Here is a 57,671-nt window from a genome sequence, read left to right on the forward strand (position 1 = left end):
AAATCACCTTGCACAACCTACCACAACGAGGTTTAAGCGTGCATGTAACCTTCACGCCTAAGTCTATCCAGCGCGGATAGCTTATATGTAACTTTCCGTATATACGTTATTGCATATATCCAACCTTAAGGGTAAGCTAGGTATATTCGATATTTCGTATATATAGTCTATGGCTGTACTTTTTTTTAAAGCGCTCAGTGATGATACCCGTCTACAGACGTGTTTACTTATTGCCGAGCAAAAAGAGCTGTGTGTGTGCGAGTTGGTTTGCGCCTTGGCACTGAGCCAGCCGAAAATATCTCGCCATTTGGCGCTGCTAAAAGAGGCGGGAGTGTTGGCGACACGCCGAGACCGTCAATGGGTGTATTATCGTATCGACACCAGCCAACCCCAGTGGCGGCAGCAGATTATAGCCACCACGCTAAATAACCAAGCAGAATTAATAGAAGATGCACTGGCGCGATTACAGGCAATGGATAATCGCCCTTCGTGCTGCGATTGATGGAGAAAACCATGACATTGAAAGTAGGCGTTAATGGCTTTGGCCGCATGGGACGGTTGGTGTTGCGCGCAGCGTATGACTGGCCGGAAATAGAGTTTGTTCATATCAACGACCCCGCAGGTGATGCTGCTACGCTCGCGCACTTATTGGAATTTGATTCGGTGCACGGACGTTGGCAATACCCAGTTAGCGCTGATGATGAGGCTCTGTGCATCAATGAGCAGCGTATCCAATGCAGCGCCAATAAAGCCATTGGCGATACCGACTGGTCGCAGTGTGATATTGTTATTGAAGCGTCCGGGAAGATGAAAAGTACTGAATTGCTGCGCCAGTATCTCGCTCAAGGGGTGCGTAAAGTCGTGGTCACCGCTCCGGTTAAAGAACAAGGCGTCCTGAATGTGGTGATGGGCGTTAATGATGCGCTGTATTGCCCAGATAGCCATGATATTGTCACTGCGGCTTCATGCACCACCAATTGCCTCGCGCCGGTGGTTAAAGTGCTGCAGGATAAAATTGGTATTAAGCATGGCTCCATGACTACCATCCACGATATCACCAATACGCAAACGATTTTGGATGCCCCTCATAAGGACTTACGTCGAGCGCGCGCCTGTGGTATGAGCCTGATCCCAACCACCACCGGCTCGGCCACAGCCATCACCCATATCTTTCCTGAACTTAAAGGCAAGCTCAACGGTCACGCAGTGCGAGTGCCCCTAGCGAATGCATCGATCACCGACTGTGTGTTTGAGCTTAACCGTGAAACCACAGAACAAGAGTTAAATGCCTGGTTTAAAGAGGCAGCTCAGGGCGAGCTCAAGGGCATCCTGGGTTATGAAGAAAAGCCGCTGGTATCAATAGACTACCGCACCGATCCGCGTTCAAGCATCGTTGATGCCCTGTCGACCATGGTGGTCAATGGCACCCAGGCGAAGTTGTACTTGTGGTATGACAACGAGTGGGGTTATGCCAATCGCACCGCCGAGCTGATGCGCAAAGTCGGCAATAGCCTGTAGGGACCCGCTATGAATACATCGCCAATTCAGCAGTATGGCGTGATCACCGCAAATTATTGGGCCTTTACGCTCAGCGATGGCGCCCTGCGCATGCTGGTGGTTCTGTACTTCTACCAGCTTGGCTATGCGCCCTTGGCCATTGCCATGCTGTTTTTGTTTTACGAGTTTTTTGGCGTGGTAACCAACCTTGTGGGGGGCTGGCTAGGGGCTCGTATCGGCCTCAATCGCACCATGCAAATAGGCATGGCATTGCAACTGATTGCCCTGGCCATGTTGTTAGTGGACAAAAGCTGGCTCAGTGTGCCCTGGGTAATGGCGGCGCAAGCACTCAGTGGCATTGCCAAAGATCTCAATAAAATGAGCGCGAAAAGTGCCATTAAAACCGTGGTCAGTGACACACAACAAGGGCGTTTATACCGCTGGATAGCGCTACTTACCGGGTCTAAAAATGCCTTAAAAGGGGCGGGCTACTTTGCCGGTGGTACGCTGCTGTCGTTACTCGGTTTTAGCGGTGCGGTGATTGCGTTAATGGCCGTGGTGGGTGCTGGCTTTATCCTCAGTGCCTTGCTGCTCGGTGAGGATCTAGGTCGTAGTAAGTTTAAACCTAAGTTTCGACAATTGTTTTCTAAGAACGCGGCACTGAATCGCCTAGCAGCTGCGCGTATGTTGCTTTTTGCTTCTCGCGATGTCTGGTTTGTGGTGGCCTTACCGGTGTTTTTTATTAGTGAGCTTGGTTGGCAACACACCGAGGTTGGCAGTTTTATGGCACTGTGGATTATTGGCTATGGCGTAGTGCAAAGTATCGCGCCGCGCTTGAGCCGTCATGCCCGTGTATCGGTGTTTCACCAAGCAACCGCATTTAGTGCATTGTTGACGCTAACAACGGCGCTGTTAATAGCGGTGTGGTTGCTGTTTGTCACCACCCAGAGTGTGCAAAATATTGTCTTGGTGGTCGGGTTATTGTGTTTTGGTGCGGTGTTTGCGGTTAACTCATCGCTGCATAGTTACCTGGTTGTCAAACTCGCAGACAGAGATGCGGTGTCTTTGGATGTGGGCTTTTATTACATGGCCAACGCCATGGGAAGGCTTATTGGCACCGTGTTATCGGGTTGGTTATACCAACAAAGCGGACTACTGGCTTGTTTAGTCAGCGCGTTATTGATGCAAATAGCCACCTGGTGGGTGACCCGAAAGATAGCTTAAATACGCGGCCAAGCATTCGCTTGTGGCCGCTTTGATATTCTTTTTTTGCTGTCAGCACGGCCGTTTTGTTTTTCAATCAAGGGCAACCGCACACACTCTTTTACATTTTTCGCCGAACTTTTTGTGCTCGCGCCCACCTAAGGCAAAAAGGAGTGAACCATGTCTCAACCAGCTAAACGCCGCCATTGGGCTGCGCAATTAATTAAGAACAACCGTGGATTTATCTGTTTTATTATCGGCATGTCGGTATTTCGCAGCGCTTTTGCTGATTGGTATACCGTGCCGACGGGCTCTATGCTGCCAACAATAGAAGTGGGTGACCGTATTACCGTGAATAAGATGGCTTATGATTTGCGCGTCCCTTTTAGTGATGTTTCACTGTTACGAATGGGCGAGCCAGAGCGTGGCGATATTGTGGTGTTTGATTCCAAGGCAGCTGATAACCGCCTCATTAAGCGTGTTGTGGGAGTGCCAGGCGATACCATCGCTATGCACGATGAGGTGTTAATTATCAATGGCCAGGCGCAGCGTTATAAGGTGACAAAGGAGAACGCTAAGGCGTTATTTGCCACCGAGTTGCTCGGTGACCTCGCCCATGCCATTCGTATTGATAAAACCCGTGCCATGCATGCTGGTAACTTTGCGCCGATACTTATCCCCAACGATCACTATTTAATGATGGGCGATAACCGCCGTAACAGTGCCGACTCTCGCTACTATGGCTTAGTGCCACGGGGAGAGTTAAAAGGGAAAGCTCATCACGTGGCCTTTTCTTTGGACTATGACCATTATTACCTGCCTAAGCGAGAGCGCTTTGGTGAATCCTTATACAGCTACAGTGAGTAAGCGATGAACACCCTAGGCATTATTGGCGGCATGAGCTGGCAAAGTACACAAAGTTACTATCAACTTATAAATCAAGGCGTGGCGCAGCGATTAGGGGGGGCTGCACAGTGCTCAATTAATTCTCAATAGTGTCGACTTTGCCACTATTGCGCAGCTACAGCACGACAATCAGTGGTCGCAACTGGCAGATCGCCTCGGCTATGCTGCAACACAGTTACAGCGTGCAGGTGCTGACTGTGTGCTTATCGCCACCAACACCATGCATAAAGTCGCCGATGAGGTAAGCGCCCATATTGATATACCACTTTTACATATCGTTGATGCGGTCGGTGAAGCGCTGCAACAACAGGGAATTACCACCGTAGGTCTGTTGGGCACGGCGTTTACCATGGAACAGCCTTTTTACCGCCAGCGCTTGTATGAGCAGTTCGATATCAGTGTCCTAGTGCCGAATGCTCAGCAGCGCCAGCGCGTTCACGAGGTAATTTACCAGCAATTGTGTAAAGGGCATATATGTCAGCAGGCCAAGTCTGATTACCTAAACATTGTCACTGAGCTCGGCCACCAAGGAGCTCAAGGCGTCGTCTTAGGGTGTACAGAAATCGGGTTGTTGCTAAAGCAACAAGACACCGCCATGGCATTATTTGACACCACGGCACTGCATGCGCAAGCGGCGGTCAATTTTGCCTTGCGCTAAATGGCACAGCAGTGTGTCTAGTCAATTATATAAAAGGAGAACACCACCAACCATAAGATTTGCCAGCCGTAACTCAAACGTTGATATAGGCCTGGGTAAGTGCGTGCTTTAAAAGCTAGATGAAGCTGATAGCAAAAATATAAGCAGGCGCAGACACACAGTAGCGAGAATCCCCGCATAAGCGATGTGAACTCCGATGATAACGCGACTATGCTCGGGGCAATGAGCAAGGAAAGCAACATCAGCGCCCCACAATAGGAGTGAATGGTGCAGCTCAGGGTGGGGTGCTCAGTATAGGGGTCGCTATCCATCGCAAACAGCCCGCATCCCCAGGTTGATACCCCATGCACAATGACTAAGATGCCGATACTCAGATAGGCCAGTGAACCGTCGCTGACGCTGATGACATAAGCGCCAAACAGAGTAAAGAGCAGCCCTAATGGATAATTATTTATCAGCGGTGAGAGGGTATGTGTCGGGCTGCCTGTGGCGCCAAGCTCGCTACAAAACTGGCGAGTATGGCTGTATTGAGGATAGAACAGTGACGCAACATAGACCCCAGTGATGAGCCAGATAGAGGCAGCGATCCCCGAATATTGCACTATGCTTTGCATCGTTTTCTTCCCTGATTCGTTACTATTAACGTGTAGCCATCAAAGTATCACTTTTTACTTAATCACACATGATAAACGCTTTTTGAGTCTGGTCACTGCGAGCACCGGCTAGTTGAGCAACTTGGAGTAGCTCAGGGGTTATTGCAAATTCGGCCCCCGTGCCTGGCCAATAGAAATCACTCGGGATGGCAGCGTTCTCATTTAAGCACAGTGTCAGTAACACCGGCACTGCGGGGAGTACCGCTTCTTCGCCTTTTTCCACCGCCATCGCGTAGCTGATATCACCACTTTGTTGTCCTCGTATCGGGGTGATAATCTCGCCACGGTAGATATGCCACACCAAAGCCTTATCATCGGCAATACTGCTGATGCTGTGCACGCGCACCACTGCGCTAAAGGGAGTTTGTTGTATACTTCTTTGCAAAAAACCTTGCTGGGCATCAAGCACACTCGGGCTTGGCGCTTGCCCAGCATAACTGCAATTAAGCGGCAAAAACGCCGCGACTAACAAAGACAACACTCCTTTTCTCACTCTATGCTCCTAGCGTGGTAGCTAATTTAAAGGCGACAGAAATAAGTGCCTTCCATCGCAGTCATTTTTTAGCTAGCTTGGTCTTGCTCTACTTTAATCCAGTCACGCTCGTCAACCCAGTTCTGTTTACCATCACCTAGGGTGCGAATCGGGACGATATAGTCGCAGCTTATTTGCGGCTTCACCGAAGCAAAAATAGGCACAAAGCCAAAGCTCAGTGCGGTTTCAATGATCGCCTGTTGGTTTTGTGGGTCAATATCAGCCGCTTCATCAATATATAAAGGCACGCGATACAGGCTCTTTTCTTTGTCGGATAGCAAATGGCGTATAAATAGCATGCCACATAGCAGTTTAATGGTGATACGGGTGCCATTGGAGCCAGCGGAGTCTATTTTATCGAAGTACTCGGTTTCGCCAGCGCGATTAATCACCTGAAAGCGAATATCGAATAAATCACTCAATGTCAGCCCAGCCTTTTCCGAGGCGAGCTTAATTAACTGATCTTTCGCCTCATTCACCTGCGACTCGTTGATATGCTGCTCTGAGAGTAAATCAAGGCTGTCACCTTGTTCATACAGATCAGAGGTCGCCAAAATGGTATCAATGCTTTGCACTAGCATCTGCCTAGGCAGCACATCAATTTTAAAGCCTTGCAGGTTAGAGATTTGCTGCTCACTGATACCATCGTTAAATAACCGCATCTCTGCCGTTAACCTATCCAGGTCTTGGCGTAACCCTTTGATCGTTGCCGCTACCTCGGTGAGGGCCACACGGGCTTGGCGGTTGACGGCTTCGCGTTCGTTATCAATGTTGTGATAGGCACTGATGAGCTTTTGGTATTTACTCAGCTCATCGCTTTCGTTGTCGAACTTGGTAATCCCGGCATTGTAGATGTGTAAGTAGGTGTTGCGAATATTAATATCGAAGTTGCGCAGCTCCTGACAATCTTTGTTAAAGGTATGAATGGTGTCAGCCAGTGAATCAAAATCAAAGTTAATGTCGATTAAGTACGGCGTCACCTTACCGTCTACAACATCTAGCGTGTGGTCGATACGCTCGCTTTTAACCTGCTCTAAGCGTGCCTTTTGTCGTGCCAGGGCTTCTATCTTGGAGTTCACTATTGCGCGGCTATCGGCAATCCCCGCTGCACTTTGCTGTACCTCGCTGAGATAACCATCCACCTCTTCCTGTTCGGCGTTCAGGGTCTCCATCAGTGCCTGCTGCGCTTGCTGCGAGCGCTGCATCACCTGGTATTGCTCATAGCGCTTTAATGCCGCCTCTTGGGCCATCAACTGTTCATAAAGGGCGTCACGCTCAGCTTGTTTGCCGGCGACATCGGCGGCTACGTCACGCTGCGCTTTTAAATCGGTTAATGAATGCTCCAATGACTGCAATTGCTCGGTGAGCTGTGCTTTATCGGCGCCACTTTGCATTTGCACCACAGGCAGCTTTTTAAGCTTGATGGTGGCACCGGGCAGCACTAATTCGCCGCCGCGTATCGCCTCGCTCAACAGGCTTAAGAAGTCGCCAAAGGCGTGCTCATCGTCAATGCTAATTTCGCCGCCGCTGGTGGTGGCAAAAGAGAGCAAGTCTGGGTTTAAAATGCGCGAAATTTCTTCAACCTCTTTAAGCGATAAATCTTCGCGCATGCGAGTAAACAGGTTGTACTCAAGGTTTTTGAGTTGCAATTTCAGGCTTTTGATTTGCTTTTGCGTTTCCTTAATACGGAAATCTAAGGTGTGTAAGCTTTGTCCTTCGGCGCTTTTCAGCGAGTGACTAAGGGTTTCATATTCACCCTTCAGTGCTTTGAGCTCGCTGTGTAAGGTATCACTGTTGGCGAGTTCAAACTCATGATGCAGGGCATCGAAATCACTAAACCAGGCGTTGAGTTCGGTCATTTTGCGCTCAATATCCCGAGATTGTTGCACATATAAACGCTGTTTTTGCTCAAACTCGTGCTTTTGCGATTCAATGGCCGAGAGTTGCTCATTGAGCTCGTCATTTTGCGCCTCGAAGTACTCAGCATACTCGCCCAAGGCAACATCTATTTTCGGCCCATAGGCACCCAGCTTCCCCTTGAGTGCGCTTTGATGTTCCAGCATATTTTCCAAGGCGGCAATGGGCTCTTGCATGGTCTCTAAGGCATTGAGCTCGCGGCGGGCTCGGTTAACCTTATCAAAGGCGCGTTGCCACACTTCGTAGAAGTCTACATGGGCGTTGGACATATGGCGTTCAAACACACGCAGCATAAAGCGTTTAACATCGCCGGCCCCGAGCTTATGAAGATTAAGCATACGGCGAAAAATTTCTTTGTAAGTAGGTGCGTCGCTGACATTATTAAGCGGGATCATGCGTAAATTGATATCGCCGTCAAAGGGTGTAGCACCGCCAATCAGCAAGGCATTGAGCTCTTGCGCCTTAAGCTCGAGCGGCTGGTAGCCTATGTCTTGTAAATGCTTAAATAACCGGGTGTACTTAACGATGCGTTTATTGTCGGTAAAATCCTCTAAATTTAAAGCGCCGTTATAGCAAAAGTACTGATGAGCGAAACCGGCGATTTTACCTAGCCCAGCGACGCCGATAACCACTTTGCCATGGGGAAGATCAGCCTCCAATAAAATGTAGGATTGGTCGGAGGCAAAATAGAACTTACGAGTTTCCTCTAAGTTATGGCCATCCCACTCGGTGAGCCGCAAATCGTTAATCAAAGGAAACTGTAAGGCATTAATGACCGAGCTTTTTCCGGTATTATTAGGGGCACATATGGAGCTACTTTTATGCAAGGGGATAACGCACTTGGCATAGTCGGCGGTATTTAACAACGCGAGTTTGCTTAATCCGTGTAACTGCTGCATTTATAGCTCCTCGGCGCTTTCAAGCGCATCACTGTTTACTTCTAATAGGGCATCTAAATAGCGGTGGATGGGCGCGAGTAGGCGAAAGGCATGGTCTTTTTCTTTGCATAGCCCTAAGCGCACCATGCGCATTAACACGTCTTTGCGCAGGTCGGTGCCGGAGAAAATCTCCAGTTGGTCAAACAGCACCTTGTTGTGCAATACCAACTCTTGGCATAGCTCTAAATCCACCTCACTGTCGAATAGCGCACGCATTGGATCTTTACCGGCATTGGCGTAGTGTTCGATTAAGGTGTAGATAAAAAGCGCGATGGCCCGCGATATTTTACCCATATTGGCGGTGCCTTCATCCATAGCGAAGTAATAAAAGCCTCGCGCATCATGCACAAGGGTGTGGCCTAAGGCCGTAAATAACAGCTCGTATTGGTCTCGCTGTTGGTCTAGCTCTTGCCAGGCCAAGTTGTCTTGCTCGCTGACGTGGTAGCCACTGACTAGTTTTTTGTTAATGTAATGCAGTTGCGTTAGCTGCGATAAATCAATCTGACTCATACCGGGTCATTACTCTCATTAGTGGGCTCGCTGGCGGCAACGAAGGGATACAAGGTAAAGCGCTTGCCAGCGAAGGTCTTCTGTTCGGGGTGGGTATCTTGCTCGAGTGCTAAGCTCGCGTCGTTAATAAGCTTTTGATACAGGTAAAGTAGCTCATCGGCTTCTAGTTCTGGGTAGGAGCCACTGAGTACATCGATAACCTGTTGTTTGCCTGCGCGCTTTTTATTGTTGCTTTTAAACAGAGCGCGCACATCGCCATAAGCGGGGATCGCTGGTGGCGTATAGGGCGCAGCTTGGTCGCCATCGGGCAGCTCAAAGTCGTGCTCTTCAAATTCAGCCAACCCTGCCATATAGGCTGTTAGCTGAGCATTACTGCCGAGCTGGTGGCGCATCGGATCGGAGGCGAAAAACGGCTGGTGGGCACTCATAACCGTGTCTAACCCGCGCTTTCTTATGTGTGCCAGCACTTTTGCTGCCTGACGGGTGATCAATGTGTTTTGTCGTAACTCCTCACGCAGTGGCATAAGAATATCGGCGCTGTGACGCAAGCTTTGCTGACCTACTTGATGCATATCGAGGATGCGGGTGCGCAGCTGCTCAAGCATGCGAATACTGGCGCTGTCACGACCACTTTGCTTTAGTGTGTACAAGTGCGCGCTGAGGCCTTGCTCAATGGCATCAAAACACAGCTGAAATGGGCCGTTGATATCGAGCATGGCTAACATCGGCTCAATGTACTCATCGAACGCTTCAATAACGGCTTTGTAGCGTTTTGCCAGCGACAAGTGCGAGGCGTCAGACTTGGCTTGCTCAACCAAGTTGTAAATGGCATTTTCGTTATGTCGATAGAGCTTAACGATTTTGCGAACCCGTTCATCCATAATCCGGCTGTAACGACTAATATCCATGTAATCAGCATCATCTACCGCTTGTGCCAATTTAGTGCTCAAGCGTTGCAGGTCTTCCACCAAAACGTGAATCTCTGCGGCCACACCGAGACTTTCATCTTGCAGCAAGTAAGCGGCAAAATCACTAATGGCGCGGTTAATCTCCAACTGCGAAGACTTGGCCAAGGGCACCAAGATATCTTGATTGAGTAGGCGGTTGGTTTCTTTGTATATTTGCGCGCCGGAATAATGGGGAAAGTGCTGCTTCACTATACTCTGCACTTCTTTAATACTGAAATCGCCCATCTTGTAGCGTTTAATCAGAGTTTCCAGCACCGGCCATAGCTCTGTCAGCGTATTGAGAACGCGCTTGGCTAGTATCATGTTATGTATTCTTTGTGCTTGGCAATGGGGAGCGATTATAACGAAAGCGAACTAAGGGTAAAACAGCTTTTGCGCCGTTGCGCAAGCTTTACACGAGGGGAGTAAAAAAATTGTCATATTAGCGTATTTGGTAATAGCCCCGGGACATAAGCGGTGTTAGAATTCGCGCCGCTTGCAGACCAAAAACCTGTTATTGGTCTGACAATTAACCCAGGGTACTCCTAAGTTTGTTTTTTGTAGCGCGGGTGTGTGCATACGGGCAGTAAACTTAGCAGTATTGTTCTATTCGCCTATAGCAAGGAAAAATACCAAAAATGGTCAGTGCGCTCATCTTGACGCTCATTGCCGTGGCCTTTGTGCTTATTGTCGTGGAAGATGTCATCCACGTGAATAAGGCCAAAACCACGCTGTTTTTCGGCACCCTGTGCTGGATCATCCTCTTTATCTCCCCACTAAACGGTCACTCCCTCGACCACATTAAACATGAACTCAATGAGAATATTTTAGAAATTGCCACCCTTTGGCTATTTTTAATGGCGGCAATGACCTTTGTTGCCTATCTCAATTCCAAAGGGTTCATTCAAAACTTAGTGCAACGCGTATTGCCCAGCGAAATAAGTGAGCGTAAATTAATGTTCCTGATTGCTGGTTTTGCCTTTTTGTTTTCGTCGATTTCCGACAATATCACCGCAACCTTAGTGTCATTGGCGGTGGTGATGTCGTTGAAGTTAGACGGACGCAAGCTGGTCAAGTACGCTACGTTAATCATCTTCGCGGTTAACTCAGGGGGGGTGTCGCTTATTACCGGTGATGTCACCACGCTAATGATCTTCCTTGCTGATAAAGTCACCATAGCTAATCTTCTGCTGCTAGTGGCCCCTGCAGCACTGAGCGTTATTGTGCTCGCTGCTTTGTTATCGATGAAAATGAATGGTCGAGTGAGCTTCGCCTTGGGCGAGCCTAAAGCGATAGAAAAGACCGATATCACCATTGCGGCTATTTTTATCTCGACCATTGTCGGTACTCTAACCATGAGTGTGCTGTATTCCATTCCGCCTTTGTTGACCTTTTTGTTCGGGCTTTCGGTGATGTTTCTAAGCGCTCAGTTCTTGATGCGTAAAAAAGACGTGAATAAAAAAATCATCGACTATATTCGTGAAATTGAATACGACACCTTACTGTTCTTTGTTGGTGTGTTGCTGTTGGTCGGCGCGCTAAAAGAGGTTGGGGTGCTGGCGCAATTTACCCACTTGTATGAAGTATTGGCACCGAATCAAGCCAACTACTTGATGGGCATACTCTCAGCAGCGGTGGATAATGTGCCACTGACCGCAGCGTTATTAAAAGCAGATATTCACATGCAAACCCGCGACTGGCTCGCGTTTACCTATGCCACCGGCGTGGGTGGGTCGATGCTAGTTATCGGCTCGGCCGCAGGTATCATTGCCATGAGTAAGGTGCGTGACCTTACCTTTATGAGCTATCTGCGCAATACGGTGTACTTATTAATTGCTTATTCAGTGGGCTACAGCGGAGCCTACATGATGGGTGCGTTTGTTTAAGTACTGCAAAGTGGTATATCATTGACAGCATGAGGGCCATTATTTTGGCCCTCATAATGCACACATATAGGCATGGATTGCGATTACACGGTAAAAAGGATTGGCGCCAATTTTTTAGTTATTAGCAGTGATGTGCACCTTGGTTCTTAGAACTGGTCGTTGATCGCTGCAAAACATTTCCTTTCTCTGTAAGCTTCGCTTTTTATATCGGTGTTTAATTAGCTGCATCTATGTATTAAGAGGTCATATGACGTTAGAAGTAATACAGAATCCAGAACAAGACTTACTCGACTTTATTGCTCAGCAAATCAGCCAATATAATTGGGCCCATTGGCAAAATGTAGAACGTAAACCTTTAGCGGTTAGCTGGCGCGATGATCAAGGCGAAGTAAAAGCCGGTGCCAGTGGCCGCACCTTTGGTCATTGGTTGCTATTGGATTATCTTTGGGTGAGTGACACATTGCGTGGGCAAGGCATCGGCTCACAGTGTCTCACTGCCATAGAACAAGCCGCAAAGGCGCGCGGGTGCACGTATGTGCTGCTCGATACCTTGGATTTTCAGGCGCAACCGTTTTATGAGCGTCATGGCTATGAAACACAATGGGTGCAACAGCAATATCCGCTTGACGGCAAAAAATACTTTATGAGCAAACAGCTTCATGAGTAAGCCGAGACGGTACTTAAAAAGAACAAGGAGGTTAGTTTTGGCGGCATTACTGTTTGGTTTTATATTCGCGTTTCTAGTGCCCGAGCCGGTGACCATTCCCGTGCATGGGGCAAGTAGCGCTGATTGGCATCAAGATACCTTTTGGTATGAACCTTGGGGAAGCTCTGGGGTGCATAAAGGGGTAGATATTTTTGCCAATAAAGGCACTGACGTGGTGGCCGCTTCACATCACTTGGTGATTTATCGTGGACAGTGGCCCAAGGGCGGCAATGTGATGATTGCCCTCGGACCAAAATGGCGATTACACTATTATGCTCATCTAGACAGCTTCAGTGATAGCGAACGTCGTTGGTTTAGTGGCGGTGAGCAAATAGGCAGTGTTGGCACCAGCGGCAATGCCCAAGGTAAAGCCGCTCATTTACACTACTCATTGGTGACTTTAATTCCTTACTTTTGGCTTATTGATAGCGCCCCCCAAGGCGTCAAGAAAGCCTTCTACCTCAACCCTATAACTTATTTCGACAACTAACGGAGCAACGGATGCGATTAGTATTACTGGCTTTGGCGTTTATTTTACTGCTATGCAGTTGCGCAGAACCCGTCCCTGCACAAAAGCGCGATTATGTCGGGCACTGGCAAAGTCCCAGCATGAGTCTATTGATTCTTGAAGATGGCACAGTCGCCTATAAACGCTATAAAAACGGGGGCTCCACCTCAGTGGAAGGGCCGCTGCAATCATTTGAGGGTGACGACTTCAGTGTTGGCATTGGTTTTTTCAGCACCACCTTCATCGTCAACGAGCCACCCAACAACAACGACGGTCAATGGACTATGGTCGTTGACAATGAACGGCTAATAAAACAGCCGTCTGCCTACAGCCATTAAATTCAGTTTTCATCAAACAAGGAAGACCCCAGTGAGTCAACTTACCCGCAAAAAGCAATTTGCCACGCGTGCGGTGATCACCCGCGCTTTATACACCGGTGCATTGTTTATCTATGTACTGTTTTTTATTAATTTTATGATGGAGCAGAGCTTTTGGGCGCAAGCGATATCGGTGTTGATATTTAGTTTTATGCTCAGTGCCCAGTATCAATGGAGCATCGAGCCCATACGCTGTAGTGCCATATTTGTTGAGCATGGGGTACTGAACTTACTTGATACGCCGATAAAGCTCGCTGATGTCAAAGAGGTCATTTACTGCCAGCACCAGCGTTATGAACATATTGTTCGTTTTCGCTATCACAATAGAACTTTTCAAGACTTTGAGCTCTCCTCGAGTGACCTGATAGCCGATTTACAGCTTTATCATTTTTTAGTGGCCCAAGGTTTGGTGGTGCGCATGACTGAAGACAGTAGTCAGTTTTCTTAGATATTGGCGAGCACTCACTATTAGCTTATCTCATGACGATTTTATTCACAGGAAAGGTAACTTTATTTTTCACACAATATCGAGCATTTATTCTTTATAAGCAAATTTTTATAAATTGATTGTTGCGTAATTAAGGAATTATAACGTTGGCTTTTTAATGAAAAAGAGGTGTTCAGATTTATTTATTGTTGATAGGTTAATAGTGGTTTGATTGAAAAATAATCAACTTAGTTTCTGTTTATATAAATGATAAGTTTATGTAGCATTTTTGTTTCCAAACTATTGTTAAGGAAATAGAAATGAGACAAAAAATTTTATCAGCCTGTGTGTTGGCGTTGCTCTTTTTCGTGGCCAATAATGTATTGGCATCTAGCTCACAAATAAAAGTAACAGACTACAATACCTTCTATGATACCCAAGTAAACAGTGTAAATTGCGGAGGGTATTGGGACGAGCGATTAGTGAGAGTCTGTGATTATAGAACCGAGTTAGTAGACGTTTCTTACAAACGTTGTCACTACAGGCTTACAGCATCGGCTCCTAATAGCGATGCGCCAGAGTGGGAAACTCGCGTTGTATTATCAACACAAAGTTGCCCAGCAAACTGGACAATTGCCGGACCTTCTGGCCAGGCTCCCGGTGGCGTATATATGCATCAACACAACTCCTATTTCACTCAACAAGAAGAGCAAACCGTCGAATATAATTGTCGTATGGAAACGCGAACTGTTTGGGTGCCAGTTGATGGTGAGCATTGCCCCATACAACCCTAATTAGATTCCATAATCGGCAATACACAGGCTGGCTGCGGCCAACTTGTGTATCCAAGCAATCATTCACCGCCAGAACACCTCCAGTGAAGTGTGATATTGACTTCTAGCCGTCTGCTAGGTACATTGCTGATTCACTTCGGTCTCAGGATCGAATGTGTCGCAGAAGAGGTGCGATAGCTAGGTAGTAAACGTGAGGCCGACGACAGCCTTTGATCGTTTATGAGGGAGACTATCGCCGAGGAAGTGCATTGTGCGTCGCAATGGCTTTCGGTTCTTGAGGCTGAATCCTCGGAACTGTCACCTGTAGGGGTGGAGGGCTTCTGGCAATGGACATTCTTACCTTTTTAGTCTTGCCAAGTTCTCCTGATTGTATTTGAAAAATAACTCGTTTTTCATCTCGGAGAGAAAATGAATCAGGAATATTCTGTCGCCAAGTTTGGCGGTACTTCAGTGGCCGATCATGGTGCTATGAGTCGGTGTGCACAAATCATCGCTGCTAATAACAATGTGCGTGTGGTTGTTGTTAGCGCCAGTGCCGGGGTCACCAATCACCTGGTAGCGTTATGCCAAAGTGCATTAACGCCACAGCAGCGCCAAGCGCACATCGATGGGGTGATCGCCATCCAGCTTAATATTCTCGAGTATGTCAGCCTTGATGCCGATTTAGCCCACGGCTTTGATGTCACCTTGAACGCCTTTCGAAGCAGCGCTGAGCAAGCGCCACAATCGAGCGCTCACAGCGATGAGCTACTGAGTTTTGGCGAGCGCTTCTCCTCTTATTTGTTTACTCAGGTATTACGGGAACACGGCGTGGCGGCAACGCGCTTTGATGTGCGTTCGGTGCTCAAAACAGATAGTCAGTTTGGCAAAGCCCAGCCCAATATTAAAGCAACAGCGCAGCAAGCCCATGCCCAATTGCTGCCGTTGCTTAAAGATCAAGTGGTTGTCACTCAGGGCTTTATGGGCAGTGATGACTATGGCGATACCACCACCTTAGGGCGCGGGGGGTCGGATTACAGCGCGGCCTTATTAGCTGAGGCGATTGGCGCCAACAGCGTATATATTTGGACCGATGTGGTCGGTATTTTCAGCACCGATCCCAGAGTCTGTACCAAAGCCGCACCCATTGCCCACTTAAGCTTTGACGAAGCCGCCGAAATGGCAACCTTTGGCGCTAAAGTCTTACACCCGGCGACCATTTTACCCGCTGCACGCAGTGGTATTAGTGTGTTTGTCGGCTCCAGTCGCGAACCACAAGGAGGCGGGACGTGGATACAAAAAACGCCACAAGGAGACACTTTAGCTGGAGTTCGCGCAGTGACTCAGCGTAAAAACCAAATTCTCTTGACCCTGAAAAGCCCGGAAATGCTATTAGCGAGCGGCTTTTTAGCGCGGGTGTTCACTATTTTGAGTGAGCATAAAATTTCGGTTGATTTGGTCACAACTTCGGAGATAAGTGTCGCATTGACCCTCGATAATGCCCCGAATGCCAGTCGTCCGGAGCTTGATCAGCAAGCCCTCGAGCGTTTAAGCGAGTTTTGCCATGTGTCAGTTGAGAATAACCTCACATTGGTGGCGTTAATTGGCTCGGAGATTGTGCTGCGTCAGAGCGAGTTGAATTTAATGCAGGTGCTCAGTGAGTTTGATATTCGCCTTATTTGTCACGGCGCATCGAAACATAACCTGTGCTTCTTGGTTGAGCAAAGCCAGTCTGATGCGGTGGTGCAAACTATTCATCAACGGCTGCTGGAAGGTTAACAGTAAGCACCGGGCGCTGCGTATCGGTGATAAGACTGATATCAAAGTGCCCGGCAAATAGCTCCTGACAATACACTTGGCCATCAAGGGCGGCGATAAGCTCCAAAATGGGCTGGCCTAACAAGGTGGCAATGGGTTGCTTAGTCGCTTTTGCGTAGGCTTCTTTTAACGTCCAGACCCGGAAAAAGGTCTCAACATCGCGGTCAATATCTCTTGTCTCGGCCTCGGGATAATAGTGCGCTGCCAGCTTTTCAAAGGCGCGTGCGTTATCGACTTTCTCAATATCTACGCCTAATAAGGCTGTGCCGCGCGTCATTGCTACGGCAATGTGGCCATGAGCGTGGCTGATGACCACCCGCGCATCGAGAGGATGACCATCAATGCTCAGTATCAGCTGCGCCTGGTCAACGTCAAATTCACTGCACCAGGCAGCAAGAGGGTAATCGCGATACTGAGGGTACAGCTGTCGCGCCAGCTGTTTTATGGCCCAGCGTGTGGCGCGATATTCCTGCTGCGCCTGCGTCTTTTTACGTTTTGCTAAGACCGTTTGCTCTGTGCGGTGCAAATGTGAGTCATCTAATTCACTGTGCGCTTTTGCACAATAAAGCAACACTACGTCGCTGTGCTTGGCATGTTGCTCGGTATCGGTCGGTAAAGGTGAAAAGCGATAGGCTGGGTTTAGCATCAAGGACATTCCGATAAGCGTGGCTATGACTACTTTAATACGGGTAATTATGATTTAATAGCGGCAAAACAATAACAGATATCCCTGCGAATGACGAATAAGCGTGACGGTTTCCAAAGCCGTATAGGTTTTGTACTAGCGGCAGCTGGTGCAGCAGTAGGCCTAGGTAATATTTGGGGTTTTCCAACTCAAGCAGCGAATCACGGTGGCGGTGCTTTTTTACTGGTGTATTTCATTGTCATCTTTGCCTTGGCACTACCGGCACTGTTCACTGAGCTGTACTTGGGCTACGCCGCTCAAGCCAACCCGGTACAAGCACTTAAACGTGCTTGGCAACCAAAAGCGGCAAAAATAGGGGCAGGGGCTGGTTATATCGGTTTAGCCGGGGCCATTGTCATGCTGAGCTTTTATTCTATCGTGGCAGGATGGATGTTGGCCCACGCTTTAGCACCGCTGTGCGAGATGCTGGGAATGAATGACGCTGCCGCATTTTTAAGTGGTGACTCTCTCGCCCGTAACCTTATTTTCACGCCGCTGATGTTGGTGTTAACCGCAAGCATTATTTTAAAAGGGGTTAAATCAGGGATTGAAGCCTGGTCGCGGCGATTAATGCCGTTGCTTTTGGTGCTGTTAGTTGGCTTGATTTTCTATATCGGCTCGTTACCCGGCGCCGGTGAAGGCTTTAGTAATTACCTGCAACCTGACTTTACTAAGGTGTGGGACCCAGATTTAATCATCGCCGCCATGGGACAAGCGTTTTTCTCATTGTCGCTGGGGGTAGGGTGCATGATGATCTACGGCTCTTACTTAAAACCTGGAGCGAACATCGGCAAGCTGACCCTGAGTGTGGCCGCCCTTGATACATCGGTGGCGTTTTTGGCCGGTCTGCTTATTGTGCCCGCGATTTTTGTCGCCAGCCACAATGGCGTGGAAGTATTCCAAAACGGCAAACTCATTGGCGAAGGGCAACTGATCTTTGCGGTGCTCCCGCAATTGTTTAATACCATGGGCAGCATGGGGCTGGTGATTGCTTTGGCCTTTTTCGTTCTCATGTCGATTGCTTCGCTGACCTCGACCATTTCTTCGACCGAGATTCCGGTGGCGTTTTTGGTGGAAAATCATGGTATCGGCCGTAAAGCAGCCACTTGGCTGGTTAGCGCTGTGGTGATGTTGGCATCGCTCACCATAGTATTTAACTTCGATTGGCTGTTTGGCTTAGTGATCCAAGTATTTACTCAGTACCAGTTGCCTTTGATGGGATTGTTCTACTTTCTTACCCTCGGTTGGGTGTGGCGCCGTGGTAATCAATTAGCGCAATCTGACAAGATGAGTATTGTGGCGCTGCGCTGGTATATACGCCTAGTATGTCCGGTGCTAATGACCGCCGTGTTTATTAATGTGGCGCTGAAATAGCCGGCGCCACTTAGTGTTTTAAGGAGCGCAAACGCGATTGGTTAGCGCTTCACCCTTGGCGTATTGCAGTAAATTATCAAAGGTGGTTTGCACGATTTGCTGCAACGCTTCTTCGGTGAAAAATCCCTGATGCCCAGTGATCAACACATTTTGGAAGGTGAGCAGGCGGGCGAAGACATCATCTTGAAGAATCTCCTCTGAGCGGTCTTTAAAAAACAATTCCGACTCTTGTTCGTACACGTCTAAACCCAAATACCCAAGCTGACCGCTTTTTAGCGCATTGATACAGGCTTTGGTATCGAGCAGGGCGCCGCGCCCGGTGTTAATCAACATAGCGCCGCGTTTCATGTGGCGCAGTGCGTCGCTGTTTATAATATGGTGGGTTTGCTCGGTTAAGGGGCAATGCAAGCTAATAATATCGCTTTGCGCTAATAATGTGGCTTTATCAACCAGGGTAAAGTCGCCTTCAGGTTTTGCTGGGTCGACCACCAGTACTTTGGCGCCAAAACCATTCAGTATACGGCACAGCGCCAGCCCTATTTTACCGCACCCGATAAGCCCCACGGTTTTGCCGTGTAAGTTAAAACCTAGCAGGCCGTTGAGGTCGAAGTTATCCTCACGCACACGGTTATAGGCTTTGTGGGTTTTACGCGATAGGGTCAAGATCAGGGCGAGACAATGCTCTGCCACAGCCTCTGGGCTGTAGGCGGGCACCCGCGCAACCTCAATACCTAAGCGTGCGGCGTGGTCTAAATCAACGTTGTTAAAACCTGCACAGCGCAGTAAAACCAGCTTAATACCTAGCTCGTTGAGCTTATCGAGCACCTGTTTGTTGACCACGTCATTTACAAATACGCACACGCTGTCGCACCCTTGCGCCAGCGAGGCAGTGAGCTCATTAAGCTGAGCATCGAAGAAATGGATCTCAACGTTATCTGGACAATGTTCGCTGAATGCGTGTTGCTCATACCTTTGCGAGCTGAATAGGGCTAATTTCATCAAGTTGACTCTCTATTACCGCACGAAGGGTATCGGGTTTGGTCCGAGGTGCGTAGCGGTTCACCAGTTGGCCCTGAGAGTTTATTAGAAATTTAGTGAAATTCCATTTTATTGCCCGGTTTTGTGCAATGCCCCGAGTGTGTTCTTTTAAATAATTAAACAGCGGGTGGGCGTCAGGACCGTTGACCATTACCTTACTAAACAATGGAAAGCTAACATTAAATGTGCTGGTGCAAAAGGCTTTTATATCCTCATTTGAGCCTTGCTCATGGCGGCCAAATTGATTGCAAGGAAATCCCAATACCACTAAGCCCCGCTGTTGGTAGTCGCTAAAAACACGCTCCAACGCACTATATTGATTACTAAAGTTACAGGTACTGGCGGTGTTTACAATGAGTGCAACGCGTCCTTGTAACTGTTTAAATGAATAGGGCGTGCCATCGATGAGGGTGGCATTGAAATGGTAAATACTATCCATTGTGAGCTCCATAACTCAAAACAAGGCGTTTTTGTACGATGCCTTTGTTATACTTTTTTGCGTTTTCTCGAGGCTATCAGGCAAATAGGTCAAAATTATGTCAAAAATGTGTACCTTTATCGGTTTAGGCGTTATGGGCTACCCCATGGCCGGGCACCTGCAACAAGCAGGGTTTGATGTGTGCGTATACAACCGTACAGCGTCAAAGTCGCAGCAGTGGGTAGAGCAATATGGCGGGCGCAGTGCTGCAACGCCAGAACAAGCGGCCCAAGGCGCAGACTTTGTGTTTGTATGTGTTGGCAATGACGATGATGTGCGCAGCGTGATTTATGGTGAGCATGGGGCGCTGGCGGGTATGCACGAGGGCGCCTTGCTTGTCGATCACACCACCACCTCCGCCGAGCTTGCCAGGGAGTTGGGTGATGCCGCTAAAGCCCAAGGTATTGCCTTTATTGATGCGCCGGTCTCTGGTGGCCAGGCGGGCGCCGAAAATGGCGTACTAACCGTGATGTGTGGCGGGAGCAATGCGGCTTTTGCCAAGGTGCAGCCAGTGATGGCAGCCTACAGTCGCTTTAGCCAATTACAAGGTGATATCGGCAGCGGCCAGCTCTGTAAAATGGTAAATCAGATTTGTATTGCCGGTGTGGTACAGGGCCTGGCAGAAGGTTTACATTTTGCGAAAAAAGCCGGGCTCGATGGCGACAAGGTGGTAGAGACCATCGCCAAGGGGGCAGCCGGGTCTTGGCAAATGGAAAATCGCCATCAAACCATGTGGCAAGGAGAGTATGAGTTTGGTTTTGCCGTTGATTGGATGCGCAAAGACCTAGGTATTGCTCTTGATGAGGCACGCAATAACGGTGCTAGCCTAGGTCTTACGGCATTGGTGGATCAATACTACAGTGACGTACAAGCTATGGGCGGTGGCCGTTTTGATACCTCCAGCTTACTGGCGCGGCTGGAAAAGCTAAACCCCAGTAAGTAGCGGTATACGCCCACAAGCTAAAGGCTTTGGGCGTAGTGGTATAGGGCTTTGAGCACCGCCATATTGCGCTCATTGCCTTCATTCTCGTGCACTAGGTTTTCTAGGCTGAGCATGAAGTCTTGCGCGCCAATAGAGGGGCTGTCCTCGCCATTCATCAGCTTGTTTTGACAGTACTTGCGCCACGAGTCAAGCTCGCCGGGGGTCAGCGTTTCCGGCCAATTACGGGCGCGATAACGAAACAGCAAGGTGGTGAATTTATCATCTTCAAAGTCTATGTCTAAACCGGCGAGCTGCATGGGCTCAGTGGCGCGAATAATATCAAACTTGGCCTTATCACTGTTGCTGATAAAACCACTATAAAGTTGATAGTCGGGGTTGCCGGTATCAGCAAAATGGCGCGTGTCGTTAAACACTTCGGCGACCTTATCGCGTAGCTCCGGGTGGGCCTTTAGTACCTTTAAGTGGGCTAAACATTGTTCGCGATCGATACCCAAACGTTCGGCATTCTCTGGCAACAAGGTTTTCGCGGGGGCAAGAATAGGGCATTTATTCACATGCACCAGTTTTAAGCCAATCGGCGCTTGTCCAGGGGGGAGTTCATCATGACGGGTATAGAGGTATTCCCGTAATTGCTCGACACTTAAATCCAAAAGCGGTTGCGGGTTTTGGGTTAAGTTAAAGCACACCACCGCGTTTTTATTACTGGGATGAAAGCTCATTGGCGCAATCCAAGTCGTGCAGCCTTGGCTTGCAGGAATACGCGAAGAGGTATGCACCAGCGGCGTCATGTTATAAACATCCACCAAATCAAGCAGCGCTTTTTTATGGCGCAAAGAGAAAAAGAAGTGATACAGCTTGGGCTGCGTGTCTTTAATCAGTTTTGCCAGCGCAATTGTGGCTTTTACATCGCTCAGGGCATCGTGGGCATCGGCGTGCTCAATGCCATTGGCTTTGGTAAGGTCTTCAAGGCGGAAGCTGACGCTGCCATCTTCCTTTTGCGGCCAGTTAATACCTTGCGGGCGCAGGGCATAACAGGCACGTACTAAATCAATAATATCCCAACGGCTATTGCCATTTTGCCATTCACGAGCGTAAGGGTCATAAAAATTACGGTATAAAGTGTAGCGGCTAACCTCATCATCAAAACGAATACTGTTGTAACCAGCCACACAGGTATTCGGGCGGGCGAATTCGTCATGAATTTTAGCGATAAACTCTGCTTCATTAAGACCATGACGCAGCGCATGCTGCGGCGTGATACCCGTGACTAAACAGGCCTCGGGGTGGGGCAGATAATCCGGCGCCGGACGGCAATACTCAATAAGCGGCTCACCGATGATATTCAGATCTAAATCGGTGCGAATACCAGCAAACTGACTGGGACGATCTTTTTGTGGGTTTGCCCCCCAAGTTTCATAATCGTGCCAGTAGATTGTACTCTGGTCATTGTCGTTTCTGAGTTCTGCCATATTATTGCTTTTCCATATAAATCAGTGTTTTGCTGCTTTACTACTTTGCCTGTTGTTATTATGTGTCTTCTTAATCGTCGCGCTGTGTATATAAATATGTGTATGTTTTTTCGCGAAAAAGTGTCTGTTTTTAACGCTGCTTAGCGGCATACGATGATGCAAATTGCTCGGCAAAGAATATGCACTAAGCATACTAACACATTGAGCTGATTTAAGAATAAAGGTAACTGCCGAGCTTGCCTGTTTAACTCGCGAAATGGTTGCTTAGGACCATGAAGGCAATGGCATTGGTCGCACCTAAAGGCACTACCTACAAAAGCTTAAATTTAGGCTTTCAACCTATTCGCCAAAGGCTAGTCACGCTTTTTGCGTTGCCCGGTAATCATGGGCGGTATTAGCGGGATGCGCCCCCACCAGCTAACCACGATAACCGCAATAATATGGATAATGGCGATGGCATACAGAGTATTAGCCGCCAAGGCATGGATGTCTTGCAGTAGTGAGTTACCGAATAGGGCATCGATTTCCTCAAGCATAAATCCAGTAACGGCAAGTGCAATAAATAGCAGCCAAGTTGCAAACACCATAAGCCAGCCAATAGGGTTATGGCCGGATTCGGTAGGGATATGGCGCTCTTTGAGGTGAGTGATGTGCGCGCTTATCGCAGCGCGGTTGATAGCGGCTGCGCGGATACGGGCGTAGCCCGAGGGAAAGAGGCCCCAAATTAGCCGCAGTAGCACTAAAACACCAGCGCTGTAACCCAACCACTGATGCCATGTGCCACCGGCCTCAATAATGAAGTAATTAGTAATAAAGATGCCGACAAGGGACCAATGGACGATACGTACCACCGGGTCCCATATTTTGATTGTGCTGCTCACTAATGCGCTTCTTGTTTAACTACCGAGCCGTCTACTGGGTTAAAGTAAATTTCAACCTTGTTGTTATCTTTATCGGTGCCATAAATCTCATAGCAGCTGCCATCGGTCACTTTAAACTCATTGATGCTATAGCCCTTGGCTTGCAGTGTTGTTTTAAAGTCGCTTTGATCCAGCCATTGGCTTTGTGGCGCATCAGTACAAACGGTGACATCATTAGCAACACCGCAGCCAGATAGTATTAACATCGCTGCTGCAAGCGATAGAGTTCGTTTAATATACATAACCCATTTCTCCTTCTTTGCTGTTGTATCACTAAAACAAACCTGGGGCAGATGATCAATGCGCTTGATCAATAAATGTGCAAAGTATCTGATGCCGCCTACAAACCAAAAACACTATCAGCGTTGCTAAGCTTAGTTGGTGGGCTGCGAAAGCTGGTAGCCTTGCTCACGAAATAAGCTCAACGCTGCTTTAACAACCTGGGGATCATATAATTTACCGGCGTTAGTTTCTATTTCCGCAAGGGCAGCGTCCAGTCCCAGCGCATGACGGTAGGGCCGAGATGTGGCCATTGATTCAATCACATCGGCAACGGCAATAATGCGCGCTTCAAGCAAAATATCCTCGCCTTTCAAGCCTTGCGGGTAGCCGCTGCCATCCATGCGCTCATGGTGCTGATAAGCTACTTGGGCGATAGGCCAAGGAAAAGGAATACTCTTTAAAATTTGATAGCCATGCTCAGCATGCGTTTTAATAATGGCAAACTCGCTGTGGCTTAAGCGTGTGGGTTTGGTCAAATATTCAGAGGGGATGCTGATTTTGCCAATATCATGCACTAAGCCTGCAATGCGTAAACCGTATTGAGTGTCGGCGTTGAGCTGCATTTGCTTAGCAATTTGCACCGCTAAATCACCCACTCTGGACTCGTGGCCAGCCGTGTAGGGGTCGCGCAGTTCAACCATGCTCGAGATAGCTTCAACCGTGCCAAGTACGGTATTTTCCAACCGGCTAGAATAGTGTCTTACCTGATTAAGTGCGCCTTCCTCGGCGCTAATATCGCACAAAATACCAATATAGCGCTGCGGGAGAGAGCCGCTCACCAAGTGCATTTCGTCGTGAATATGAATATAGTGGCCATCTTTGTGTTTGATGCGGTAATAGTGGTGTCCGCCACCGGCGCCGATAATACGATGACTTTCTTCTTGAGCACGGAGTTTATCGTCTGGGTGTAGACTTTTCGACCACCAACCCATCGCCATTGCTTGCTCAGCTTGGTATCCCAGCACTTTGCTGACATTGTCACTCACCCATACGGTTTGGCTGCGCTGAGCAGTCACCTCAATGGCGTAGGTGACAATAGGCATGTGTTTAAAGTAGTTAGGTAATTTATATAGGAGCAGCTGCTCATCGCTCTTGGCGGCAGAGACCAAGGTTTGAGCGTTATTGAGCTTCTTCAGTAAAAAGTGCAAGGCGATAGACATTAGCAGGACAAAACTCACTCCTTTGCCAATAGATAGCGCCAACGAGTCTTCGAAATCTCCCCATACTAATGCCAATAACCAATCGCTGGAAACTATCCAAAGAGTGCCAATAACAGCATAAAGGCCAACTATTTGATTTCGACTTAGCCCTCTCATGTACTGCTCTTAAAAATGTGCGATGAACCCATTTTTATACTCGTCGCATTTTACTGTTCGTTATATCTGCATAATAATACAATAATAAATCAAAGGGTGAGCATTCAACTTAAGGAGAATGTTATGCGCTATGTCAAATAATGCTGCGATAAGCTGCTTTATGATCCACCACACCATGCAAAACGTTCTTAAACGCTAGCTCTATTATTATTTACTTTGATGGTACCACCATGTTTCTGCGAAAAAGTCACCTCGCTGAGCTGAAAAGCTTGCAAGATGAAGTGCTCATTTACAAGCAAATATTCTCTAGTTTAAGTGAAGAGATGATCCATCTAACCTTGGATTTGCAGGGAGTGATTATCTCTGCCAACACACTTTTTGAAACTGAGACTCAGATTAGCAGCCACGCGTGGCAGGCCAAGGCGTTGCTCGACTTCGTGCCAAATTTGGCGCGCAACACAGAGCACTATAAGGCACTTAAAAATGCGCTAACTCAGCGCAAACACTGGGCTGGTGCTTTGGAAATGCAAAACAATGACCAGCACTTGTGGTTACGTGTGGTATTGCAGCCGATTGTGGATGCCAGCGGGCGCTGTACGCACTTTGACCTGTTCGCATCGAACCTAACCCGCACCATTAATACCTCAAGGCACAATGAAAATGTCATCAACGCTATTGAGCGCTCTATGGCTGTGATCCGCTTTAACCCTCAAGGAAATATAATCGACGCTAACGATTTATTTCTAAACACTGTGGGTTATCGCCTTGAAGAAGTCAAAGGCAAGCACCACAGCATGTTTTGTGAGCCGGCACTGGCAAATAGCCATGAGTATCGCGAGTTTTGGCAAAAGCTCAATCGTGGAGATTACATTGCCGACCGTTTTAAGCGTATCGACAAGCAGGGGCGAGAAATTTATCTCGAAGCCTCTTATAACCCCATTTTCGACAGCCATGGTCAGCTCTATGAGATAGTTAAGTTTGCCACCGACATCACTGCGCAAGTAGAGCGCGAAAGCCAGGTAAATCATGCTGCTCAAATCGCTTACGACACCTCAATTAACACTCAAAGTAGTGCCAGCAGTGGGGCCGCCATTATGGAAGAAACCGCAGCGGTTATGAGCCAATTAGCAGCAAAAATGGACAGTGCGTCTGAGAAGATCAATGCCCTTGAAGCGCAATCGGCGCAAATAAATAAAATTGTTCAAGCCATCAGCGGCATCGCCGAGCAAACCAACTTATTGGCACTTAACGCCGCCATTGAAGCTGCGCGGGCAGGTGAGCTTGGGCGCGGTTTTGCGGTCGTTGCCGATGAGGTTAGAGAGTTGGCCTCGCGAACCTCAAAGTCGACCGAGGAAATCATTGGAGTGGTCAATGATAACGCGCAACTGACCTTGGAAGCGGTGCAAACCATAGGTGAAAATAAAGACACAGCCACCGAGGTTGCTGAGAAAGTCAATGATGCCAGTGCGGTAATTGAGGAAATACGCGAAGCGTCTCAAAAAGTCGTGGATGCGGTATCACAATTTGCTAACCGGCTGTCTTAAGGCAGTCGCTCAAGCGTTTAGTGGCTCGGTATATGTACCTCTGGGAGCCCTTCAAACTGGGGCTTCGCCAACAAATAACCCTGCATTAGATTAATGCCGGCTGCTCGCAACCAATGATATTCGCCCTCTGTTTCAATGCCCTCGGCAAGCACCTGAATACCCAGCTCACGCATCAAATTCACACAGTTTTTTATGATGATCTGTCGGGTTTTATCCTGGTCGATATTGCGGATCATTAACATGTCTAATTTAACAATGTCGGTTTGAAAGTCAGCTAATAGGTTAAGTCCTGAATAACCGGCGCCAAAGTCGTCCGTGGCAGTCATAAAGCCCAATTTACGATAATACTCAACGATGCGTTTGATATGGTGCGCATCACCTACCTTCTCAGCCTCGGTAAACTCGAACATAATTCGCTCAATAGGAAACTGGTAACGCTCAGCGGCTTCCAGTGTTGTTTTGATACATCGTTCAGGTTCATAGATGGCATTCGGTAAAAAGTTAATGCTCAGCATCGAGGGTATTTGCAGCTTGGCAGCCAAGGCAATAGCTTTAATACGGCAGTGCTGATCAAACATATATTTATTTTCATCGGTGAGCTGGCTTATTACCGCACCGGCGGGTTCATTGTTAACGCCACGCACAAGCGCTTCATACCCAAATACCTCGCCTTTTTGGCAATCAACAATGGGTTGGAACGCCATGGTAAAGTCAAAAGGGAGAGGGGGCGTGTTAATGCAGCGGCGACACTGAGATGCCATCAATGAATTCTCTTATTATTAACTTCAAACACTAGTATTAACACTAGCTGGTATTTGTGGGCTGTACAAGCTAAGTCGATGATTTTTGGAAAGACCTGAGCATAATCTCCACAGTTGGCAGCAAATTTATGATATTTCACACAATTGTTATCTTTTAGTGGTACAAACCCACGTACTTGATAAAATAGCGGCGTTAACAAGCCAACGCCAAAAAGGAACTCTTGTGCGCTATCTCATCTTTTTACTTTTTTCATTCTCGCTTCATGCTCAACTTGTCATTGATGAAACCACACAAAACTATGCCGTCAGCGCCGACGCGCCCGATGGTCTTTTACACGCACTCGATAGTGCTTCGCCGGTAAAACGCGATAACAAGGTTGTGCATGGTTACACCTACTACGACATCCGCTGGCAGTTTTGGTTTGATAGTAAGTCACGCCAATGTGATATCAATAAGGTAACCACTACGTTAGAGCTGGAATACACGCTGCCACAACTAACAGATAGTACTGAGAGTGTGAAAAAAGCGTGGTCACAGTGGTTTTCGTATTTGGCCGAGCATGAGCATGAACATGGTCGTATGATAAAGGCGATGGCACAGCGCATAGACGAGCAACTAGAGGCCATTCCCGAGTTGGGCAGTTGCCGCGTGATTGAACAACAGGCAGCGCTTATCGGCAATGCTCTAAAACAAGAACTAGCACAGCAACTGCAAGCATACGACGAGCAAACCAATCATGGCCGCACTGAAAAGGCGTGGCTGGTGGATCACCTCCAAGCCACACCCAATTAGCCGTTAAGGGGTTAACAGGGTTGCGAGCTCCTCAACACTGTTAACTACATAATCAGGCGCTGGGGCTAAAGGGTAAAGCTGTTTGCCTGGGCGCGCAATAAAGGCGGTTTGCATACCCGCCGCCTTAGCTCCGGCCACATCCCAGCCATGGGCTGCAACCATCAGCGCCTGCTCGGGCGCAACGTTTAGCTCTTTCAGTGCCCATTGATAAGCGCGAAGATCCGGTTTGTATATTTGCAGGTCTTCAATGCTCAGGCGCTGCGAGAAATACGTTGTCAGTCCTGCATGTTCAAACTGGGTTTTCACGCCATAATTTGATGAATTGGTTAAGCTCACTAAGGTAAAGCCGTTATCTTTTAAGCGCTGTAACCCCGGTTTTACATCAGCATGCGCGGGCAAGCTTAATAAAGCAGGCACGATCGCTTGTTTTGCGTGCTGCTTTGAAAGTTCAATCCCCTGATTTTTTGCCACCATCTGCAATGCGGCAACGCCAATATCACCAAAATCCTGATAGTCGCCGCTGACCGTTGTCACCAGTGAATGGTGTAGCATGGTTGAAAACCACAGCGGTAACAATTGTTGCTGGCCATCCAGTGCCCCAGCAACTGAAGTGCGCATTGCTTCAAGATCAAGCAGGGTCTCGTTAACATCAAAAAAGATAACTTTAGGTCGTTGTTGGGCATAGCTTACGGGCATAGTTAAAACTCCAAAAATTAGAGTGAGAATGACGAAATACGTACGCATGGTGGTCTCCATAGTGTGTTTTCATCAGTTTATTGATTTAATTTTTTTACATATAGTGCTAAATAACGAAACTTAAATTCGAAATAATTAAATCATGTATAGCACCGCCGACTTGGAAACCTTTATTGCCATCATTAAGCATCAGGGCATTGTGAATGCCGCTAAACAGCTGCGGCTGTCGCCTGCCACGGTCAGCCATCGGCTGGCTAAAATAGAGCGCCACTTAGGCAGTGTGCTTATTTTTCGTGATGCGCGCTCGTTAAAGCTATCACCGCAAGGTGAGATTTTTTATCAGCGAATAGAGGGAATTTTAGAGGCGCTGTACGACGCAGAATTTGAAATAGGCGCGCGTAGCTCCACGGTGGCGGGCGTACTCAAAGTAACCATGCCGCCTTGGGTCTTTTCTCAGTTTGTTATGCCGAGACTGGGTGAGTTTGAACAGCAATACCCGCAATTAACCTTGGATTTCAATATTACCGATCACTTTGTCAATATCGTTGAAACGCGCCAGGATGTGGCTATTCGCGTCGGGCAATTGCCCGACTCAGGTTTGCTTGCGCGCAAACTGGTGGATAACCACCGTTTGCTTTGCGCCGCACCTAGCTATATTGCCCGCTATGGGATGCCACAGAGTGTTGCACAACTACAGCAGCACTATTTTGTGTGCTTACCTTGGCAACGGCAATTTAAGCTGCAGGTGGGCAAACAGGTGCGTACTTATAATGCCCGTACTCGTTTTACCATTTCGAATTCAGATAACATGACCTCGGCGGCACTGGCAGGCCATGGTATTGCCATAAAATCACAAATAGCCATTAAGCAGGCATTGGACGGCGGTGATTTAGTCGAAGTCTTGCCTCAAGCGCTTGTCAACCCACAAGCGCCGGTGTGGTTTTTGCGCGCGCAACATTCTTTAGCCACGCGCAGAGTTGAAGTGTTTTATGAGTTTATGAAGACGTGCTTCGCACATTTATAAACAGCGATAGCACAGCGAGCAGGGCACTGGTTAATAAAACAAACAGTCCCTCAACACACCAAGTAATCATTAACGCCACCACTAAGGCACAGCCTAAAGAGGCCATATTCAGTTGGATTTGCGGGCGGTAGGATTGCCACACCGACTGGCCAACATCAATCACCGGCGCAGTCAGCAAGTGCCAATAAGGGTTACTTTGATAATCCGATACTGCGTTCTCTAGTTGCTCTTGGCGCTCCAAGAGTAGGGCTAAATTGTCACCGCCTTTTGCATAAATGCGGTCGTCACTTTGTTGATAGTGGGCCAACAGTTTTTCTAAGGAGCCATCAAAGAATTGCTTGGCGTCGTCTTTAAACGGGGCAATGGCCTGAGTTACCTCGTCGTTGCTTGCACGCAGTGCATGGCCATAATCGTCAACAAAGCCCGGCACTTGCAAACCCAGCAACGCGGCAATAAAAAACACGCATAAACGCACATAATGACGACACCAACGAATAATATCTTTAAGCATACACATCCATCTACGGGCACATTGCCGCACTGACTCCAGTTATGGTGATTAAGTTATCACTTCACTCACACAATTGGTATGTCTTAGCGCCGCTAGCGCGCTGCACTGAGCAATCCGTTCGGGTATTGGCGCGGTACTGTTAAAGTTAATAGCTGTTGATGTTGGCGGTAACGATTATGGAGAATATCGACACGTTTAACGAAGTCGCGGGTTTGCTGAAAAGGAGGCACGCCACTGTAATGAGCAACGTTGCCAGGGCCAGCGTTATAGGCCGCTGCGGCCAGTTTCGTATTTCCTTTAAAGCGCTTTAATAGCTTAGCAAAATAGGCGCTGCCAGCAGCAATGTTGCTATCGGGGTCGAAGGGGTTATCGATGTTGTAGGCTTTGACTAGTAAAGGCATGAGTTGCATCAGCCCTTTGGCGCCCTTATGTGATTGCGCATTAGGGTTAAAGCCCGACTCGGCATGCACAATGGCTTGTAACAACGCCACATCTAAGTCATTTTTGAGCGCTTCTTCGTACAAGGTTTGACGAAACTTGTAGGGGTGCAAAGGGGTTGAATACCAGCTTTGATAACGCGATTGCTCGCAGCGTTGGCATTTTACTTCAACAACACGAAAGCCACTGACTTTTGGTTTTTGATCGGTGAATACCGCAATGCCCTCGCTGTTGTAATAGTGGTAGATCACCGGATCGTTGGCGCCAAAGGCGGATATGGAGCAGGCCATCCAAATACTGGAGGCGAAGATGATACGCGTTAACAACATAGTGCCAAACCCTGTGATAAACGTTCTTTAAGCCTAGCACAGGGTCAGCCTTTTGGCTGATAAAATAGCCATTACACGATCGCTTTAAGGCGCTAAGCGATCACCGCTGAAAATCATAAATACTGCCTAAATTCATAAGTTTAGTTAATTCATCTAAGGCGGCGTAAGATTCTTGGATCAGCAGCGGGTCGCGCAGATCGTCTTGACATAGCTGGTCACGATAATGACGCTTCACCCAATCACTTAGGGTGTGATGTAACTTATCAGAGAATAAACAAGCTGGGTTTGTGGCAGCCAATTCTTGCTCAGTTAACACCACTCGTAAGCGCAAACAAGCTGGGCCACCGCCATTTTGCATACTTTGTTTGATATCCACGTAATGAACTTCATCCAAGGTATCTGGCTGAGTGAGTAAATCATCTAAATACGCCTTAACCGCTGGGTTCTCAGCACACTCCTGCGGCGCAATCAGCGCTGTGGCATTGCTAGGCAGGGTAATAAGCTGGCTATTAAACAAATAACTGCTCACGGCATCGGCAACACTCACCGCCTCGGTGGGTACTTCAACAATACTAAGGCGATGGGCGTCGTCATACAGTGCACTGTAAGCAGAGCTTATTGTATCCAGAGCTTGGTGTTGCTTATAAAAGGCTTGCTCGTGGCAAAAAAGCAGCTGCTCATTACCAACGGCAATGACATCATTGTGAAACACGCCTTGGTCGATCACCTCTGGATTCTGCTGAATATACAGCTGTTGGCTATCATCAAGCTGATGCAAGCGGGCAATGGCAGCGCTGGCCTCAAGGGTATGGCGGGCAGGGAATTTTTGTGGTTTCACGCCGCCTTCATTAAAGGCCTCACGCCCATACACAAATAAATGCAAGCCTTTATCGCCGTGCTTTGGGCATAAGCGGGTATGATTTGCAGCGCCTTCATCGGCAAAATGGTCGTGCCCAGGTAAGGGGGCGTGATGGGCAAAATAGTTTGAATTAGCGAACGTTGCTTGTAATATCCGGCCTGTGGTTGGCGCTTCAATGGAGCGATGCAGCTTATTGCTTAAATTGGCCGCCGTAAAATGAACGCGGTTATCGGCACTGTCGCTTGAGGGGGATACGGTGGCAGCATTCGCACTCCACATTGCTGATGAAGAAAAGCACGCACTTAATAAAGTCGGGTTATATTTGTACGCTTTTTCGAGTATTTGAGCATCCGAGCCAGTAAACCCCAGCTGCTTTAACAATGCCATATGAGGGCGTGCGTGAGGGGCCAGTACACCTTGGTGTAAACCCAGCTGGCGCATCGTGCGCATTTTCTCAAGCCCCTGCAAGGCCGCTTGTTTAGGGTTGGATGGCTGCGCTGCAAAACGCTTAGAGGCAACATTACCAAAAGACAATCCGGCGTAGTTATGGGTGGGGCCCACTAAGCCGTCAAAGTTTACTTCATAGCTGTGCATAGTACTCCTTAAAAATGCCTGTAACAGTAAAGGGCAGCTTTAAACCTAGCGGTGATGTTGTGCAAGTGCAATGTCAACGTCATTGAGTTGTTTTAATAGCTGCTGGCGCCGTTTGAGCAAAGTGCCTCGCGATGAGCTTTGGTCGTGCATTCGCAGCGCCTTATATATTGCCCGTTTAGAGAGTTTAGTATGAGCCGCCGCTTGCGAGACGCTAATTTGCTTATTCAACAAACGGGGCATCACAGACGCGAGGCTATTCATCGTCTTTACCCTGCGCATAGTCATGAATTTGCCAAATACTAATATCGAAATGCCAAAGTAGGTAAAGGGTTTCACGTAGCTGTTGCATAACGGCGCTCCTAAGATGGGTGACGCTGTAGTTAATGAATAATCTGTGCCACTAATGCAAAGAGTAATAAATACATAGACCTATAGCTTGATGGAAGTATTTAAAAGGGGTGTTAAGCACTGTTTTGGGTCATTTTTAACTGAGGTTGCACCATGCTTTTGCACAGTGTGTGCAAGTATTAAGCACCCATCGTTTAGTCATGTAAGTGTTTCATTAAAGCCTGAAAGCTTTGCAGGCAAGCTGTCATTAAAAACATATCTAAAAACTATAAAGGTTATTAATTTCAGTAGGTTATTAATTTGGCACGATGGCTGCTCATATTTAAATGTGTTTAATTTAAAGGAGATTAATATGAGTACACCTTTAGCAGGTAAGAAAGTAGCCATCCTAGCCACTGATGGGTTCGAACAAAGCGAACTGGTATCTCCTCGTAAAGCGTTACTCGATGCCGGTGCCGAGGTAGACATTATCTCTATTAAGCCAGGCGCTATTCGAGGTTGGGAGGACGACCACTGGGGCGAAGAAATAAAAGTAGATAAGCTAGCGCAAGAAGTCAGCGCGGTTGAATACAACGCCTTGGTGCTGCCCGGCGGTTTATTTAACCCCGATGCACTGCGCCAAGACACCGAAGCAAAACGCTTTGTGGATGGTTTCTTCCAAGAAGATTACATCAAACCCGTTGCAGCTATATGCCATGGCCCATGGATGCTAGCGGAAATTGATAAACTAAAAGGGCGCAAAGTCACCTCGTATCCAAGCATACGCACCGACTTAGAAAACGCCGGAGCCAATTGGGTAGACGAGCAAGTTGTGGTGGATAATGGCCTGGTTACCAGCCGTAAGCCCGGCGATTTGCAAGCCTTTAACAAAAAACTAGTTGAAGAGGTATGGGAAGGTCGCCACAGCGAATAATTATCCCCATTTACTTCTCAATATAAAAGCCAGCAGCCTCACTGCTGGCTTTTTTGTGGGCGCAACAAATGAAACGGCATTTTTATTAAACCCCACGAGTAAATGCAGCGAGGCTTTTTATATTAATGCAGCAGCCGCCGGTGCTTAAGCGCTACTTTTTGGTATTAATACTTCTTCTTAATAGGTTTATGGGCTTTCTCTTGCGCCATCGCGTTGAACACGCTCATAGGTAAAGCACCCGAAGACCTATCCAACGGGGCGTGTTATGGAATGTAATACCAGCCAAAAAAAGTAAATAATAACTCCAACTATCTGAAATTAATGCAGTTATATATATTCATAACGAGCCAAACTCGGCTCGATTAACTCATTGCGCGTTTTCCACCTCACGACTGAGTATCGACGTGACGAAACTCAGCTGCTAACTTAATTAACAATAAATAAACATTGGCGTGGTAAAAACACAAAGAGCTATTTGGTTTAAGCCGAAATTGTACTTTGGGATCAGGAGCAGAATGAGTCTGTTAAGACTAGTGATAAACCTTTTAACTCATGGAAGAGAGTGCGTAATTATATCGATGGCACGCAAAAATTAACTGAAGAGTGTGAGTCAACTCTCAAAGAGATTGTAACTTTTGTATTTTGCAAATAAGAACATAACAAAGCCAGCCAGCAGGACGCAGCAATGTTGCGCCTCTGCTGGTGGGTGCTATTCAATCAAAGTACTTGTCCGCAATAACTTCGACAGTGACTTCGACAGTGTTTTAGGTGTCTAGGAATTTAAGGGATTTTTATGAAGAAAATAACGCTTTTTATCGTTTCTATTACTGCAATAATTGGAGTTGCCGTTTTTGTTATTGGAGACATACAGAAAAAGACTATAAAGGATTCAATTGCTTCGACTTTAAATGTCGATTCAAGTAAGATAATTCTGAACCTCCCCCCCAAAAACGCCCGATTTCCAGGAACAATACTATCACCAAATGTCCACTTCCCCGTTAATGACACAGTTCTAAATTAGAATCTTCCAGTTTTGCTCGGTAAGCAGCCGGTGGCAGGTTTCCGAGACTTTCATGGGTTCTTTCTTCGTTATAATCCAATCGCCAGAACCAAGCCATATCTCGCACTTGGCTGAGATTCTCAAACAAGTAGGCATCAAGAAACTCTCTGCGGAATGAACCGTTAAAGCGTTCAACAAAGCCATTTTGCTGCGGCTTGCCAGGCTGGATATACATCAGCTCAATGTGATTGGCCTCGCACCAATCAGTCAGGGTGGCCGATATTAACTCTGGGCCATTATCTACGCGCAGCTGATTCGGTAATCCGCGCTCAGCCTTAAGCTGCTCTAACACGCGTACGACACGGCTAGCGGGCAACGAGGTATCCACTTCAATTGCAAGGCACTCTCGCGTTCCTTCGTCCACCACATTTAACGTTCTGAATCGTTTACCGCAATACAATGTGTCATGCATAAAATCGAGCGCCCATTGGTGATTGGCTTGCTCCTGCACTTCTAAGGGCTGAACAATTCGCTTGGGTAGCACACGTTTCGTTCTTCGTTTTAGGTTCAGCCCCATCTGGCAATACACGCGATAAACGCGCTTATGGTTGAAGGGAAAGCCTTTGAAGCGCATTCGGCCAAAACACTTCCAGAAGCCTGCTCGTGGCGACTTCTCAAGCTCGGCATTGATAGCATCAATGACAGCAGCATCTGCTTTACGCCAGTCTCGTTCAGGGCGATAAAAGGTCGAACGGCCAATGCCAACAAACAGACAAGCCCTTACGATACTTAGCCCCGCACCAACCATTACGCTGACGCATTCTCGTTTATCCGCTGTCACCAACCCTTTTTTGCGAAAAGCTCCTTAATCGCATGATTTTCCAAACTAACATCTGCAAACATCTTTTTAAGCTTGGCATTTTCCTCTTCAAGCTCCTTCAACCGTTTGACGTCAGAGGCTTCCATCCCACCGTATTTGGACTTCCAGTTGTAATAGGTTGCACTACTGATACCGTGCTGACGGCACACTTCCTCAACCTTCCTACCCGCATCGACTTCTTTTAATACTGCGATGATCTGAGATTCTGTATAGCGTGATTTTTTCATAGTCGTCTCCTGCATTAATCATTACAGAAAACTCTAATTATGTCTGTCTCAGTTTATGGGAAGTGGACACAAACAAGTCATCACTTATGGTTTATACCGCTGGTAATTTAGATGATGAATCAGTTTTGAAGGGCGAAAAATTCTCTGTAGAGGCGATTGTTAATGATATGTCCAGTGTACAGGGGGCGGGTCAAAGCTCTTTACTAAATAGCGCTTTTTCTAATGATGAGCAACTAGAAGTAACTCTCAAAATTAAAGATGCATATGTAGCAGAACTACCAGTTGGTGCTTTAAAAGAAAGAATAAATGAAAACGAATTAGTTCAAACTGCAATGAAAAAAAACATTGACCCAATCATTGTTAGTCGTGCCTACATAGGGAAAATAGAGTATGTAGTTCGCGCACTTAGTGAAGCGGGAATAAAGGCACTCGCCGAAATTTCTAAAACGGGGTATGAAGTCGAGAAAACCAGACTAGGCTCTTTTAACTTCTCAGACAATATAGAAGGCAGAAGAGAGATATCATTTTCTATCAATGCACCGATAATATTTGCTTACGAAGTGATGGGGGCAAGCCGAGTAGCCACTGATTTATCTGATCAGGGAGAATTAGTGTTAAATGAGTTGAGTGCTAGAAGAGTGAAAGAGATCAGAGACGAAAACTCATTGCGAGCTCAAAAGAATCATAAATCATTTGGAGCAATTACCATTGCTAATGCTCATTACGAGAACTTTAGCTCATTAAACGTACCGCAAGCTACACAAGCATCTATTTTGATGGAGCGCTTATTTGAAAGCTATAATCCAGTTTTTACTAAACAGCTTAATAGTACTAAAGAAATGCCGCTAAGTGATGAGAGGCTTTTAGATTGGACGATTGATCTAACATTAGAGCTTTTGCAGAATCCTGTCGATCACTTAGTAGTGTATTACACAGGACATGGCCTATCTTTACCCAATGGAGAAATTGTACTTCTTCAAGGTAACGTCAATAAAGACTACGCGGAACGTGCTGCGAAAAACTATAAACCTTCTCTTAGCGAATCTGGGGATGGGCTTATTCTTGTAGAACAACTTTATAATGCACTTGCTATGACAAACGTGCCCTTCACACTAATTATTGATGCATGCTACCCAAATGACGAAATGGCTACTGCTCTCACTAGAGTAAGTATGCTTTTAGGAGATAAGGAAGGTGATGAACTTTACTACATTGGTAATAATGCTCTAATTACAGATGAGCTTTCAGATATTGGGAAAGTTATGCGACAAATTGGAAGCCGATTTGAGTATCGCCAACAAGACAACGCTGTAATTTTTTCTTCAAAGCCTGGTGCTAAATCAGGGTTTAAACCTAATCCTGTTGATCCTTACGGCTTAGAGTTGCCTCCATTAGCAGCACGAATATTAAAATTCAACGACTATATTGATCATGATGGTAAAAAAATAAAGCTAGCTGATATTATCAGAATGAATATCGACTCAGTAAATGGTATTGGCGAAATTAGCCTAAGTGGCTCAATTACATGGAGAAATTTAGAAGTAATGACCAATTCTTTGGGGGAGTGAGAGCTATTATGTGCCACATATTCAAGCTTCTGAGCCTAGGAGGTGCGTAAGAATCACATGCACTCCGATAGCAAAAAGTGGCGCGGCTTTCGCTGCACTTCAACCCAAGCGCTTTTTCTGCCTTTGATGTAAGGCCTTCCCTCCAGGACTCATAGATAAAAGGATTGTTATTTTGCCCCCACAGAATGATCAAGAGTTAAAACTCGTTCATATTCCTGCATTAGTTGCAGTGCTATTAAACGCAGAAACGAAAAAAGGCGCTCCCTTAACTGAGCAAGAAGTGTTAGGTATAAGAGACTCTTCACAATGTATGGCTATGCCCCTTGATGTTGCTGAGGAGCTGGTAGAAGAAAGAGGCTATGCCGATATCGACCCTGAGAATGCATGGGATGAGTGGCAAAGTGTTAGATTGGAACTGCTTTAAGGCACTTAAAGGTTAGATATTGTTGCCCAAAAAATGCAAAAAAAGAACGCAAACCAGAAACCTAGATTTAGTTGTAGTGGGGCGATGTAAGTTGATATCTAAAGGTTGATTTGGACCACTCAGAACGCATGGAAAAATTAAAAATACTAAGTCTAGGATTACTAGCCGCTTTTGTTTTGAGCTCATGCTCAACTATCCACTGGGCCAGTGTAAAAAATGCGACAGCTGAAGAGCTTATGGTCAAAGTAACCTTTAAAACCCAGTACGGCACGCAGGTGATGAACATGCCCTTGCAAGCGGGTGAGGTGAATATTTGGCAATATGAGCAGTCATCTCGTGAGTCAAAAACGATGGATAAAAACCTGCATTCAATTGAAATAAGTGGCGCAGGCAGTTGCTACTTAGTTTTTAACAAAGAGCAGATAAAAGAGAAGGTTAAACATACAAAGCGGCAAATCGTCATTTCAGCTGACGACTTTCACACCGCTTGCGAGAAAGTTAGGTGATTGAAAACCATGCAAATTATATGATTAACCCAGCCAGTAGCTAGAAGCCCGCTTTAAAGCGATACCTTAAGCCAATTTCTATCTACTCACCCTTTCTAAACTTTAAAACCCTTAACCCTTTACCCTGAAGAACAAGCTTTATCGCCTCGCTTTTGGCTATATCTACTGTGCCTTAAACCCTCAGGCAGATTAGGTCGAGTCTGTTACCTCATTGCTTTAGGACGTACAGTGACGATTGGTAAGTTATTAAAATTTAAGCGGGTGTTTGTAGTGAACGCCATTCGCCTCAGCTGGCAAAATCCGGTATCTTTGCAGTTATAAAGAGTGGTCATAACCGCGCTCGGCAACATAAAACATGGGGGTAACATACCGCCAGTGGTGTCAGAGGGGCGTTATGCCCAACAAGGACGTCCACTTTTAGTGGATGACAGCGATTCAAGGAATGTACGTTGATGGACTCATTAAAATTAAAAGACTTTCTTCACCCTCGGCCAGCGCCAAGAGGGATTGATGTTTTGTGCAAATTACAACACTTCTCAATTATTACTTATGCTGTAGACCCTTCACGGTTTGAGGGGCTTTTCCCGGAGCGATTTGAATTGGATACCCTAGAAATTAATGGTGAAGAAAAGGCGTTAATTTCTGTTGTTCCTTTCATCGATGTTGATTTTACCTCGGCTGTTTTTCCATTCCCTAAATTTACCATGGGCCAAACAAACTACCGCATCTACATTATCGATAAAAAGACCAACGAAAGGTGTGTTTGGTTCCTAGGTACCACGTTGGATTCTTGGACTTTAGCTGTCCCTAGGTTTGTTTGGAACTTGCCTTGGTATAGTGGCAAAGTGAAGTTTGATTGTGAGTTCGATTCATCAACCAGGCTATATTCAAAATATAAAATGGTTACTCAAGCCGATTGGGCGCCAGCACATGTTGAACTAACCCAAAGCCCAGACTCTAAACTGGAGTTACCGGGCTTTCCTGATGTAGAAACGGGGTTGGTGTATTTAACTCATCCGCTCGCGGGCTTTTATTATCGCCGTGACGGTCAACTGGGGACGTATCGAGTCTGGCACAAAGCGCTAGAAGTGAAGCCGGCAAACCTTGAGTCGGCCAACTTTGGTTTGTTATCGCGCTTGGGCTTAGTGATGCCAGAGGAGCAACAAGTCGCGCACAGCGTTCTTGTTGAACCTATTAATGAATTTACTATTTATTTACCCCCTAAAGTGATTCGATAAAAATACAGTATGGCGTGGAAACGTCATTGGCGGCCCTTGGCACTAGGGTGGGCGCACTTTTTTGCCACGGCTTATAGCGTGGTGTAACGCAGAGTCAGTTGCTTTTTGTTAAATGGTGGGCCCAGAGCGAACAGTTAAAAGAGGAATTCAGATGTATAAGGGAAGTTGTTTGTGTGGTTCAATCTATTTTCAATTGCAGGGCACTCTCACTGATATCATTCATTGTCATTGCTCTTTATGTCGCAAGGCCAGCGGCAGTGCTTATGCAACCAATGGCTTCATTAATGCGGAAGATTTAAAAATAACAGACAAAGCAGGTACTTAGATTTATTACCAAAGTGCTGAGGGTAAACGTAAATACTTTTGCAGCCAGTGCGGGGCGCCCATTTACAGTGCTAATGCGCAGTCGCCAAACAGGTATCGGCTGCGCCTTGGAACGTTAGGCAGTGATATTACAGAGCGACCCATTTCTCATAATTTTGTGACCTCAAAAGCAAACTGGGATGAGTTAGACGCAGCGCTCCCTCGTTATGAAAAGCACGAGCCTGGGCGGCAGTGAAATTGGCGCTGCGCTAGGCTGCAATCTGGCACCGACGGCGTTGGGTGCTTTGTAGGAAATAGCGCTGCCTTATATTAATTTCTTCAGTCAAACTCCCTCTAAAACAGTGTTAGATTTGCAACAGTCTGTTGCCCTGTGAGCTGCTCGCAAGCACGCGTGAAAATATCTCATTATGCGTTTTGTTGGTTTGTTTCTATTATCCCTTGTATCTATTTGAGGTTCGCAGTAGCTGCCTTGGCACTTATCCTGCTAACAGCCTATATGTGGTGGGTGACACCCTCACTTTTCGGCGTGATTGCACCGAGAAAGCGCATTTTATGCACTGTAATAATGCGTCCATATTTCTTTGCTAACCTCGCCATCAGACTTTGCAAAACACACCGATTTGCTGAGCAGTATCCATAGCACATTGATGTGGCGAACAAATATACACTTGTTTGGAGCCCAGCTATGTTAAAGAAGCGTTTTTTCAAAACAAAAAACGAAGCAGAAGTGACCTTTGAGTATGAGCACCCACACGCAGCCCGTGTTGCGCTCGTGGCGGAATTTAATCAATGGCAACCTTTGCCCATGACCTGCTCTAAAAAAGGCAGCACATTTCGCGTTAAAACGCGCCTTCCCAAAAACAGCGAATTTCATTTTCGTTACTTAATCGATGACCAAGAGTGGGATAACGACCACCAAGCCGATGCCTATGTTGCCAATGCCTATGGCACTGACAACAGTGTGGTATCAACCCACGTTCAGCCTTAACAATGCAGACGCTGGCACAAAGCCTCTATCTGATGGGGGTTGGCGACAGCTACGTGGATTGCCAAGGGCAACAGCAACAATTTGATCAAGCGTTGCGGGTAAAAGTGCTTGAGGCCATGGGGGTCGATGTTGATAACCTCGACGCCTTAGCCGCGCTTAACTATCAGCTTGACGCGGCCCCTTGGCAGCAACTTTGCGATGACATTATGGTTATCTCGGAGCCTTCGCCACGTTTAGTTATCCGCCTGAGCGAGGCGCAGTTTCAGCGGCAGCAGAGTGCAAGCTTGCACCTAGAGGTGAACGCACAACACGCTAACTGGTGCATTAGCCAAGGGCAAGTGACCGGTGACTACGTAATTGATGGCTGTCGCTACCTCGCACTTAGCTATGAACTGGGTCAAGGTTGGTTGGCGCCTGGGTTTTACGCCGCTCGGGTCCGCGTCGCAGAGCATAGCGCTGAGCTAGAGCTGTGGTGGGCGCCACAACACGTTTATCAAGGCGCTTATGGCCAGCAAGCAGCTGTTAAAAGTGTGGGGTTATCGTGCGGCTTGTACACCTTGGTGAGCGAACACGGGGTGGGCATGGGTGATTTTGCGGATCTCAAAGCGCTGCTGCGCGAAGCCGCTGCGTTATCCATAGATTATGTGCTACTTAATCCCTTGCACTTACTCGATTGTAATGATGCCAGTAGGCATAGCCCGTACAGCCCTAGCAGCCGCATGCTTATCCACCCGCTGTACATTGCCGTTCAGGATTCACCGGAATGTGATGCGGCGATTTTGGCGCAGCTTAATGAGGCCAAAAGGCACTATAGCAGTATCGAAAGTGCGCCTTGGCTCGATTACGAGCAAGTCTATGCGCTTAAGCTGCCATTATTACACGCGTTATTTGAGCGTTTTTGCACCACAGCAAGTGCTGAGCGCAAGGCCGAATTTGCACAGTTTAAAGAGCAGCACCGTGTGGCTCTTGATACCTTGGATGAACCAGATGATGAGCAGGCTTGTTATTGGCAATGGCAAGCCTGGCTGCAGCGCCAAGAATGCCAAAATATAGCGCAAGAGGCGGGTATGAAGTTGGGCCTTATCAATGATTTGGCCGTTGGCGTGAGTGATAGGGGTGGCGAGTTTAATCGTTACCGAGCGCTGTTTACTCCCCATGCCTGTATTGGTGCGCCGCCGGATGATTTTGCGCCACAGGGGCAAAACTGGGGCATGCCAGCATTGTTGCCGCAAGCGATGAAGCACCACCGGTTTGTCTATGCCAAAGCGTTATTTAGCGCCAATATGCAAGGGGCAGGGGCGCTGCGCATTGATCATGTGATGGCGTTGATGCGCATTTGGTGGTGTGTCGATGAGCAGGGCTGTTATGTCTATTACCCCTTTGATGAGCTGTTAGCGCTAATAAAAATACTCAGTCATCAACATCAGTGTGTGGTGATTGGTGAAGACTTAGGCGTGGTGCCAGAGCAAGTACGACAGGCCTTGGCACAAGCGCAGATATTCTCCAACACCGTGTATTACTTTTGTTACCAGCACTCAGCCTTTAGCGCGCCGCAACACCTTGATGAGCAGACCTTATTGATGATCAGCAACCACGATTTACCGCCTTTTGCCCAGTGGTGGCAGGGCGATGATCTTAATCAAGCGCTGCAACTGGCGCTTATCAGTGCGGAGCAAAAACAGTCGTTATATGAGCAACGTCAAAACCATAAAAGCGCGCTGATTGAGCGACTCACTCAACAAGGGCAGTCGGTTTCGTTACACAGCACCAGTGCCGATGTGTATCGCGCCTTGTGCCGGGCACTTGCCCAAGGAAGTAGTAAGTTGCTGACCCTGCAACTTGATGATTTAGACGGCCAACATGCGCCGGTCAATATCCCCGGTACGCACCGTGAATACCCGAACTGGCGACGACAGTTGAGCCAATCTGCTGTCGCTATTTTACAGCAGCAACAGCAGTTTATCTGTGAACTGACTAGGAGTCGTCATGGAACATGTGATGATAGATAATACGCCACTTCCTGATTTAGCCGATGCTGTTTGCGCCCTTGAAGGGGCGCAAGTGGGTGAGCCGCGACAGCTATTGGGCCATCAATGCATTGACGGCAGCTGGTATGTGATTCTCTACAAGCCCGGTGCTTTGGCGGTGGAGGTGCAGTTTGCCACTCACACTTGTATTGCCCAGCGCTATTCAGACTCCGAGGTGTTTATCGCGCCAGCGCAGGCGGAATTTGTTCCGTATCAGCTCCATGTTACTTACCCAGAGGCGGTGGTAGTTCAGGCCGACCCATTTTGCTTACCCTTAGGGCTCAGTGCCGCCGATTTATATTATTTCCGCCAAGGCACAGAGCAACAGGCGCAGCGTCACCTTGGTGCTCATATGATGACGTTGCAAGGCCACTGTGGCGTGCGTTTTAGCGTGTGGGCTCCTAATGCCCTCGCGGTGAGCGTGACTGGGGATTTTAACCACTGGGATAGTCGCCAGCACCCCATGGCGCGGGTTGAAGACAGCGGTGTTTGGGCCATTTTTATACCCGATGTAGCGCCGGGCCAATGCTACAAATACCATATTCGCACGTTATCGGGTGAGGCCTTACTAAAAGCCGACCCCTATGCATTTGCTACAGAGCTGCCGCCAAATACCGCCTCGCGCGTCAGTGCTGTTACGTTGCCTAAAGCGCTGGATGAGCAAAGCTATGAGCAACGCGAGCGCCGCAATGCCATCGATGCGGCCATTAGTATTTATGAGCTGCATATTGGCTCTTGGCGGCGCACCGCCGATAACCAATTTTTAAATTACCGTGAGTTAGCCGCGCAATTAATTCCGTACGTTGAAGAAATGGGGTTTACCCATATTCAATTAATGCCCGTTAGCGAGTTCCCTTTTGATGGCTCGTGGGGATATCAGAGCACCGGCCTTTTCGCGCCCACCTCGCGCTTCGGCAGTGGCGATGATTTTGCCTATTTCTGCGCGCAATGCCGCGCTCACAATATTGGTGTGCTAATAGATTGGGTGCCGGGACATTTCCCAGCAGATGCTCACGGTTTGGGGCGTTTTGATGGCACGCATTTGTATGAGCATGCCGATCATCGCCAAGGGTATCATCCAGATTGGCATACCTATATTTACAATTATGAGCGCCAAGAGGTACGTAGCTTTCTCACCTCTAGCGCCAGCTTTTGGTTAGAGCAATACGGGGTAGATGGGTTGCGCGTGGATGCCGTGGCCTCCATGTTATACCTTGATTACAGCCGTGAGCATGGGCAGTGGTTGGCCAACCACTTGGGCGGGCGAGAAAACCTCGGTGCTATTGCTTGCCTTCAGCAAATCAACAGTGTGTGCTATGGGCGAAATCGCGGCATTATGATGGTCGCAGAGGAATCGACCGCGTGGCCTGGAGTCACACAAACCACCGACAGTGGCGGCTTAGGGTTCGGTTTTAAGTGGAATATGGGCTGGATGAATGACTCATTACGCTACATGCAGTTAGACCCGATTTACCGCCAATACCATCACCACGACATGACCTTTTCCATGGTCTATGCCTATAGCGAAAATTACATTTTGCCTTTAAGCCATGATGAAGTCGTTCATGGTAAAGGGTCGTTGCTGAGCAAAATGCCAGGGGATAGTTGGCAGCAACACGCGAACCTGCGCGCCTATTTAGGTTTTATGTGGGCTCACCCTGGCAAAAAGCTGCTATTTATGGGCGGCGAATTCGCTCAGCAGCGCGAGTGGGATCATAACCAAGCGTTGGATTGGCACCTGCTTGATGACCCAGCGCACCAAGGCATGCAGCGTTGGGTTAAATGCCTGAATCAGCTTTATCGTTCTTACCCGGCTCTGCATGAAAATGACTGTGATGAGCGTGGGTTTCGGTGGTTAGATGGGAATAATAGCCAGCAAAGCATTTACAGCTTTGTACGTATTGCCAGTAGCCTCCCGCAAGTCGTGCTCGCGGTTGTGAATATGACGCCTCAAGTACATCATGATTTTCGCATTGGTGTGCCTCACGCTGGTAGTTACCGAGTTATCGCTAATAGCGATGAGAGCCAATACTTCGGCAGTGGCGTTAGGGTGTGCGCTGAGCGACCTGCAAATGAGCAACTATCCCCTTCGGAGCCACTCTATTCAGAGCCACTCCCATCGGAGCCTCTACCCTGGCATGGGCAAAGTCAGTCTATCAGCATCTGTGTGCCGCCATTGGCTTGTGTTTATCTGTTGTGGGAGGCACCTGATCATGAGTAAATTTATTACCAAGCCGGGCGTTGGTGCTCCCTTGGGGGCTTATATTGATGACCAAGGGGTTAATTTTTGCTTGTACTCGCGTCATGCCAGTGCCGTGTACTTGTGTCTGTATGATGCTTCTGGGCACAGTGAAATTGCACGCATAGCCCTACATAAAGGTGAACCCGGGTATTGGCATGTTTATGTCTCAGGGGCTGCAAAAGGGCAGCTATATGGCTATCGTGTGGATGGTCCTTTTGCTCCTGAACAAGGGCAGTTGTTTAATATTAACAAGTTGCTGCTCGACCCTTATGCACACTCGCTATTTGGTGATTTTCAACACAGTATTCGCCACCGCGCTATTGATGAGCAAGGTAAGCTATGTCCGTTTGATAATGCTCACTTAATGCCTAAAGCACAGGTAACTGCGCTGAGCCAGTATAAAGGTAAACGCCCGGAGATTGCCTGGCATGACACTGTTATTTACGAATGTCATGTTAAGGGATGGTCGCAGCGCCACCCCGATATTGAGAACGTCCAACGCGGGTGTTTTGCAGCCTTGGCAACGCCGCAATTCATTGAGCATATCAAGGCGCTAGGTGTGACCAGCATTGAGCTTATGCCCGTGCAGCAGTTCATTAGTGAAGCGTTTTTACAGCCACTCGGATTGAGTAATTATTGGGGCTATAACACCCTGATCTTTTTCACTCCGCATAGTGATTATTTGGTTAGCGGCGATGTGCACGAATTTCAAGCCATGGTCGCGGAGTTACATCAACACAATATCGAAGTGCTGATTGATGTGGTTTACAACCACAGCTGTGAAGGCGAAGCGCTTGGCCCTTGTTGCCACCTAAGGGGCATCGATAATCGCAGTTATTATCGCCTTGATGAGCAAGGTCATTACATTAACGACACTGGCTGCGGTAACACCTTAGATTTAACCCAACAGGGTGCGTTGCGCTTGGTCATGGACAGCTTACGGCATTGGTATCAGGTATATGGGGTCGATGGCTTTCGCTTTGACTTGGCCAGTATTTTAGGCCGAGAGCGCCATGGTTTTAGCCCTGAACATGTCTTTTTTCAATGCCTTGCACAAGACCCGGTATTACAACACGCGAAACTGATTGCCGAGCCTTGGGATATTGGCCCCGGAGGTTACCAGCTTGGCGCTTTTCCTGCTCCATGGCGACAGTGGAATGACCAATATCGCGATGTTGTCAGGCGGTTTTGGCGCGGCGATAGCGATTTACTGGGCGTGTTAGCCAAGCGCTTGCATGGCTCTGCCGACATTTTTAGCGCCACCGGCATGGTGCCAAGCTACAGCATTAATTTTATCACCAGTCATGATGGCTATACCTTGGCCGACCTGGTCAGCTACGAACAAAAGCATAATCACGCCAACGGAGAGCACAATCAAGACGGCCATAATGCCAACTACAGCTGTAATTATGGTGTGGAAGGGCACAGCGACGATGCCCACATTAAGTTACTGCGTTTGCGAGCACAAAAAAACTTACTGCTCACCTTATTACTTTCCAAAGGCGTACCCATGCTCAGCGCCGGCTCGGAAATGGGGCACTCGCAAGGGGGCAACAATAATGCATATTGCCAAGATAACGCCATTAATTGGCTTAGTTGGCACGATGTCTCTCGCCACCATCCGTTAGCACTGTTTATCAGCGATGTGCAAAGGCTGCGTCGTGAATTCGCCATTTTTACGCACCCGGAGTACATCCATGACAACGACCCGCGCTTTGTGATTGCTTGGTATCGCCCTGACGGGCGGCCGATGAGCAATGACGATTGGCATGACCCCTCGCTGCATACCTTGGTGTATTACAGTATCGATACCCAGGCCCATCACTATTTATGTGTGGTACTGCATCGCGGCGGGCGCGAGCAAGCGTTGCGCTTAGTGAGCCCAGATAATACGCCACTGCAATGGCACCTGCGTTTGAGTACGGATGAACACAGTGTGCCTGCAACGCAGGGCATTGCTGTGGTTCAAGAAATAACCTTAACTCCCTGTAGTGGTTGGGTGTTTAGTAACGTTGAAAACAAACACAATACAAGGCAAACACTATGACTACGTCTGGCACTGTATGCCACCCTGTGGATTGGCAGGATGCGCCGCTACTTGATAGCGAAACGTTGGCCGATGATTTGGCTCGTCATTTTCACTATACCCTCGGGCGCGACAAAGTGGGCGAATCGCAGCATTATTTGTATCAAGCACTGGCGCTGACAATACGTGATAGGTTGGTGGCGCGCATGCGACAAACCCGTAATGTCACCACCTCAGTGCCAACACGAAGAGTTGCCTACCTGTCGTTAGAGTTTCTCATCGGACGTAGCTTAAATAACGCTATTTTAAACCTAGATATGGCTGCTGAGGTGAGCGCCGCACTAGCCAATTACTGCGCTGAGCTCGAACATATAGCCAGCGCTGAGCACGACGCTGGTTTAGGAAATGGTGGTTTAGGGCGTTTGGCTGCGTGCTTCTTAGATAGCTGTGCGACCATGGCCTTGCCGGTCACAGGTTATGGTATTCGTTATGAATACGGCATGTTTAATCAACGCATTGATAATGGTCATCAAATAGAGCAGCCCGATCATTGGCTGCGTGAAGGCCATCCGTGGGAATTTCCAGCACCGGATAAAACCGTGCGGGTGAAGTTTTTTGGTCATGTCGATATTTATCGAGACCATCAAGGCCGCGAACACCGCCAATGGCTGGACACCCAAGATGTGTTAGCTGTGCCTTATGATGTGCCCGTGCCAGGATATGGTAATGATATCGTCAATACCTTACGGCTATTTAAAAGTGAGGCCACCGATGAGTTTGACCTTGGTGAGTTCAATGCTGGTGGCTATGCCGAGGCTGTGGCGCAAAAAAACCTCGCCGAGCAAATTTCCATGGTGCTGTATCCCAATGACAGCAGTGAAAATGGCAAAGAGCTGCGCCTGCGCCAACAATATTTTCTCTGTAGTGCCGCACTGCAAGACCGGCTCAACCAATGGATAGCAATCAAAGGCGCACAGTTTACAGATTTTGCCGATTATCATGTATTTCAACTCAACGATACGCATCCCAGTATTGCCGTAGCTGAATTAATGCGCCTGCTTATCGACGAACACTGCTTGAGTTGGGACGATGCTTGGCAGATAACCACTCGTACCATGGCCTACACCAACCACACCTTGCTACCCGAAGCGCTGGAAAAATGGTCTGTGGCTTTAATGCAACGGCTACTGCCGCGTTTGATGCAAATTATCTATGAAATTAACGCGCGGTTCTTAATCTTAGTCGCTAAACAGTGGCCCGGGTGTGCACAAAAACAGCGTGCTTTGTCGCTTATTGAAGAGGGGGAAAATCCCCAGGTACGAATGGCTTATTTAGCCATCGTTGGCAGTTATTCCGTCAATGGGGTGGCGGCGCTGCATAGCCGCTTACTAAAAGAGCAGTTGTTTGCAGATTTTTATGCGCTGTGGCCACAGAAGTTTAATAACAAGACCAATGGGGTCACGCCTAGGCGTTGGCTATCTCATTGTAACCCCGAGTTGGCACAATTGATCACCGCCAAAATAGGCGATGATTGGGTAAAAGATTTCGCGCATATTAACCGTATTCGCCGTTACTACGATGATGATAGCTTTATTGCCGCGTGGCAAAAGGTAAAACAAGCCAACAAAGCGCGGCTGTGCGAGTTGGTGCAACAGCGCTGCGCCGTGCAATTTGACTCGACCATGCTGTTTGATGTGCAGGTCAAGCGCATTCATGAATATAAACGCCAGTTGCTCAATATTTTGCATGTGATTCATTTATACCGGCGCATTTGTGATGGCGATACGCAAGGCATGGTGCCCCGTTGTGTGCTGATCGGGGGCAAAGCGGCCCCCGGTTACGATATGGCTAAGCGCATTATTAAGTTGATATGTAATGTTGCCAACACCATTAACGATGACCCCCGTGCGAAGGCATGGTTAAGGGTAGCGTTTTTACCGAATTACAATGTCACAGCGATGGAAACAATTTGCCCTGGAGCGGATTTATCAGAGCAAATATCCACGGCGGGTAAGGAAGCGTCAGGCACCGGCAATATGAAGTTTATGATGAATGGCGCACTGACCATAGGCACCCTAGATGGCGCCAATGTGGAAATGCTTGAAGCACTCGGTGGCGAGCACTTTTTTACTTTTGGCGCCAAGATTGAGCAAATCGACGATATCCGCAGGCACTATAGCGCACGCGCTATTATTGATAACGACCCGCAGCTGCAAAAAGTAATCGCCTTGCTACAAAGCGGTCATTTTAATTTGTGTGAGCCGAATATTTTCGCTCCCATTATTAACCTCCTTTATGACGATAGCGACCCTTGGCTTACCTGTTATGACTTTGCCAGTTACTGCCAAGCTCAACAAGCTGTCAGCGAAGCTTATCAAGACCCTAAACACTGGACTCAAATGAGTATTTTAAATACCGCTGCTTCTGGTCAGTTTTCCAGTGATCGCACTATTGCCCAATACAGTGAAGACATATGGCAGTTACAGGCCATGCCAACGCGCCAAGGAGAATAACGATGCCAAGTTATGCAAATCGATACATTAGTACTTTAACCCGTGATACTTACGCCTTGATCCTCGCCGGAGGCAGAGGATCGCGGTTACATGAGCTGACCAACTGGCGCGCCAAGCCGGCCGTGTATTTTGGGGGTAAACATCGCATCATCGATTTTCCGCTTTCGAACTGCATCAATTCGGGGATACGTAGGGTCGGGGTGGCGACTCAATATAAGTCGCACTCGTTAATTCGTCATGTACATCGCGCCTGGGGACACTTTAAAAAAGAGCTCGGTGAGTCAGTAGAGATTTTACCCGCGTCACAGCGCTACGGCGATGAGTGGTATTGCGGCACTGCCGATGCGGTATTTCAGAATATGGACATCATTCGTCATGAGCTACCCCGTTATGTCATGATTTTATCAGGCGATCATGTTTACCGTATGGACTACGGGGCGTTACTGGCAAAACATGTAGAAACGGGCGCCGATATGACGGTGTGCTGTATTGAAGTCGACACCGAAGAGGCTGCCAACACCTTTGGCGTTATGACCGTCGACGAACAAAACCGTATTCGCCGCTTTGATGAAAAGCCAGCTGTGCCGAATGAAATTCCAGCAAAGCCGGGTCGGTGCTTAGCTTCGATGGGCAACTACGTGTTTAACACTGAATTTTTATTTGAGCAATTGCAAAAAGATGCGCAAAACAGCTGCTCGGGGCGAGATTTTGGTCACGATATCATCCCGGCAATCATCGACAATCACCAGGTATATGCCTTCCCATTTACCGATCCGAGCATGTCTGGGCAGCCCTATTGGCGTGATGTTGGCACCTTAGATTCGTTTTGGGAAGCGAATATGGAGTTGGTTGAACCGCAGCCGAAATTGGATTTGTACGACCCCACTTGGCCCATTTGGACCTATCAAGAGCAATTACCGCCAGCGAAGTTTATTTTTGATGACGATGAACGCCGGGGGATGGCGGTGGATTCAACGGTTTCCGGTGGCTGTATTATTTCCGGCTCGCAAGTGCGCAAGTCGCTATTATTTTCTAATGTGCACGTGCACTCATTTTGTCAAATTGAGCAAGCGGTGGTGCTCCCCGGTGTGGTCGTTCATCGCGGTTGCCATATTAAGCGAGCGATCATTGACCGGGGCTGTGAAATACCAGAAGGACTGACTATTGGCTTAGATCATGAGGAAGATATTGAACACGGCTTTCGCGTATCCAAAAATGGCATTGTGTTGGTAACGCGCGATATGTTGGCGGCGCTTGCGCAAAAAACCGATGCCCAGAGTCAGCAGCGAGCGTAATAATGAAGTCAGTGTTATTTGTTTGTGCTGAGAGTAGCGCCATTGTCGGTGCGAAAGTGGGTGGGGTGGCTGATGTGGTGGGCAATGTGTCAAAAGCCTTGGCCGAGCAAGGTACCCGAGTCGATGTCATTTTGCCGCATTACCAATGCATGGAGCTCATTGAGGCGCAGCCCTGTGCCGAGGTGCAGGTTCACTTTGCTCACCAACGGCTTAATATACAGCTTTTATTGGTAAGCAAACGCGATGGAGTCAGTCACTATGTGTTATCGCATCCGTGGCTGTGCAGTGAACATGTTTATCATCACGATGAAGATGGCCGGCCCTTTGCCGCTGACGCCAGTAAGTTTGCCTTATTTTGCTTGGCGGTGGCGCAGGCGATAGAGCAAGGTGTACTAGCGGCTGATGTGTTGCATTTACATGATTGGCACAGTGCCACGTTGGCAGTGCTTCGTGCTTATGGCAAAGATTTGCAAAGACTAAAAGCCACGCACACGGTATACACCATTCACAACTTAGCATTGCAAGGTGTGAGGCCGTTTGCCCACGACCCGTCGGCGCTCGAATCGTGGTTTCCATGGTTAAGTTACGATGGCCAGCGTATTTGCGATCCGCGCTATCCCCATTGCTATAATCCAATGCGCGCTGCCATTGAACTATGTGACAAAGTGCACGTGGTCTCACCCCAGTATATGCAAGAGGTTCAGCGTCCAAGCAATATGGAGCATGGTTTTATCGGTGGAGAAGGGTTGGAAAATCAGTTGGTTGCCGCACAACAGCAAAATCGTTTGTTGGGCATCCTCAATGGCTGTGACTACCAAAGCGAGTCGGTAAATTACACTCAAAAACGGTTATGGCAGCTCGCAGAGCAGGCTGTATTACAATGGATGGGCAAGGCCAACCAATTAAGCGCGAGTCATTACATCGCCCATGTTCGCCTGCAACAATGGCGTGCCAACGAGGTCACACCCTGGCTATGCTCGGTAGGGCGGATCAGCCCGCAAAAAGTCGCGCTATTGCTTGATGATGATACGCTGGGTGAACTGTTGCGATGTTTAGCTGAGCAAGGCAAGCACTTTATGATGCTGGGCTCTGGCGATCCGGCGCTTGAAGCGTTGCTAACACAGGCGATGGCCGAGCATGACAACTTCTTGTTTTTACGTGGCTTCGCCCTAGAGTTGGGTGATGCGATGTACCAGCTTGGGTCATTATTTTGTATGCCCAGCTCATTTGAACCATGTGGCATCAGTCAGCTTTTAGCGATGCGCGAGGGCACGCCCTGCTTAGTACATCAAGTGGGCGGCCTTAAAGACACCATTGCCGAAGGCGTCAATGGTTTCACCTTCACGGGCAATAGCCCAAAACAGCAAAGTCAGCAGCTACTCACTGCCTTGCAGCGTGCTCTTGCTATTTACCATAACGAGCCAGCGCAGTGGCAGACATTGTGCACGCAAGCCAAAAACACGCGCTTTGACTGGCACCAAGTCGCCGTCAGTTACCTTGAGCAGTTGTACACCCATTAGTTGCGGCGCAAACGACTCAGCGACACCTTGGGGAGCGGCCTAAAACAGGTCGATATCCCCTTCATCCTGATTAGCATTGTCCGGTGAAATTGCACCGGATTTCACAAGATCATCAAAAAAGTGCAGCTGATCACGGCCATTATTTTTTGCATAATAAAGTGCTTTGTCGGCGTTCTCTAATACGCTGATGGGGAAGTCATAAGGGCTGATACGAGCCATCCCCACACTGACTGTCAGCGTTTTTACAAAGGGGAAGTGGGTGTTGCGCACATGGTCCATAAACGCCTGCATTTTTTCATTGATATCTTCTTGTTTGCAAGGCTCAAAAATAAGTACAAATTCTTCGCCGCCGAAGCGAAACATTAAATCTGAAGCGCGGAAGAAGCCGCGCATCTGCTGCGCCAAGATAAGCAATACCTCATCACCACAGACATGACCATAGTTATCATTAACTTGTTTGAAGTGGTCGATATCCACCATTGCTAACCACGAGTAACTCTCGGGTTGGCGCTTGCGGTTATTATTCTCTTGGTTGTGGGCTTTTTGGTTCCTCACTTGCTTTTCTAGCAGGCGTTTAAATTTACGCTCAAAGGTTTGCCGATTTAATAATCCGGTCAGCTTGTCGCGCTCATTCTCATGTAAAATGGTTAGGTAATTTTCGTAAATGCGGCAAAAGGCGTTCAGTAACACTTGTTGTGATGAGCTCAAGTGATTACTGACCACCTTGATGGCGACCACAGGTTTATCAAAAATCGAAATGGGCAGCCAGCGATGCTCAATGCCATTGTTGTTCTGTACGGTAATGATACAAGCGGATTGTAAACACGAGAGAAGTTCAGATTCAGGGGATTCTACAATGTGTGTGTCGTGCCATTGATATTGACCGGCATTCTCATGGTGTAGCACCAGGCTACACTCTATGACCTTGCGGCCAAAGTCCTGTAAGTCCTTATAAACTGCTATCTCTTGGCACTGTATGAACTCTTGTAGGGTGGTGACTAGGCTGTATTCGAGGGAGTTTACATCTCTGGTTTTAGTAATTTTGATAACCGAGTTTAATAATTCTTCTTGCATGATTCGGTAGGCCCTATAAATTTACCACATAATGCGACCTACGTGGTCGCTAGCCCTGAGTATAGTCAATATATAAAAACCGGGACGTCCATTTCCGTCATTGTCATATTTTCTTCTCTTTATTGTTCCGACCCATACGCTTGGCATCTTGCAGCTCGGCTCGCAGCGAGCAATGGCCTAACACGTTGCTTGTAATCAAAAAAGGGAATTTGAATCTAACGATATAACCACAACGAATATAAAATATATTGTATACATTATTAACTAAATGTTAACTTTGCCGCGAGTTCAATCAACCCAGAAAAGGTACATTATGAGAAAATCAGCAATTACGTCGGCACTGATGGTTACGCTTGGCTGCGTAGCTGGCCACGTTAGTGCGCACCCGGGCACCAGTGATGGCAAGCGATTGTTTAAACCTATAAGTGCACAGCATTCATTGGCTGTTGCCCATGAGGCGGATCAGCAGAGGCAACATATCGCGCCGCCAACGGCTGATAGGCAAACGCAGCTTTCTTCAGTCCATTTAGTTAATGAGCTTTCACATTCTAGCTTGATGGCAGATGCGAGTGCGCAGTGTGCCCTGCAGCAATTGGCTGATGCGTCGAGCGCCACCATCGCCGAGCAAGTGACCAGCCAGGGTGTAGATTGCGTCAACGCGCTATTTAGTGCCAGCAATGAAGTCGCTGGACAAATTGTTACTGATGGTAAAATGTTAGCAGTTGCTGATAGGGCGCTTGTGCTTGCCAGCAATTATAACGGCCAAGGCAGTGCTGATTTGGAAGCGCTATTTTTGTTCCTGCGCGCTGGCTTCTATGTCGAGTTCTATAACGATCAGGTAAGCTTATCGCCAGCTGCAACTGAGGCGACCCAGCAAGCACTGGATGCCTTTGTTGCCAATACCCACTTTTATGCCAACAGCGACGCCCATGGCAAGACGCTTAGTGAAGTGATCATCACTATGGATAGCGCTGAATTACAACACCGCTACTTACCGCAAGTTAAACAATGGCTGAGTCGTTGGGACCAAAGTTATGCTAATAGCTGGCATATGCGCTCGGCGGTAAATGGTATTTTTACCATTTTGTTCCGAGGCCAATGGAATGATGGATTCATGGCGCTGGCAAAAACCGATACCGAGCTGGCACGACTGTTAGGTGAGTTCACAGCGCAAACCTGGATGATAGGTAGCGACAGCGAATATCTGATCACCAACGCGGCAAGGGAGTTAGCGCGGTTAAAAATGCACAGCGGCGAGCCAATTGAAGATGAGGCCGATAAGCAGCTTAGCGCACTATTTGCCCGTTATAACATGGTTGGCTACGGTGATGCCCTCTGGTTAGGCGCAGCCGACATCGTCGATTACTACGGTGCCTGCGCGCAGTTTGAGGTATGTGGTTTTAAAGAACAGGTTGAGCAGCAGGTATTGGGTCAAATTCACCAGTGCAGTGACACCATTCGCATTCGTGCACAACAATTAAGTGCCAGCCAACAACAAGCAGCCTGTGAAAAAATGGCTTACGAAGAAGGGGTGTTCCACGACAAGTTAGCCACTAATAATCAACCTGTTGCCGATGATTTGAACTCCTTCTTACAGGTGAATGTGTTCAATAGCAGCGACGATTATAAAAAATATGCTGGGGTTATTTTTGGCATCGATACCAACAATGGCGGTATGTATTTAGAGGGGGATCCAAGCAACCCGGACAATCAGGCCAACTTTGTTGCTTACGAGGCCAGCTATGCCAACGCTGACCACTATGTTTGGAATTTAGAGCACGAATATGTTCACTACTTAGACGGGCGCTTTAATCTTTATGGTGACTTTAATGCCCCAACAGCCGATATAGTTTGGTGGAGTGAGGGAGTGGCTGAATATGTCTCGTTACTTGAGGACAATAGCGCTGCAATTGAGACCATAAAAGATGGCAGCACTTACCAATTAGGCGAGGTGTTTGCCACCACGTATGCCGGTTTTGACCAAGATAGAATTTATCGCTGGGGATACTTGGGGGTGCGCTTTATGTTTGAGCGTCACCGCAGCGAGTTGGCCAACATGCTAGCGAATACTCGCCAGGGCAACTGGCAAGGCTATCAAAGCCAAATGAATAGCTGGGCGGCGAGTTATGGCAATGAATTCACGACTTGGACACAAGCGCTCGCCGGTGGCGAAAACAATACCGCGCCAACGGCCCGTATTAACGCCCTCGATACAGGGGTTGTGAATCAAAGTGTGGCCTTTGATGGCAGTGCGAGCAGCGACAACGAAGGCGCTATCGCAAGCTATCTTTGGGACTTTGGCGATGGCACATCAGGGCGAGGGGCTATTGCACAGCATAGCTATAATCAGCCGGGCAGTTACATCGTGACCTTGAGTGTGAGTGATGAGCAGGGCCTGAGCCACAGTGTTAGTCACAGTATTACCATTGAGGCCGATAGCAGCGGCGGTATTACTGAGCTGAGCAATGGGCAAAGCGTGTCTATCAGTGGTGCACAAGATAGCGAGCAAGTGTTCCGTATCACATTGCCGCAAGGCACTTCAGTGCTTGATGTGACCCTTTCAGGAGGCAGTGGCGATGCTGACCTTTATGTTCGTGAACAGCAAGTCCCCACCACAGGTGAGTTTGACTGTCGTCCTTATATTGGTGGCAATGAGGAACAATGCCAGCTCAATCTAGGTAGCGCGACCAGTGAAGTGTATATCATGGTCAGAGGGTATAATGCGTTTGCAGATGTGAGCCTAACAGCCAGCTATCAGGCGCCTTCTCACATCGATGATATGTGCGCGCAACAAGGGCCGCGTACTGATGGTCGCTTAGTGGCCGGTGAGACTATCTGCTTAGGTGCGCAGGCACCGATGTGGTTTAGTATTGAAAATGTCGCCGCAGCGCAAAGTGTGCGTATCGAAACGGCCCATGGCAGTGGCGATTTAATGCTGGAATATGCCAACCAAGGCTGGCCCAATGGCAGCAATGTTGAGGCCCGCAGTGACACATCAGGAAACGTGGAGTGTTTATCGGTGAGTGGTCAAAGCAACTACTGGGGGTATTTAAAAGTATCTGGCAACAGCGCTGGAGCGAGCTTGAAACTCAGTATTGATGAAGGCCATTGTCAGTAATAAAGACACAAAAAAACCTGCGTTAGCGCAGGTTTTTTTTCATATTAGCAATTAGTTATTGCTCATCTCGGCGTAGTTCTTACACGCTTCAACATCTTTACACTCGCCGTATAGATAGAGTGAGTGATTAGTTAGCGTAATGCCGTTTTCTTCTGCGATTTCTACCTGGCGACGTTCAATCATGTCGTCTTCAAACTCGATCACTCGACCACATTTTAAACACACTAAATGGTCGTGGTGCGTAGAGCCGGCCAATTCAAATACCGATTTGCCGCCTTCGAAGTGGTGGCGGGTGACAATGCCAGCATCATCGAACTGGTTTAAAACGCGATAAACAGTAGCCAGACCGATCTCTTCGCTGTTATCAAGCAGGATTTTGTAGACGTCCTCGGCACTGATGTGCTGGTTATCCGGAGACTGGAGGATTTCTAGGATTTTAATACGCGGTAGCGTGACCTTTAAGCCCGCTTTTTTAAGCTCTAGATTATGATCAGTCATTCAACTTGTTCTCGATTTTAGATTCTTGGTTGCACCGCTAAGGGACAGCAAGCGGTGCGTGCGACGCATAATAATGGCTAAGAATAACGTGCTTTACTATCAAGTGTAAAGCCAAGTTACCCTTAGCGTTTTTGTTCTTAGTCGGCAAGTTCTGCTAGGCACATTTCATCAAAAATCTGCTTACACCAGGTTTTCACACGCTCATCGGTCAGCTCTGGTTGACGGTCTTCATCAATGCCCAAGCCAACGAAATGCTCGTCATCAACCAGCCCTTTTGATGCCTCAAAATCATAGCCTTCGGTAGGCCAATTACCGACTACAATAGCACCACGCTCGGTGATAATGTCGTTGACCATGCCCATGGCATCAAGGAAGTACTCGGCGTAATCTTCTTGATCACCACAACCAAAGATAGCACATAGCTTGCCGTCAAAGTCGATTTCTTCTAGTTCAGGGAAAAAGTCATCCCAGTCACACTGCGCTTCGCCGTAGTACCATGTGGGGATACCAAAGAGCAGCAGGTCAAACTCTGCAATCTCTTCTTTGCTGCTTTTCGCGATGTCGTGCACGGCTACCATGTTCTTGCCGAGCTCTTTTTGGATCATTTTTGCAACGTGCTCAGTGTTACCCGT

Annotated in this window: 52 protein-coding genes, 2 pseudogenes and 1 riboswitch (2 of these 55 running past the window's edge); of the genes and pseudogenes, 32 read left to right on the top strand and 22 right to left on the bottom strand. The window is 47.8% G+C overall.

Annotated features, from left to right (window positions below; translation table 11 throughout):
* The 6 genes and pseudogenes from PRUTH_RS04380 to PRUTH_RS04405 all read left to right on the top strand — a co-directional run.
* Positions 1-80: the end of a sensor histidine kinase gene (locus tag PRUTH_RS04380; RefSeq protein WP_151172617.1), read on the top strand. 1,714 nt of this gene lie to the left of the window's left edge; the window shows 80 of its 1,794 coding nt (coding positions 1,715-1,794); the start codon falls outside the window, past its left edge; its stop codon occupies positions 78-80.
* An 89-nt stretch (positions 81-169) separates the two neighbouring features.
* Positions 170-502: a metalloregulator ArsR/SmtB family transcription factor gene (locus PRUTH_RS04385; protein WP_151172618.1), complete on the top strand. Its 333-nt coding sequence runs from the start codon at positions 170-172 to the stop codon at positions 500-502.
* A gap of 11 nt (positions 503-513) precedes the next feature.
* Complete coding sequence (locus tag PRUTH_RS04390) at positions 514-1,518, top strand: ArsJ-associated glyceraldehyde-3-phosphate dehydrogenase (RefSeq protein WP_151172619.1); 1,005 nt, start codon at positions 514-516, stop codon at positions 1,516-1,518.
* A gap of 9 nt (positions 1,519-1,527) precedes the next feature.
* A complete protein-coding gene (gene arsJ / locus PRUTH_RS04395; RefSeq protein ID WP_151172620.1) occupies positions 1,528-2,721 on the top strand; it encodes an organoarsenical effux MFS transporter ArsJ in 1,194 nt (397 codons plus the stop codon).
* Positions 2,722-2,880: 159 nt separating this feature from the next.
* Positions 2,881-3,567, top strand: a complete 687-nt coding sequence (gene lepB / locus PRUTH_RS04400) for a signal peptidase I (protein WP_151172621.1) — start codon at positions 2,881-2,883, stop codon at positions 3,565-3,567.
* A gap of 3 nt (positions 3,568-3,570) precedes the next feature.
* Positions 3,571-4,264, top strand: a pseudogene (locus PRUTH_RS04405) (aspartate/glutamate racemase family protein).
* Between the two features lie 17 nt (positions 4,265-4,281).
* On the opposite strand, the gene PRUTH_RS04410 reads toward PRUTH_RS04405, so the two are convergent.
* The 5 genes from PRUTH_RS04410 to PRUTH_RS04430 all read right to left on the bottom strand — a co-directional run bounded on the left by PRUTH_RS04410 (position 4,282) and on the right by PRUTH_RS04430 (position 10,085).
* On the bottom strand, positions 4,282-4,878 hold the full coding sequence (locus PRUTH_RS04410) for a DUF998 domain-containing protein (RefSeq protein ID WP_151172622.1): 597 nt from the start codon (positions 4,876-4,878) through the stop codon (positions 4,282-4,284).
* A gap of 58 nt (positions 4,879-4,936) precedes the next feature.
* On the bottom strand, positions 4,937-5,410 hold the full coding sequence (locus PRUTH_RS04415) for a hypothetical protein (RefSeq protein ID WP_151172623.1): 474 nt from the start codon (positions 5,408-5,410) through the stop codon (positions 4,937-4,939).
* A 68-nt stretch (positions 5,411-5,478) separates the two neighbouring features.
* Positions 5,479-8,265, bottom strand: coding sequence for an Mks condensin complex protein MksF (locus tag PRUTH_RS04420; RefSeq protein WP_151172624.1), 2,787 nt, complete (start codon positions 8,263-8,265; stop codon positions 5,479-5,481).
* Positions 8,266-8,814 (bottom strand): condensin complex protein MksE, encoded by a 549-nt coding sequence (locus tag PRUTH_RS04425; protein WP_151172625.1) that lies wholly within the window; start codon positions 8,812-8,814, stop codon positions 8,266-8,268.
* Positions 8,811-10,085 carry an MksB family condensin complex protein gene (locus PRUTH_RS04430; RefSeq protein ID WP_138547429.1) on the bottom strand — a complete coding sequence of 425 codons (1,275 nt, stop codon included), beginning with the start codon at positions 10,083-10,085 and terminating at the stop codon, positions 8,811-8,813. Before PRUTH_RS04430 ends, PRUTH_RS04425 begins: the two co-directional genes overlap by 4 nt.
* Positions 10,086-10,399: 314 nt before the next feature.
* Here PRUTH_RS04430 and nhaD point away from each other — a divergent pair, with 314 nt between their 5' ends.
* The 7 genes from nhaD to lysC all read left to right on the top strand — a co-directional run bounded on the left by nhaD (position 10,400) and on the right by lysC (position 16,217).
* Entirely contained in the window at positions 10,400-11,647 is a 1,248-nt protein-coding gene (nhaD, locus tag PRUTH_RS04435) for a sodium:proton antiporter NhaD (RefSeq protein WP_045978368.1), read from the top strand.
* A 247-nt stretch (positions 11,648-11,894) separates the two neighbouring features.
* Positions 11,895-12,314 carry a GNAT family N-acetyltransferase gene (locus PRUTH_RS04440; protein ID WP_151172626.1) on the top strand — a complete coding sequence of 140 codons (420 nt, stop codon included), beginning with the start codon at positions 11,895-11,897 and terminating at the stop codon, positions 12,312-12,314.
* Positions 12,307-12,843 carry a M23 family metallopeptidase gene (locus PRUTH_RS04445; protein WP_151172627.1) on the top strand — a complete coding sequence of 179 codons (537 nt, stop codon included), beginning with the start codon at positions 12,307-12,309 and terminating at the stop codon, positions 12,841-12,843. Before PRUTH_RS04440 ends, PRUTH_RS04445 begins: the two co-directional genes overlap by 8 nt.
* An 11-nt stretch (positions 12,844-12,854) precedes the next feature.
* Positions 12,855-13,199, top strand: coding sequence for a hypothetical protein (locus tag PRUTH_RS04450; protein ID WP_022945124.1), 345 nt, complete (start codon positions 12,855-12,857; stop codon positions 13,197-13,199).
* Positions 13,200-13,230: 31 nt separating this feature from the next.
* Complete coding sequence (locus PRUTH_RS04455) at positions 13,231-13,686, top strand: hypothetical protein (protein WP_022945125.1); 456 nt, start codon at positions 13,231-13,233, stop codon at positions 13,684-13,686.
* Positions 13,687-13,985: 299 nt separating this feature from the next.
* Entirely contained in the window at positions 13,986-14,459 is a 474-nt protein-coding gene (locus tag PRUTH_RS04460; protein ID WP_022945126.1) for a hypothetical protein, read from the top strand.
* 155 nt (positions 14,460-14,614) lie between these two features.
* Positions 14,615-14,787: riboswitch (Lysine riboswitch) on the top strand.
* A gap of 80 nt (positions 14,788-14,867) precedes the next feature.
* Positions 14,868-16,217, top strand: a complete 1,350-nt coding sequence (gene lysC, locus PRUTH_RS04465) for a lysine-sensitive aspartokinase 3 (RefSeq protein WP_151172628.1) — start codon at positions 14,868-14,870, stop codon at positions 16,215-16,217.
* Here lysC and PRUTH_RS04470 read toward each other — a convergent pair.
* On the bottom strand, positions 16,189-16,902 hold the full coding sequence (locus PRUTH_RS04470) for a 4'-phosphopantetheinyl transferase family protein (protein WP_170268877.1): 714 nt from the start codon (positions 16,900-16,902) through the stop codon (positions 16,189-16,191). The genes lysC and PRUTH_RS04470 overlap by 29 nt on opposite strands.
* A 90-nt stretch (positions 16,903-16,992) precedes the next feature.
* On the opposite strand from PRUTH_RS04470, the gene PRUTH_RS04475 reads away from it, so the two are divergent.
* On the top strand, positions 16,993-18,315 hold the full coding sequence (locus PRUTH_RS04475) for a sodium-dependent transporter (protein WP_138547421.1): 1,323 nt from the start codon (positions 16,993-16,995) through the stop codon (positions 18,313-18,315).
* An 18-nt stretch (positions 18,316-18,333) separates the two neighbouring features.
* Here the strand turns inward: PRUTH_RS04475 and PRUTH_RS04480 are convergent, their stop codons facing one another.
* Complete coding sequence (locus PRUTH_RS04480) at positions 18,334-19,314, bottom strand: 2-hydroxyacid dehydrogenase (RefSeq protein ID WP_151172630.1); 981 nt, start codon at positions 19,312-19,314, stop codon at positions 18,334-18,336.
* The gene (locus PRUTH_RS04485) at positions 19,280-19,792 is read right to left on the bottom strand and encodes a glutathione peroxidase (protein WP_022945131.1); all 513 of its coding nucleotides are present in this window, start codon (positions 19,790-19,792) and stop codon (positions 19,280-19,282) included. The genes PRUTH_RS04480 and PRUTH_RS04485 overlap by 35 nt, the downstream gene beginning before the upstream one ends.
* 97 nt (positions 19,793-19,889) lie before the next feature.
* On the opposite strand from PRUTH_RS04485, the gene PRUTH_RS04490 reads away from it, so the two are divergent.
* Positions 19,890-20,774, top strand: a complete 885-nt coding sequence (locus PRUTH_RS04490) for an NAD(P)-dependent oxidoreductase (protein ID WP_151172631.1) — start codon at positions 19,890-19,892, stop codon at positions 20,772-20,774.
* Positions 20,775-20,791: 17 nt separating this feature from the next.
* Here the strand turns inward: PRUTH_RS04490 and sbcB are convergent, their stop codons facing one another.
* From sbcB to PRUTH_RS19235, 4 genes are all read right to left on the bottom strand, one after another.
* Positions 20,792-22,243, bottom strand: a complete 1,452-nt coding sequence (gene sbcB, locus PRUTH_RS04495; protein ID WP_151172632.1) for an exodeoxyribonuclease I — start codon at positions 22,241-22,243, stop codon at positions 20,792-20,794.
* Positions 22,244-22,596: 353 nt separating this feature from the next.
* Positions 22,597-23,124 (bottom strand): cytochrome b/b6 domain-containing protein, encoded by a 528-nt coding sequence (locus PRUTH_RS04500; protein ID WP_151172633.1) that lies wholly within the window; start codon positions 23,122-23,124, stop codon positions 22,597-22,599.
* Positions 23,124-23,405 carry a PepSY domain-containing protein gene (locus PRUTH_RS04505; RefSeq protein WP_022946512.1) on the bottom strand — a complete coding sequence of 94 codons (282 nt, stop codon included), beginning with the start codon at positions 23,403-23,405 and terminating at the stop codon, positions 23,124-23,126. Before PRUTH_RS04505 ends, PRUTH_RS04500 begins: the two co-directional genes overlap by 1 nt.
* Positions 23,406-23,537: 132 nt before the next feature.
* Entirely contained in the window at positions 23,538-24,761 is a 1,224-nt protein-coding gene (locus PRUTH_RS19235) for an HD domain-containing phosphohydrolase (protein WP_218939690.1), read from the bottom strand.
* Between the two features lie 230 nt (positions 24,762-24,991).
* On the opposite strand from PRUTH_RS19235, the gene PRUTH_RS04515 reads away from it, so the two are divergent.
* On the top strand, positions 24,992-26,305 hold the full coding sequence (locus tag PRUTH_RS04515; protein ID WP_045978358.1) for a PAS domain-containing methyl-accepting chemotaxis protein: 1,314 nt from the start codon (positions 24,992-24,994) through the stop codon (positions 26,303-26,305).
* Between the two features lie 17 nt (positions 26,306-26,322).
* Here PRUTH_RS04515 and PRUTH_RS04520 read toward each other — a convergent pair whose 3' ends face one another.
* Positions 26,323-27,066 (bottom strand): EAL domain-containing protein, encoded by a 744-nt coding sequence (locus tag PRUTH_RS04520; RefSeq protein WP_151172634.1) that lies wholly within the window; start codon positions 27,064-27,066, stop codon positions 26,323-26,325.
* A 223-nt stretch (positions 27,067-27,289) separates the two neighbouring features.
* Between PRUTH_RS04520 and PRUTH_RS04525 the strand changes: the two genes are divergently transcribed.
* Positions 27,290-27,859 carry a DUF922 domain-containing protein gene (locus tag PRUTH_RS04525; protein ID WP_022946516.1) on the top strand — a complete coding sequence of 190 codons (570 nt, stop codon included), beginning with the start codon at positions 27,290-27,292 and terminating at the stop codon, positions 27,857-27,859.
* A 3-nt stretch (positions 27,860-27,862) separates the two neighbouring features.
* On the opposite strand, the gene PRUTH_RS04530 is transcribed toward PRUTH_RS04525, so the two are convergent.
* Positions 27,863-28,555 carry a haloacid dehalogenase type II gene (locus PRUTH_RS04530; RefSeq protein ID WP_151172636.1) on the bottom strand — a complete coding sequence of 231 codons (693 nt, stop codon included), beginning with the start codon at positions 28,553-28,555 and terminating at the stop codon, positions 27,863-27,865.
* A gap of 142 nt (positions 28,556-28,697) precedes the next feature.
* On the opposite strand from PRUTH_RS04530, the gene PRUTH_RS04535 reads away from it, so the two are divergent.
* Positions 28,698-29,579 (top strand): LysR family transcriptional regulator, encoded by an 882-nt coding sequence (locus PRUTH_RS04535; protein ID WP_151172637.1) that lies wholly within the window; start codon positions 28,698-28,700, stop codon positions 29,577-29,579.
* On the opposite strand, the gene PRUTH_RS04540 is transcribed toward PRUTH_RS04535, so the two are convergent.
* From PRUTH_RS04540 to PRUTH_RS04555, 4 genes are all read right to left on the bottom strand, one after another.
* Positions 29,551-30,090 (bottom strand): DUF2937 family protein, encoded by a 540-nt coding sequence (locus PRUTH_RS04540; protein ID WP_170268879.1) that lies wholly within the window; start codon positions 30,088-30,090, stop codon positions 29,551-29,553. The genes PRUTH_RS04535 and PRUTH_RS04540 overlap by 29 nt on opposite strands.
* Positions 30,091-30,182: 92 nt before the next feature.
* Positions 30,183-30,857, bottom strand: coding sequence for a lytic transglycosylase domain-containing protein (locus PRUTH_RS04545; protein WP_022946520.1), 675 nt, complete (start codon positions 30,855-30,857; stop codon positions 30,183-30,185).
* 100 nt (positions 30,858-30,957) lie between these two features.
* The gene (astB, locus tag PRUTH_RS04550) at positions 30,958-32,310 is read right to left on the bottom strand and encodes an N-succinylarginine dihydrolase (RefSeq protein ID WP_151172639.1); all 1,353 of its coding nucleotides are present in this window, start codon (positions 32,308-32,310) and stop codon (positions 30,958-30,960) included.
* Between the two features lie 45 nt (positions 32,311-32,355).
* Positions 32,356-32,571, bottom strand: coding sequence for a hypothetical protein (locus PRUTH_RS04555; protein ID WP_151172640.1), 216 nt, complete (start codon positions 32,569-32,571; stop codon positions 32,356-32,358).
* A 439-nt stretch (positions 32,572-33,010) separates the two neighbouring features.
* Here PRUTH_RS04555 and PRUTH_RS04560 point away from each other — a divergent pair, with 439 nt between their 5' ends.
* Positions 33,011-33,571: a type 1 glutamine amidotransferase domain-containing protein gene (locus PRUTH_RS04560; RefSeq protein WP_151172641.1), complete on the top strand. Its 561-nt coding sequence runs from the start codon at positions 33,011-33,013 to the stop codon at positions 33,569-33,571.
* Positions 33,572-34,569: 998 nt separating this feature from the next.
* Here the strand turns inward: PRUTH_RS04560 and PRUTH_RS04565 are convergent.
* Positions 34,570-35,678 (bottom strand): IS3 family transposase gene (locus tag PRUTH_RS04565; protein WP_151172498.1). Its coding sequence is split into 2 segments (ribosomal slippage): positions 34,570-35,429 and positions 35,429-35,678, totalling 1,110 coding nucleotides; the frame shifts between segments, so codons are not numbered across the junction.
* An 86-nt stretch (positions 35,679-35,764) separates the two neighbouring features.
* On the opposite strand from PRUTH_RS04565, the gene PRUTH_RS04570 reads away from it, so the two are divergent.
* From PRUTH_RS04570 to PRUTH_RS04625, 12 genes and pseudogenes are all read left to right on the top strand, one after another.
* The gene (locus PRUTH_RS04570; protein ID WP_151172643.1) at positions 35,765-37,246 is read left to right on the top strand and encodes a hypothetical protein; all 1,482 of its coding nucleotides are present in this window, start codon (positions 35,765-35,767) and stop codon (positions 37,244-37,246) included.
* A gap of 172 nt (positions 37,247-37,418) precedes the next feature.
* The gene (locus PRUTH_RS04575; RefSeq protein ID WP_151172644.1) at positions 37,419-37,670 is read left to right on the top strand and encodes a hypothetical protein; all 252 of its coding nucleotides are present in this window, start codon (positions 37,419-37,421) and stop codon (positions 37,668-37,670) included.
* Between the two features lie 128 nt (positions 37,671-37,798).
* Positions 37,799-38,176 carry a hypothetical protein gene (locus PRUTH_RS04580; RefSeq protein WP_151172646.1) on the top strand — a complete coding sequence of 126 codons (378 nt, stop codon included), beginning with the start codon at positions 37,799-37,801 and terminating at the stop codon, positions 38,174-38,176.
* Positions 38,177-38,628: 452 nt separating this feature from the next.
* Positions 38,629-39,414 carry a YqjF family protein gene (locus PRUTH_RS04585; protein ID WP_151172648.1) on the top strand — a complete coding sequence of 262 codons (786 nt, stop codon included), beginning with the start codon at positions 38,629-38,631 and terminating at the stop codon, positions 39,412-39,414.
* Between the two features lie 151 nt (positions 39,415-39,565).
* Positions 39,566-39,973: pseudogene (locus tag PRUTH_RS04590) on the top strand (GFA family protein).
* A gap of 450 nt (positions 39,974-40,423) precedes the next feature.
* A complete protein-coding gene (locus PRUTH_RS04595; protein WP_022946533.1) occupies positions 40,424-40,726 on the top strand; it encodes an isoamylase early set domain-containing protein in 303 nt (100 codons plus the stop codon).
* Positions 40,727-40,728: 2 nt separating this feature from the next.
* Positions 40,729-42,735 carry a 4-alpha-glucanotransferase gene (gene malQ, locus PRUTH_RS04600; RefSeq protein ID WP_151172650.1) on the top strand — a complete coding sequence of 669 codons (2,007 nt, stop codon included), beginning with the start codon at positions 40,729-40,731 and terminating at the stop codon, positions 42,733-42,735.
* Positions 42,713-44,974, top strand: coding sequence for a 1,4-alpha-glucan branching protein GlgB (gene glgB, locus PRUTH_RS04605; protein ID WP_257221036.1), 2,262 nt, complete (start codon positions 42,713-42,715; stop codon positions 44,972-44,974). Before malQ ends, glgB begins: the two co-directional genes overlap by 23 nt.
* Positions 44,967-47,042, top strand: a complete 2,076-nt coding sequence (gene glgX / locus PRUTH_RS04610; protein WP_151172651.1) for a glycogen debranching protein GlgX — start codon at positions 44,967-44,969, stop codon at positions 47,040-47,042. Before glgB ends, glgX begins: the two co-directional genes overlap by 8 nt.
* Positions 47,039-49,534, top strand: coding sequence for a glycogen/starch/alpha-glucan phosphorylase (locus tag PRUTH_RS04615; protein WP_151172653.1), 2,496 nt, complete (start codon positions 47,039-47,041; stop codon positions 49,532-49,534). Before glgX ends, PRUTH_RS04615 begins: the two co-directional genes overlap by 4 nt.
* A 2-nt stretch (positions 49,535-49,536) precedes the next feature.
* Positions 49,537-50,829 carry a glucose-1-phosphate adenylyltransferase gene (gene glgC / locus PRUTH_RS04620; protein WP_138590455.1) on the top strand — a complete coding sequence of 431 codons (1,293 nt, stop codon included), beginning with the start codon at positions 49,537-49,539 and terminating at the stop codon, positions 50,827-50,829.
* Between the two features lie 2 nt (positions 50,830-50,831).
* Entirely contained in the window at positions 50,832-52,349 is a 1,518-nt protein-coding gene (locus tag PRUTH_RS04625) for a glycogen synthase (RefSeq protein ID WP_151172654.1), read from the top strand.
* A gap of 39 nt (positions 52,350-52,388) precedes the next feature.
* Here the strand turns inward: PRUTH_RS04625 and PRUTH_RS04630 are convergent, their stop codons facing one another.
* Positions 52,389-53,423 carry a GGDEF domain-containing protein gene (locus PRUTH_RS04630; protein ID WP_151172656.1) on the bottom strand — a complete coding sequence of 345 codons (1,035 nt, stop codon included), beginning with the start codon at positions 53,421-53,423 and terminating at the stop codon, positions 52,389-52,391.
* 313 nt (positions 53,424-53,736) lie between these two features.
* On the opposite strand from PRUTH_RS04630, the gene PRUTH_RS04635 reads away from it, so the two are divergent.
* Positions 53,737-56,541, top strand: coding sequence for a collagenase (locus tag PRUTH_RS04635; RefSeq protein ID WP_151172657.1), 2,805 nt, complete (start codon positions 53,737-53,739; stop codon positions 56,539-56,541).
* Positions 56,542-56,592: 51 nt separating this feature from the next.
* Here the strand turns inward: PRUTH_RS04635 and fur are convergent, their stop codons facing one another.
* The gene (gene fur, locus PRUTH_RS04640; protein WP_022946542.1) at positions 56,593-57,039 is read right to left on the bottom strand and encodes a ferric iron uptake transcriptional regulator; all 447 of its coding nucleotides are present in this window, start codon (positions 57,037-57,039) and stop codon (positions 56,593-56,595) included.
* A 137-nt stretch (positions 57,040-57,176) separates the two neighbouring features.
* Positions 57,177-57,671, bottom strand: the 3' portion of a protein-coding gene (fldA, locus tag PRUTH_RS04645) for a flavodoxin FldA (protein WP_022946543.1). Its footprint extends 33 nt past the window's final position; the window shows 495 of its 528 coding nt (coding positions 34-528); its start codon lies off the right edge, out of view; its stop codon occupies positions 57,177-57,179.

It is taken from the genome of Pseudoalteromonas ruthenica (assembly GCF_008808095.1).
GTDB classification, from domain to species: Bacteria; Pseudomonadota; Gammaproteobacteria; order Enterobacterales; family Alteromonadaceae; genus Pseudoalteromonas; species Pseudoalteromonas ruthenica.

Excerpts from the sequence above, each read along its gene's own strand:
- PRUTH_RS04625 (WP_151172654.1), top strand. The coding sequence starts at position 50,832 with ATGAAGTCAGTGTTATTTGTTTGTGCTGAGAGTAGCGCCATTGTCGGT.
- PRUTH_RS04475 (WP_138547421.1), top strand. The coding sequence starts at position 16,993 with ATGACGAATAAGCGTGACGGTTTCCAAAGCCGTATAGGTTTTGTACTA.
- PRUTH_RS04615 (WP_151172653.1), top strand. The coding sequence starts at position 47,039 with ATGACTACGTCTGGCACTGTATGCCACCCTGTGGATTGGCAGGATGCG.
- PRUTH_RS04460 (WP_022945126.1), top strand. The coding sequence starts at position 13,986 with ATGAGACAAAAAATTTTATCAGCCTGTGTGTTGGCGTTGCTCTTTTTC.
- PRUTH_RS04485 (WP_022945131.1), bottom strand. The coding sequence starts at position 19,792 with ATGGATAGTATTTACCATTTCAATGCCACCCTCATCGATGGCACGCCC.
- PRUTH_RS04585 (WP_151172648.1), top strand. The coding sequence starts at position 38,629 with ATGGACTCATTAAAATTAAAAGACTTTCTTCACCCTCGGCCAGCGCCA.
- PRUTH_RS04410 (WP_151172622.1), bottom strand. The coding sequence starts at position 4,878 with ATGCAAAGCATAGTGCAATATTCGGGGATCGCTGCCTCTATCTGGCTC.
- PRUTH_RS04540 (WP_170268879.1), bottom strand. The coding sequence starts at position 30,090 with ATGCTTAAAGATATTATTCGTTGGTGTCGTCATTATGTGCGTTTATGC.
- PRUTH_RS04520 (WP_151172634.1), bottom strand. The coding sequence starts at position 27,066 with ATGGCATCTCAGTGTCGCCGCTGCATTAACACGCCCCCTCTCCCTTTT.
- PRUTH_RS04630 (WP_151172656.1), bottom strand. The coding sequence starts at position 53,423 with ATGCAAGAAGAATTATTAAACTCGGTTATCAAAATTACTAAAACCAGA.
- PRUTH_RS04535 (WP_151172637.1), top strand. The coding sequence starts at position 28,698 with ATGTATAGCACCGCCGACTTGGAAACCTTTATTGCCATCATTAAGCAT.
- lepB (WP_151172621.1), top strand. The coding sequence starts at position 2,881 with ATGTCTCAACCAGCTAAACGCCGCCATTGGGCTGCGCAATTAATTAAG.
- glgB (WP_257221036.1), top strand. The coding sequence starts at position 42,713 with ATGGAACATGTGATGATAGATAATACGCCACTTCCTGATTTAGCCGAT.
- glgC (WP_138590455.1), top strand. The coding sequence starts at position 49,537 with ATGCCAAGTTATGCAAATCGATACATTAGTACTTTAACCCGTGATACT.
- nhaD (WP_045978368.1), top strand. The coding sequence starts at position 10,400 with ATGGTCAGTGCGCTCATCTTGACGCTCATTGCCGTGGCCTTTGTGCTT.
- PRUTH_RS04440 (WP_151172626.1), top strand. The coding sequence starts at position 11,895 with ATGACGTTAGAAGTAATACAGAATCCAGAACAAGACTTACTCGACTTT.
- PRUTH_RS19235 (WP_218939690.1), bottom strand. The coding sequence starts at position 24,761 with ATGAGAGGGCTAAGTCGAAATCAAATAGTTGGCCTTTATGCTGTTATT.
- PRUTH_RS04385 (WP_151172618.1), top strand. The coding sequence starts at position 170 with ATGGCTGTACTTTTTTTTAAAGCGCTCAGTGATGATACCCGTCTACAG.
- PRUTH_RS04505 (WP_022946512.1), bottom strand. The coding sequence starts at position 23,405 with ATGTATATTAAACGAACTCTATCGCTTGCAGCAGCGATGTTAATACTA.
- PRUTH_RS04515 (WP_045978358.1), top strand. The coding sequence starts at position 24,992 with ATGTTTCTGCGAAAAAGTCACCTCGCTGAGCTGAAAAGCTTGCAAGAT.
- PRUTH_RS04425 (WP_151172625.1), bottom strand. The coding sequence starts at position 8,814 with ATGAGTCAGATTGATTTATCGCAGCTAACGCAACTGCATTACATTAAC.
- PRUTH_RS04430 (WP_138547429.1), bottom strand. The coding sequence starts at position 10,085 with ATGATACTAGCCAAGCGCGTTCTCAATACGCTGACAGAGCTATGGCCG.
- malQ (WP_151172650.1), top strand. The coding sequence starts at position 40,729 with ATGCAGACGCTGGCACAAAGCCTCTATCTGATGGGGGTTGGCGACAGC.
- glgX (WP_151172651.1), top strand. The coding sequence starts at position 44,967 with ATGAGTAAATTTATTACCAAGCCGGGCGTTGGTGCTCCCTTGGGGGCT.
- astB (WP_151172639.1), bottom strand. The coding sequence starts at position 32,310 with ATGCACAGCTATGAAGTAAACTTTGACGGCTTAGTGGGCCCCACCCAT.
- PRUTH_RS04470 (WP_170268877.1), bottom strand. The coding sequence starts at position 16,902 with ATGCTAAACCCAGCCTATCGCTTTTCACCTTTACCGACCGATACCGAG.
- lysC (WP_151172628.1), top strand. The coding sequence starts at position 14,868 with ATGAATCAGGAATATTCTGTCGCCAAGTTTGGCGGTACTTCAGTGGCC.
- PRUTH_RS04635 (WP_151172657.1), top strand. The coding sequence starts at position 53,737 with ATGAGAAAATCAGCAATTACGTCGGCACTGATGGTTACGCTTGGCTGC.
- PRUTH_RS04570 (WP_151172643.1), top strand. The coding sequence starts at position 35,765 with ATGGTTTATACCGCTGGTAATTTAGATGATGAATCAGTTTTGAAGGGC.
- PRUTH_RS04545 (WP_022946520.1), bottom strand. The coding sequence starts at position 30,857 with ATGTTGTTAACGCGTATCATCTTCGCCTCCAGTATTTGGATGGCCTGC.
- fur (WP_022946542.1), bottom strand. The coding sequence starts at position 57,039 with ATGACTGATCATAATCTAGAGCTTAAAAAAGCGGGCTTAAAGGTCACG.
- PRUTH_RS04490 (WP_151172631.1), top strand. The coding sequence starts at position 19,890 with ATGTCAAAAATGTGTACCTTTATCGGTTTAGGCGTTATGGGCTACCCC.
- PRUTH_RS04595 (WP_022946533.1), top strand. The coding sequence starts at position 40,424 with ATGTTAAAGAAGCGTTTTTTCAAAACAAAAAACGAAGCAGAAGTGACC.
- PRUTH_RS04450 (WP_022945124.1), top strand. The coding sequence starts at position 12,855 with ATGCGATTAGTATTACTGGCTTTGGCGTTTATTTTACTGCTATGCAGT.
- PRUTH_RS04530 (WP_151172636.1), bottom strand. The coding sequence starts at position 28,555 with ATGCCCGTAAGCTATGCCCAACAACGACCTAAAGTTATCTTTTTTGAT.
- PRUTH_RS04560 (WP_151172641.1), top strand. The coding sequence starts at position 33,011 with ATGAGTACACCTTTAGCAGGTAAGAAAGTAGCCATCCTAGCCACTGAT.
- arsJ (WP_151172620.1), top strand. The coding sequence starts at position 1,528 with ATGAATACATCGCCAATTCAGCAGTATGGCGTGATCACCGCAAATTAT.
- PRUTH_RS04445 (WP_151172627.1), top strand. The coding sequence starts at position 12,307 with ATGAGTAAGCCGAGACGGTACTTAAAAAGAACAAGGAGGTTAGTTTTG.
- sbcB (WP_151172632.1), bottom strand. The coding sequence starts at position 22,243 with ATGGCAGAACTCAGAAACGACAATGACCAGAGTACAATCTACTGGCAC.
- PRUTH_RS04420 (WP_151172624.1), bottom strand. The coding sequence starts at position 8,265 with ATGCAGCAGTTACACGGATTAAGCAAACTCGCGTTGTTAAATACCGCC.
- PRUTH_RS04580 (WP_151172646.1), top strand. The coding sequence starts at position 37,799 with ATGGAAAAATTAAAAATACTAAGTCTAGGATTACTAGCCGCTTTTGTT.
- PRUTH_RS04480 (WP_151172630.1), bottom strand. The coding sequence starts at position 19,314 with ATGAAATTAGCCCTATTCAGCTCGCAAAGGTATGAGCAACACGCATTC.
- PRUTH_RS04390 (WP_151172619.1), top strand. The coding sequence starts at position 514 with ATGACATTGAAAGTAGGCGTTAATGGCTTTGGCCGCATGGGACGGTTG.
- PRUTH_RS04555 (WP_151172640.1), bottom strand. The coding sequence starts at position 32,571 with ATGAATAGCCTCGCGTCTGTGATGCCCCGTTTGTTGAATAAGCAAATT.